Raw genomic sequence first — 40667 nt, forward strand, 5'->3', positions numbered from 1 at the left:
CGCCCGGCGCGATCGCCGGTGACTTCCGTTTCGACGGGGAGCGGGACGCCGTCGCCGCCGTGTACGACGCCGTCGCCGACCTCCTCGACGCGGTGGGCGGCGAGGCGGCCGGCCCCAAGCGCGTCGCCCTCACCGCCGCGCTCGACCACGCCCAGGACGCGCTCACCGGGCCCCGGCTGCGCCGGTACGCCAGTTCCGCCGCCGAACGCCGGCTGCACGCGCAGTACGCCGCGGCCCTGCCGCTCGCCGAGGCGGCCACCGCCCTCGCCTGGGCCGGGGAGCCGATATCCGCGCGGGCGGCTCAGGGGCCCCGGCGGCTCGCCGTCGCCGTCCGGGCGGCCGGCGGCACCGGACCGCTGCCCGCACCCTCCCGGTCCGCGCCCGCGCTGCGCGCCCTCGACGACGCCCTGCTGCGCGCCGCGGAGACCTTCGACCGGGCCGGGGACGGCGAGCAGCGGCCACCTGCCCGGCGCCGCCCCGCCCTCGACCTCGTACGGGCCGCGCTCGGCAGCGGCGGACGGGAGTACGGGCTGCGGGTCGCCCTCTGCTTCGGGGCCAGCGCCGCCATCGCCCAGGCCCTGCACCACGCCCGCTGGTACGGCGAGCACCAGCACTGGTACTGGCTGCCCGCCACCGCGGTCTTCCTCGTCAAGCCCGATCTCGGGCCGCTCGCCTCCCGGGTGCTGTGCCGGGCCGCGGGAACCGTGCTCGGCGCCCTCGTCTTCGCGGGCCTCGCCGCCGTACTGCCCCGGCCCGAAGGACTCATCGTGCTGGTGGCCGTCTGCGGGGCGGTCGTCCCGGTGTCCACCCGGCACTTCGGCGCCCAGACCGCCGTCGTCACCGTCCTCGTGCTCGCCCTGGTCATGGTCGGCGGCGAACCGCAGGCATCCGTCAGCCGCATCGGCGAGACGCTGCTGGCCTGCGCGATCGTGCTGATCGTCGGCCATCTGCCGATGGCGGGGAAGCGGGGCGGCACGGTACGGGCCCGGCTCGCGGCGGCCGGGCGGGCCGCGCACGCCTATCTCGACCACGTACTCAGCGAGTCCGGCGACCGCGGCGAACGCTGGGCCCTGCGCCGCGAGGCCTACCGCACCCTCGCCGAGGCCCGCACCGCCATCGCCCTCGCCGCCGCCGAACTCCCCGCCCTCGCCCGGCACACCGAGGGCACGGACGCGGTGGCCGCCGTACTCGAACGGCTGGTGGACACCACCACCGCGTGTGCCGTGCACCTCGACGAGACGGGACGGCTCACCGCCCGGCACACCCGGCAACTCGAGGACCTGGCCGCCGAACTGGAGCGGGACGGGCAGCGACTCGGGCTCGCGGTGCCGCGGATGCCGGTCGCCGCGTAAGCCGCATATATCCGCGCCTAACGGCGTAAAGCCAGGCAGATCAGCGCCCCAGGGTGCCCTCCAGGACCGTCACCGGGATGGGCGGGCGGTTCCAGAGGGCGAGGATCTCGTTGGCCAGGTCCACGATCGGCAGGGGCGGCCGGTCGCCGTGCACCTCGACGGCCGCCGCCGAGAGGCTGCGCGGAACCGCCGACGCGTCCAGCAGGACCCGCCAGTCCTCCGGACTCAGTTCCAGGAACTCCAGACCGGTCAGCTTCGCGATCTCCAGCGGGTCGGCGAGCGTGTCGGGGTAGGCGCTGAGGGTCCGCAGCCGGGGCAGCCCGATGACCGGGGCGAGGCCGAACCGCCGGCCCTCGTCCAGTACGCCGATGCTCAGCACCTCCAGGCCGGGGTGGGCGGCCTCCTCGACACTCCCGATGCCCCAGTGGTTGACGTGTGCCACGGCCGGCGGGTGGTGCCCGGCGTCGCCGCCGCGCCGTACGTCTTCCGGCAGGTTCACCACCAGGTCGGTCAGGGAGCCGGCGAGCAGACCGGCTCCGGTGTGGTCCTCGTGGCCGATCACGATGATCTGCCCGGTGTGGCCGGCGGGGCCCGGCGTGAGGTCCACCGCGATCCGGTCACCGCCGCCGTTGTCGCCGAAGACGACCCAGCCCGGTGAGCCGACCAGCCCCTGCACCGCCGCGTCCGGCGGGGTGACGACCGCGTCCATCGCCGCGAACTGCCAGTCGGTCGGACGGGTCGACGCGTCCGCGAGGTACACCTCGTCCAGCGGGAAGAGCTCGCAGCCGACCGCCTCGGAGCCGGCGTACGGGTCCTTCCAGTCCTCCCAGCGCGCCCGCGTCACCCGGTACAGCGCCCTGAGCTCCGCGGGCAGCGGGACGCCGAGCCGGGCCTCCGCCGCCGCGATCTCCGCCCCGGTCGCGCCGACCGCGTCGGGGAGGCGTTCGCGCAGTGTCCGCTCCAGCAGCCCCGGGTCCGCGGAGGGGTGCGGCACCGCGCCCGGCGTCGGCTCGGGCAGCCGGCGCCAGGGCTCGGGTACGGCGTCCTCGACCAGGATCAGCGAACTCGGGTGCGGATTCCCGATCCCCGGTGTCGCGGCGGGGCTGCGGCCGATGACGTGGAGCACGGTCCGCCCGTCCGGCCGGATCGCCGCGGTGAAGGCCACGTCGTCGACGTCGGCCTCGGCCAGCGCCTCCTGCACCCGCTGTACCGCGTCGAACTCGTCCTGCACGTCCTCCACCTGGGCAGCCCGCCCGGGCGGTGGGGTCGGGCGGGGCAGGTCGAGACTCCAGCCGAACAGGCCGATACGCCCCACCACTTGGCCGTCCGGTACGAGGAGACGCTCCGTGTGCGCGGCACGCAGCAGCCGCAGTACCGGCTCCCAGGTGGCGAAGTCGTGCAGTGCGGGCAAGGGGGACTCCAGTCGTTCGGGAAGGGAGGGAGGCGGCGGCGATGCGATACGCGATGTGATTATCACGGAGACCGCTGCGGCCCGGTCCGTCCGCCGTCGTCCGGTCCGTCCGCGGCTGCCCGGTCCGCCCGCTGCCGCCACCCGTCCCGGAGCTGTGGGCAGCGCCCCGTCTCAGTCCGCGAACCGCGCCCACACCGGCGCATGGTCCGACCCCGCGACCCCGCGCCGCTCGGCCGGGTCCTCGCCCACCGACGGCAGGTCCGGCGGGGCGGTGGTGCCCGGCAGACCCGTGCCCGCCTCCGACAACCGGTGCACCAGCCGGTGACTGAGGAGAATGTGGTCGATCAGTTCGTGGCGCCCGGAGTCGACACGGGAGTAGCGCTGCTCCTCCGGTATGCGCGGGGCGGTGTCCCACAGCCGTACGGCGTCGCCCTTGTCCGCGTGGTCGTAGCCGGTGGTGCCGAGTTCCGAGCCGGGCGGGCCGAGGAGGATCTGGGTGGTGGCCGCCTGCACCTCGTCGTTGAGGTCGCCGAGGACCGCGATGTCGCGGGACCTGCCCTGCCCGGCGAGGAGTTCGTCCGCCAGCGCCCGCAGTGCCGTCGCCTCGGCGGCGCGCCGGTAGAGGGCGTACGCCCCGTAGCGCGCCCGTTCGCCCTCGTCGTGCGGGTAGAAACGGTCCCCGGGGTAGGTCAGGAGCTTGGACTTGAGGTGGGCCACCGCCGCCGTGAGCGGTCCGGCCGGGGCCTGGACGGTGACCGCCAGGAAGCCGCGCCCGGCCTGGGCGGCGGTCCCGCCCGAGTCGTCCGTCTGCACCGGGCGCAGCCCGGCCGGGAACGCGGCCGTGTCGGCTGCCACCGTCAGCTCGGTACGGGCCAGGAAGCCGACCCGGATGCCCCGGCCGTCGGGTGCGAGGAGAGGGCGAACCGCCAGCCCGGGCCCAGTAGTTCGGCCAGGTCCGCCAGGGCGTCGGGGTCGCCGACCTCCTGGACGCCGAGCAGGGTCGGGTCGAGCGTGCCGATCACGGAGGCGAGGGCGGCGAGCTTCGCCTCGTAGGCGGACTTGTCCTTGGGGCCGTAGGGGCTGCCGGGCCGGTAGAGGTTTTCGAGGTTCCAGGTGCCCAGGAGCATGCCGGGCTCCTTCCAGGAGGTGGTGCGGCCAGCGTGCTCGTCCGATCCGCTCCGCGACAGAGCCGGGACCGGATGCGCGGTTCGGCTCACGCGGGCCGCGGACCCTGCCGTACGTTGGGCCGATGAGCTCTGCTCCCGCCGATCACGGCTCCGCTCCCGCCGACCTCGTGATCACCGGGTGCACCGCACTCGTCCACGACGAGCAGGAACGGGTCGGATTCCTCGAGGACGCCACGATCGTCGTACGGGACGGGATCATCGAGGCCGTGGGTCCACGCGCAGACGTCGGCGCGCGGACCGGGGCGGACGCCGTCGAGCGGATCGACGCGCGGGGGCAGGCCGCCCTGCCGGGGCTGATCAACTGTCATACGCACGCGCCCATGGTCGCGTTGCGCGGACTCGCCGAGGACCTGCCGACCGAGGCGTGGTTCAACGACGTCGTCTGGCCCGTCGAGTCCAACCTCACCGAGCGGGACGTGGAACTCGGAGCGCGGCTCGCCTGTGCCGAGCTGATCCGCGGCGGGGTCACCTGCTTCGCCGACCACTACTTCCACATGGACGCGGTCGCCGCCGTCGTCGCCGAGTGCGGGCTGCGGGCCCAGCTGGGAGAGGCCTACTTCTCCTCGCAGGGGGACGCGGGCCGGGAGCGGTCGCTGGAGTTCGCACTCCGGCACCGGGGGCGGGCCGGCGGCCGGATCACCACCGCCCTCGCCCCGCACGCGCCGTACACCGTCACCGACGCCGACCTCGCCGCGACCGCCGAACTCGCCCGCGCCCACGGCCTGCCCGTGCACCTGCACGCCGCCGAGAACCGCGACCAGACCGACACCAGCCTCGCCCGGCACGGCGCCACCCCCGTCGAGGTCCTGGACCGCGCCGGGCTCCTCGACACCGATCTGCTCATCGCCCACGGCACCGGCATCCTCGACCGCGATCTGCCCCTGCTGGAACGCACCGGCGGCCGTACGGCCGTGGCGACCGCGCCCCGCACCTACCTCAAGTTCGGGTGGCCCACCACCACACCGGTCCGTGCCCTGCGTGCCGCGGGCGTCCCGGTCGGCCTCGCCACCGACGGCGCCGCCTCCAACAACTCCCTCGACGTGTGGGAGTCGATGGCGCTCACGTCCCTGATCCAGAAGTCCAGTGAGGGGGACCCGCGCTGGCTGACCTCCCGGCAGGCCCTGCACCACGCCACGCTGCAGAGCGCGCGGGCGGTCGGGCTCGGCGCGAGCATCGGCAGCCTGGCGGCCGGCCACCGCGCCGACATCGTCCTCGTCGACCTCACCGGGCCGCACACCCAGCCCGTCCACGACCTCGCGGCCACCCTGGTGCACAGCGCCCGCTCCGCCGACGTCCGCACCACGATCGTCGACGGCCGCGTCCTGATGCGCGACCGCGAGCTGCTCACCCTCGACGTGCCCGCGGTCGTCCAGGAGTTGACGGACCGGCTGCCCGGGCTCGTCGACCGCGGACACGGACGGCGCATCCAGGAGTACGACACCTGAGGGCACCGAGAAGAATCCGAGGCGCGGAAAAAATTCTTCGGCCGCGCCGATGAGTTCTCTCCCCTCCCGCGGTCACCACCCGGAACCGACCGTTGTACAGGAGGGCCCATGTCGCTTCCGGAGATCGTCTCGCGTGAGCGGTGGCGTGCCGCGCGTGCGGAGTTACTGCTCAGGGAGGAGGCGCTCACACGGGCGCGGGAGGCGCTGAGCGCAGAGCGGCGCCGGCTGCCCATGGTCGAGGTGGACCCCGGGTACGTCTTCGAGGGCGGCGACGGCAAGGCGACCCTGCTGGACCTCTTCGACGGGCGGGCCCAACTCGTCGTCCACCACTACATGTTCGACCCGGAGTGGGAGGCCGGCTGTCCCTGCTGCGCCGCCTTCCTGGACCAGCTCGGCCACCTCGCCCATCTGCGGGCGCGCGGCACCTCGTTCGCGGCGGTCTCCCGGGCGCCGTTCACCAGGATCCTGCCGTTCAAGGCGCGGATGGGCTGGACGCTGCCCTGGTACTCCTCGTACCACAGCGACTTCGACCACGACTTCAACCGCGACTTCGAGGCGACCATCGTCGTGGACGACGAACCGGTCGAACGGCCCGGAATCAGCTGCTTCCTGCGGGAGCGCGACCGGGTCTTCCACACCTATTCGGTGTACGACCGCGGCCTCGACGGACTCGGTCCGGCCGGCTCCCTGCTCGACCTGACGGCCCTGGGCCGGACACCGGAGGGCAGCGACCGCATCCGCTATCACGACGAGTACGAAGACTGACACAGTCGGTCACGAACGTGGCCGAAAGTCAACGGACCCTCACCGTCCGCCCCTGCAGCGTGTCGGCTATGTCTCAGTAGTGTCACCGGGCGAGCCGTTCGCGTTCTCCAGAGCGTTAACTCCTACAGGTAGGACGCATTTCTGGAGGTGCAGGATGGTGAACGGGCGAACCGTGCTCGAACGCTTTCCCGCAGGCGGACCGCGAGGATCATGGCCTGCGGAGGAGTTCGCGCGGGCTCGGCGGCTGGAAGGGCTGCCCGCCGAGGTCGTCATGGATCTGGCCACGGACACGTTCCTGGTCATCGTGCGCGGCACCGGCGGTGCCGAGGGCTGACCGGGGGCTGACCGGCCGTGACGGCTAACCGGCCTTGCGGACCGGCAGTTTCGCCGTGAACTGGTCCGCCTGGAGCGCGTACAGCTCCGCGTAGACACCGCCGCTCGCCAGGAGTTCGTCGGGGGTGCCCGACTCCACCACCCGGCCCTGGTCGAGGACATGCACCAGATCCGCGTGCCGGACCGACGCCAGCCGGTGCGTGATCAGTACGACGGTCTGGCCGTTGCCCGCCAGCGCGCGGATCTTCTCGAAGACCTCCAGCTCGGCCCGGGCGTCCAGGGCGGCCGTCGGCTCGTCCACGATCAGGATGTGACCGCGCCGGTAGGCGGCCCGCGCGATGCCCAGCCGCTGCCACTGGCCGCCGGACAGCTCGTGGCCGCCGCTGAAGTTGCGGGCCAGCAGGGTGTCCAGGCCGCGCGGCAGGTCCTCGACCACCTCCTCGGCGCCCGCTTCCGAGACCGACGTCGCCAGCCGTTCGTCGGTGAGCGGTGCCGACGAGCGGCCGACGGCCACGTTGACCTTGGCGGTGAACGGCCAGCGCTTGAAGTCCTGGGCGACCATGGCGATGCGCTCGGCGAGCCGGTGCCGGTCGGCCCGCGCCGCGTCGACGCCGTCCCACAGGATGTGGCCGCGGTCCGGCTGGTACAGCCCGGCCAGCAGCTTGACCAGAGTGGTCTTGCCGGAGCCGTTCTCGCCGACCAGGGCGACGATCCGGCCGAGGGGGAGGGTGAGCGTGACGTCGTCCAGGGCGGGGCGGGTGGCGTCGTCCGGATGGTCGCTCGGGTAGGCGAAGGTGACGTTCTCGAAGCGGATCTCCCGCGGGTCCTCGGGGAGCGGGTCGCCGCCGACCGGGATCGCGCGGTCCGCCGCCTCGACGTACAGCCGCTCCAGGTCGCCCACGAACAGCGCCTCCTCGTGCAGTGTGTTGATCTCCAGCACGAGGGTGTTGAGGCTCGCCGAGCCGGACCGGATCGCGATCACCGCCGTACCGGCCACCGACAGCGCCATCGCCCCGCTCAGCAGCAGCCCGCCCAGCGTCGCGTACGTGGCGACGGTCGCCAGGCCGGTCCAGGCCGCCGCGATCAGGCCGGTACGGGCCGCGAGCCGGGCCAGCCGGGCCTGCTCCGCCTCCGCCGTCTCCGACATGGCCCGGAAGTGCCGGAGCAGGAAGGGGCCGACCCCGTGCACCCGGATCTCCGGCGCCGCCTCCGGCTCGGTGAGCAGGCTGCTGATCAGATGACCGGCGCGGGCGTGCTGCACCCAGGTGTGGAACGACTCGTAGCGGCGCCGGGCGTTGGTCAGGGCGCCCCAGGCGCTCGGGATCGTCATCGTGATCAGCAGCGGGAGCAGGGCCGGGTGCAGCACGGTCAGCACACCGGCCGCGGCGATCAGCGAGATCATCGCGTTCACCACGCGTGTGCCGTACATGATCATGCGGCGGGCGGAGGAGGCGCCGTACTGCGCGGTGTCCAGCAGTTTGTGGAAGGCGTGGTCCTCGATGGCGGCGAGCTCGACGGCCGCGGCCCGCTCCAGGTACATCTCGGTCGCCACCCGCTCGACCTTGGGTTCCAGGCGGCCGGTGGCGTACGTGGACGCGGCGCGCAGCAGGGCGGCCACGAACATGACGGCGGCCATGGTCACCAGGGCGGGGGCGGCGCCGCGCAGCCGTTCCTCGATGGTGCCGGTACCGATCAGCCGGCCCAGCACGCTGTTCACGGCGAGCAGGCTCACCGCCTGGGCCACGCCGACGCCCACCTGCGAGGCCAGCACGATCCGCGCGGCCCGGGCGTCCGCCTGCCGGGCCAGCCGCAGACTGGACGTGAGCATGCCGGGCAGCCGGGTCATCATGGCGCGGAAGTCCAGCTCCAGGAAGGCGTCCCGGTGCTGGTTCCAGCCCATGTCGTAGCGGAGCGGTCCCCCGAACAGCAACTGCTCCGACTCCGACACCTCGGGCGCCGCCGTGTCCCGCCTCTTCCTCACCGCGATCCTCCCCGGGGCCGTGGCCGTGGCCGTGGCCGTGGCCATGGACGAACGGCCACTATCGCGGGCGGAGCCGCCACCGGGCAGGGCGCGCGACGAGGCTCGCGGGGCGCGGGGGAGTGCGCGGGGGGTGCGGACCGAGGTGACCCCGGGCCGGCCGGTCCCACTCCGCTGCCGGGCCGAAGCCGCGCAGTGTCACGCGCGTCACGCGGTCAGGGGGCGGGACCACTCCGGCGTCGTCCCCGTCACCCGGCACAGGGCGAGGTACAGCGGTATCGGCGGGGTGTACGGCACCTTGCCCTCGGGGCGGTGGATCAGGCGGGCGGTGCCGGGAAGCGAGGCGCCCGCGCTGTAGTGGGCCGGGGCGGGCCAGGTGAGGGCGTCGTCGGAGTCCGACGGGACGATCCACCACCAGTGCGTGCCATCGGCGTACACGCATCCCACCCGCGGCAGCCGCGGTACGACGAGCGGCCCGAGCCGCGCGGGTACGGCAACGGCGTCGCAGCCCAGCGGCGCCGTCATGCCCTCGGGCACCGGGAACGACCCGCCGGTGCCGCCCGCCGGCCAGGACCGCCGGTCACGCTTCAGGCGGACCAGGGTGTCGAGGCCCAGCGGCCGGCCGGAACCGGGCGCGCCGTTCATGCCTGCCTCCGCCGGGGCACCGGCCCCAGCACGCCGGGCTGCCTCGGAGCCCCGGACTGTTCCGGCACGCCGGGGTGTCTCAGAGTCCCGGACTGTTCCGGCACGCCGGGGTGTCTCAGAGTCCCGGAGGGTCCCAGTGCCCCGGACTGTTCCTCCGCGCCGGAGCCCGACGACGGTGGATGCGCCGGAGTGTGCGCGGGCCCGTGGGGCGAGCCGTGCGACGGACCCGGTGCGGGGCGGGCGCCCCAGCCCAGGTCGTTGCGCGGCTCGGCGGTGTCCTGGGCGGCATCGGTCTGGCGGGGCAACTCCGCCCAGACCAGCAGCCCGGGCCCGTGCTCCTGAGCCCCCCAGGCCTGGCACAGCGCGTCGACCAGGAGCAACCCCCTCCCGTGCTCCTCGTCGGGGCGCTGCGGGGACGGGTGCGGCTCGTCGGGCGAACAGCCCTCGTCGTGCACGGCGATGCGCACCGTGTCGTCGTGGTCGTGCAGTTCGCACACGACGCGAGTGCTCGCGGTGTGCACGATCGCGTTGGTGACCAGCTCGGATATGACCAGGGCGGCGGTGTCACAGGTGTCCGCGCAGACCGACCAGCCGGTCAGCCGGGCACGCACCAGGCGTCTCGCCTGGGCGGGGGAGCCCGGATGGGCGGCCAGCTCGAACCGGAACCGGCGCTGGGCAGTGCCCTCACCTGGGGCGGCTGCCTCCCCCACGCTCGAAGGAGTTCGCACGGGAGGACCCCCATCAGCACCGAGACCGAGACGGTCTGCGGCGGCGTCTGTTCCTAAGGGCGCGGACGGAATCACGCTTGCCACTATCTCCCCGCCGTGAACACTTGGCAAGTGTCACTCTGAAAAATGCAGAGTGCTGTGTGACGCGGTGAAGGGCCGTGGCACACTGCTCGCAACAGCATGTCGAGCGGCGCCAGTTGGGATCAGTGAGGATCCGGCGGACCGATCCGGCCAATGCGACCGATATGACCGAACGGGATTGTTCCGGCTGTTCGGCCTGAATCGGCCCTTCTGGTCATTTCGGTCATATCGTCAGATCTTCGAATGAGTCTTCGAATGGCGCCGCTGGGTTGTCCGCATGCCGGGTGACACCTGTATGTGCATGGCAGCTGTTGTATGTGCATGGCGGCCATGACGCCGGCGAGCCCGACGGGCGGGCCGGGCCAGGGAACTTCGTGGAGGTGGAGCGTGAGCGAGCCGCGGTCCGCGCCGACGGTGGGTCAGGTGGTCCTCGGTCGGCGCCTCCTCGACCTGCGGGAACGCGCAGGGCTCAAGCGCGAGGAGGCCGCCCGTGTGCTCCGCGTGGCGCCCGCCACCGTCCGCCGCATGGAGATGGCCGAGGTCGCCCTCAAGATCCCGTACCTCCAACTGCTCCTGAAGGCCTACGGGGTGACCGACGACGAGGCCGACCTCTTCGTCCGGCTCGCCGAGGACGCCAACAGGCCCGGCTGGTGGCAGCGGTTCCACGACATCCTGCCGACCTGGTTCTCCATGTACGTCAGCCTGGAGGGCGCGGCGAGCCTGATCCGCTCCTACGAACCGCACTTCGTGCCCGGGCTGATGCAGACCGAGGACTATGCGCGCGGGGTGCTGAAGTCGGGCGCCGTCGGCCAGACGGAGCCGGAGGAGATCGAGCGCCATGTCGCCCTGCGCATGGAACGCCAGCAGTTGCTCACCCGTACCGACGCCCCCCGCGTCTGGGCGGTGATGGACGAGACCGCCCTGCGCCGCCCGGTCGGCGGTCCGGAGGTGATGCGCGCGCAGATCGACCGACTGTTCGAGGTCACGAAGCTGCCCAATGTGACGCTCCAGGTCGCCCCGTTCTCCAGCGGGCCGCACCCGGGGACGTACGGGCCCTTCGTGCTGTTCCGATTCGCCATGCCCGAACTGCCGGACATGGTCTACAGCGAGTACCTGACCGGCGCCGTCTACCTGGACGCGCGCACCGAGGTGGCGACCCACCTCGAGGTCATGGACCGCATGGCGGCGCAGGCCGCTACGGCACAACGCACGAAGGAGATCCTCCGGGATCTCCGCAAGGAGCTGTGAATGGATCGAATAAAGCCCCAGTCCGGGCCGCGGAACCGCACCGAGCGGATCTACAACGGCATGCCTGCCCGGGAACTGGGCAGCGAGGGCTGGCACAAGCCGTGGAGCGGCGGCAACGGGGGCAACTGCCTGGAGGCGATGAAGCTGGCCGACGGCCGGATCGCCGTCCGCCAGTCGACCGACCCGGACGGGCCGGCGCTGATCTACACCACGGACGAGATGACCGCCTTCATCGAGGGCGCCAAGGCGGGGGAGGCCGACTTCCTGCTCTCTTGACCTTCCTGATCTTCGTGACGCCCCTGACCTTCCTGTGTCGTTCTGTTGTTCAAGTAATCACATGTTCGATCTTCTTGTCCTGTTACTGAATTGATCATTGACCGCGTCAGGCGCTTACGCGCGGGCGTCACAGCCAGCACCACATCCGCCGGGGTGCGTCCACCAGCCGGCTGACGGCCATCACCGGGAACGGAGGCTGCCGCAGCCGGTCCCGGCCGAGGCTCAGTCCCTAGTAGATCTACTCGATCCGTAGTAGATCTGCTCGATCGACGGCGGTCCGACCGCGAGATCGCGCCGGACCGCCGTTCCCGGCGGCTACACCGTCATCGGCCGGTCGTACGGCGATATCGGCGACGGAAGTCGCGAACTCCCCGTCAGATAGTGGTCGACGGCCGCCGCCACCGCCCGCCCCTCCGCGATCGCCCACACGATCAGCGACTGCCCGCGCGCCGCGTCCCCGGCGGCGAACACGCCGGGCACGTTCGTGGCGAAACCGGCGTCCCGGGAGACGGTCCCGCGCGGCTCCGTCACCACCCCCAGCTGGTCGAGGAGTCCGTCCTCCCGGTCGGGCCCGGAGAAACCGAGCGCGAGCAGCACCAGGTCGACGGGGAGCGTGCGCCCGGTCCCCGGCACCGGCAGCCGCGCCTCGTCCACCTCCACCAGATGCAGCGACCGCACGTGCCCGCTCTCGTCGCCCGTGAAGCGAAGCGTCGACGCCGCGAACAGCCGCGCGTCCGCGTCCGCGAAGGGCGCCGTCTCCAGGTCCCGCGCCTCCTCGTGCGCCGCCGACAGCCGGTAGATCTTCGGATACGTCGGCCACGGCTCGAGGTCCTCGTCCCGCTCGGCGCCCGGCTGTGCGTAGATGTCCAGCTGGGTCACCGACGCGGCCCGCTCCCGCAGCGCCGTCCCCAGACAGTCCGCCCCCGTGTCACCCCCGCCCACGATCACCACATGCTTCCCGGCCGCCGACATCGGCGACTCGGCCAGATCCCCCTCGCACACCCGGTTGGCCAGCGGCAGATATTCCATCGCCTGGTGTATTCCGTCCAACTCCCGGCCCGGCACCGAAAGTTCCCGCCACGCCGTCGCCCCGGTCGCGATCACCACCGCGTCGTACCGGGACCGCAGCTCCGTTGCCCGCACGTCCCGTCCGACCGTCACCGACGTGCGGAACTTCGTCCCCTCGGCCCGCATCTGGCCCAGCCGCCGTTCCAGATGGTGTTTCTCCATCTTGAACTCGGGGATCCCGTACCGCATCAGCCCGCCCAGCCGGTCGTCCTTCTCGTACACGGCGACCGTGTGACCGGCCCGGGTCAGCTGCTGCGCCGCCGCGAGCCCGGTCGGCCCCGACCCGATCACCGCCACGGTCCGCCCGGACAGCCGCTCCGGCGGCCGCGGCGAGGCGAACCCCTGCGCCCACGCATGGTCCGCGATGGCGCACTCGACGTTCTTGATCGTGACGGCGGGCTGGTTGATCGCGAGCACACAGCCGGCCTCGCACGGCGCCGGGCACAACCGTCCCGTGAACTCGGGAAAGTTGTTCGTCGCGTGCAGCCGGTCGCTCGCCGCCCGCCAGTCCTCCCGCGACACCAGGTCGTTCCACTCGGGGATCAGGTTCCCCAGCGGACACGCGTCGTGGCAGAACGGCACACCGCAGTCCATGCAGCGGTCCGCCTGCTTGCTGATGATCGGCAGCAGCGCCCCGGGGACGTACACCTCGTCCCAGTCCCGGACCCGCTCCTCGACGGGCCGCCGCGGCCACTCCTCGCGCGGCGTGGTCATGAACCCCTTGGGATCGGCCATGGTCGTCTTCCTTGCGTGCGGTTACCCAGGCCGTGCTTCATCGGGCGGCACTCTTTCGGCCACGATACGTCCCCTCGGGCCCGCCCGCAGAGTGGCTGACAGCGCTTTCTGGCTGGGGCTTCCTCAGGCGGGAGCCAGCCGGGGGCCAGCTGGGATCCAGGCCGCTTCCAGGGTGCTTCAAGGCCCCGTCCAGGCTGTGTCCAGGTCGTGTCCAGTCGGGGGCAGTCCGCTCCCGCGTCTCCCTCAGGACAGGGCCAGTACGTAGACGACCGCCGCCGCGGCCGACGCGACGGTGCGCACGTGGTTCCAGAGCGTCCACTCCCGCACATACACCGGCCAGTAGGAGGCGGCCTCCGGCGTGCCCGGCTCCAGCCTGGCCAGCGCCTCGTTCCGCGGCACGTTCGCCATCGCGGTCAGCCCGAACGAGCCGAACAGATACAGCCCGCTGCCCAGCAGCAGCTCCGCCTTCCCGCCGTCCGGCCACACCACGAACGTCACCACCGCGATCATCGCGCACACCACCGCCGACCCCGCGAACACCAGCATGAACGCCGGGGTCAGAGCCGACCGGTTGATCGCGTTCATCGCGGCGACCCCCTGCGCCGGCGGCAACGAGGCCAGCCCGCGCATCACGAAGGTCGAGAACCCGCAGAACACTCCCGCCACCAGTCCGGCCCCCAGTACCCCCAGCAGGACCAGCACGTAATACGGCCCGTCGATCACGACCACCACACCCACTCTCGCCCCTGGACACCTCCGCCACTCAAGTCAATGCCCACGGGCCACCCCCTGCCATGACTGTGAAGCCCGTCCACATACACATCCGACCGGAATCACCCCCCACGCCCTCCTCCATCTCCGCCCTCACCTCTACACCCCTGCGCCCCTGCCCGTCGTCACCCGGTCAAGCGGATCTCCACCCCCGCCTCCCACTCCCGCAGCACCGCGGCCACCGTCCGCGCGATCCGCCGCCGCGCCTCGTACCGCGGCACCCCGCTCATCAGCAGCTGGTCGTACGGCGTGTCCACGTGTCGCACCCCCGCCACCACCGCCGAGACCACCGCGCCCTCCGACAGGGCCCGCCCGGCCGCGGTCCGCCCGACCCGCCCGCTGCCCCGCGCCGACGCGTGCGCAGCGATCGCCCGGGCCCGCCCTTCCGGGCAGCCCGGAAACAGGCGCAGGATCTCCGCCGCGAACGCCTCCGTGAACCGCACGTCCTCGGCCGCCCGCCGCTTCGCGTCCCGCGCCCGGCGCCGCCGCCGCGCCTCGGCGTCGGCCAGGCACCGCGCCTCGGCCCTGGCCAGCGCGGCCTCCTCGACCAGGACGCCCTGCCGCTCGTACCGGCTCTTGCGCCGGTTGAACCGCACCACCACCGCCGACAGCGTGCTCTCCTCCCGCGACCGCCGGGTCAGTGCCGTGTCGCCACGCGGCAGGAACACCAGATGCCCGAGGTCGGCACACTCCAGGCACCGCGGCACCCCGTCCTCCACCACCAGCAGCGACAACGGCCCCCGGCTGCACGCCGCGCACCGCTTGCGCCGCAGCGGCTGGACGACCAGAAGTCCACCGTGGTGAGGGGGAGTTGCGAGGCGGGTCACATGCGGTACTTTCCCCTTCCCGGGGACTGATCTCACGTCGTTTCACGCTGTCGCTGTCGCTGTCGCTGTCGCTGTCGCTGTCGCTGTCGCTGTCGCTGTCGCTGCCCGGCCCCGGGGCCGTCCCGGCGTGCCCGAACAGCCGACCCGGCATCATGATCCTGTGCGACTCGAAGCGATCACCTGGGACCGGCTCGCCGACCGTCTGGCCGAGCGGCTGGTCGAACTGAAGCCCGCCGACGGGAGCGTCTGGCCCCGCGTCGCCTTCGACGGTGCCCCGGCCGCGCGGCCCGGCGACCTCGCGGAGCGCGTCGGTGAGGCGCTGCGGGTACGGGGCCGGCCGTCGCTCGTCGTGGGCACCGAGGGATTCCTGCGCCCCGCCTCGCTGCGCCTGGAGCACGGGCGCCGGGACGCGGAGTCGTACTACGGCGGCTGGTTCGACACCAACGCCCTGTGGCGCGAGGTCTTCGGTCCTCTCGACCCCGGCGGGACCGGCCGTGTCCTGGCCGACCTGTGGGACCCGGCCACCGACCGCGCTACCCGCAGCCCCTATGTCCAACTCCCTCCCGGCGGCCTCCTGTTGCTGCACGGACCCCTCCTGCTGCGGCACTGGTTCCCGTTCGACCTGACCGTCCATCTCCTCCTGACTCCCGGCGCCCTGCGCCGCCGCACCCCCGAGACCGACCACTGGACCCTCCCCGCCTTCGAGCGCTACGCGGCCGAGTCCGATCCCGCAGGCACGGCCGACGTCCTGGTCCGGGCCGACGACCCACGGCATCCGGCGTGGAGCGGCTGAGGGGCCTCGCGGCGGGCGCTTTTATATGCGCGTGCATTTAAGTAGGGTGGTTCACATGCCGACCTCCTCGAATGCTCCGGTCACCTTCGACGACTCCCTTCGCGCCCTCCTCGACGCCAGGAACTTCGCCAGCGTCGCCACCCTCGGCCCCGACGGCGCCCCGCACAACTCGGTGGTCTGGATCAAACGCGAGGGCGACACCGTGCTCTTCTCGTCCACCGGCGGCCGTCAGAAGGTGCGCAACCTCCGCCGTGACCCCCGCGTCAGCCTCACGGTCTTCGACCTGACCAACCCCTACCACTCGGCCGAGATCCGCGGCACCGCCGAGATCCTCCCGGACGAGGGCAAGCGGCTCCCGTACGAGCTCTCCCACAAGTACCTCGGCATCGACCCGCCCGCGGAGAAGGACGACGAGACCCGCCTGATCATCAGGGTCGTGCCGCGCAGGATCGTCGCCTTCTCGGCCTGACGGGCCGCACGTCGCGGGCGAGCGGCTCAGAGCCAGCCGTTGCGCCTGAAGCCGCGGTACAGCACCAGACACGCCGCCGATATGACGCCGATGACGAGTGGATAGCCGAACCGCCAGTGCAACTCCGGCATGTGATCGAAGTTCATGCCGTACACACCGCACACCATCGTCGGCACGGCGATCACCGCGGCCCAGGCCGTGATCTTCCGCATGTCCTCGTTCTGCGCGACCGTCACCTGCGCCAGATGCGCCTGGAGAATGGAGTTGAGCAACTCGTCGAAGGCCGCGATCTGTTCCTTCGCCCGCATCAGATGGTCGAGCACATCCCTGAAGTAGGCCTGTATCTCGGGGGCGATCACCCGTATCGGCCGGGTGGTCAGCTCCTCCATCGGCCTGGCGAGCGGCACCACCGCCCGCTTCAGCTCCAGGAGTTCACGCTTCATCTGGTAGATCCGGCCCGGGTCGGTCCGTGCGCCGTTCTCCGCGAACACGTCCGCCTCGACCTGGTCGATATCGCCCTGCACCGAGTCCGTGACGCTCAGATAGTCGTCGACCACATGGTCAGCGATCGCGTGCAGCACCGCCGCCGGCCCCTTGGCGAGCTGCTTCGGCGTGGCCTCCAGCTCCTCGCGCAGCGGCCCCAGCGAGCCGTGCCGGCCGTGCCGTACCGTGATCACGAAGTCCTCGCCGACGAACACCATGATCTCGCCGGTGTCGACCACCTCGCTGGTCGCCGTCAGCTTCTCGTGCTCGACGTAGCAGACCGTCTTGAACACCGCGAACAGCGTCTCGCCGTACCGCTCCACCTTGGGCCGCTGATGGGCCTCCACCGCGTCCTCCACGGCCAGCGGGTGCAGGTGGAACAGCTCGGCGATGCCCGCGAACTCGCTGTCCGTCGGTTCGTGCAGCCCCAGCCAGACGAACCCCTCGCCCTTCTTGCGCACCCGTTCCACGGCGGAGAACAGGTCGCTGCACTCCGGGACCCGGACCCCGTCCTCGTACGTCACACAGTTGACCACCGAGGAGCCCAGCGGGGACCGCGCGTGGTGGTTCAGGTCGACGCGGGGCAGCCGCCGGGCCAGCCGCGCCACCCTGCGCAGGCCGCCGGCCCTGCCCAGCCCCGTGACCTTCCGCAGATTCCCTGCCACCGTCATCCGGATCTCCTTGCGTGGATCCACTCGCGCAACGCTTCCCGCCTTGCCCGGCAAGTCTGCCAGTCCGGTGTGAGACCCGGGTAAGCCTGTGGGAACAGCGAGTTCCGGTTGGTTCCCGCCTGTGGAAAACCGTGTCCCCGACTCGGATCCCCGACTCGGATCCCTGACTTGGTTGCCCGACTTGGTTGCCCGCCGGTCGGCCGCCCGGACAAGCCGGGCAACTGGGATCATCGCTTCATGACACAGGCCGACGGATACCTCCTCGACAACCGCCAGAGCGAGGCCGGACAGCGCTTCGACGCCTTCGCGAACCTCTTCGACCCCACGACCTTCCGCCACCTCGAGGCACTCGGTCTGGGACCAGGCTGGCGCTGCTGGGAGGTCGGGGCCGGCGGCACCTCCGTGGTGTCCTGGCTGGCCGGGAAGGTCGGGCCGACCGGTCGGGTCGTCGCCACCGACATCGACACCTCACTGCTCGCCGCGGCCGCCCACGCACCCGTCGAGGTCCGCACCCACGACGTCGGCGCCGAGGAGCCGCCGGGGGAGGGCTTCGACCTGGTGCACGCCCGGCTCGTCCTGGTCCATGTGCCGGACCGCGAACGGGCGTTGCGCTCCATGATCAAGGCCCTGCGCCCCGGTGGACGACTGCTGATCGAGGACGCCGACCCCGCTCTCCAGCCCCTCACCTGCCTCTACGAGTACGGCCCCGAGCAGCAGCTCGCCAACCGCCTGCGCCAGGGTTTCCGCAAGCTCCTCGCCGAACGCGGCGCCGACCTCTCGTACGGCCGCAAGCTCCCCCGGCTGCTCCGTGAGGCCGGGCTGGAGCAGGTGGAGGCCGACGCCTACTTCCCCGTCGCCTCGCCCGCCTGCACCGCCCTGGAGACCGCCACCGTCCGGCAGATCCGCGACCGGCTCGTCACGGCCGGCCTGGCCACCGACGAGGACATCGACCGGCACCTGGCCAACGTGGCGACGGGCAGCATGGACCTCGCCACGGCCCCGATGATCTCGGCGTGGGGCCGCAAGGCGTAGGCCCACCGCTCCTGGGCGCGGTGCGGTGACCGGTTGCGCCGCTTCCCGGCGGGTGCCGCGGTCAGTCCCGGGCGGGCGGTCTCGCCCCCACGCGTTCCACCGCCTGCGCGCCCGCCCGGCAGCCCCGCACCGCTGCCTCCTGAGCGTCCGCGCCGGCCACCAGCGCGGCGAGGAACGCCCCGGTGAAGGCGTCACCGGCGCCCGTGGTGTCCCGGGGCGTCGCAGGGACGGCCGGGATGCGCGCGAGGACGCCGCCCGCCCGGGCCACCAGCGCACCGTCCGCTCCCGCCTTGGCCACCACCAGCGGCACCTGACGGCTCAGCTTGGCCGCGGCGTCCGCAGGATCGGGCAGCCCCGTCAGCAGGCAGGCCTCGTCCCGGCTCGGCAGCAGGACGTCCACCCCCTCGGCGAGCGCGAGAAAACGGTCCACGCCCAGCGCCACGAGGAACCCCGCCGACGCCGGGTCCAGGCTCACCGGCACGCCACGCGCGCGTGCCGCCGCCAGCGCCACCGCCACCAGGGCCCGGCTCGCTTCGGAGAACAGCAGATAGCCGGAGAGGTGCAGCCGGGCCACCCCGTCGAGCAGCGCGTCCGACCAGTCGGCGGGCTCCAGCCGCAGGGACGCCCCGCTGTCCGTGAGGAAGGTGCGCTCGGCCGAGGCGCCGTTGTCCACCAGGCAGATCACGGTCCCGGTCGCCGCCTCCGGGTCCACCACGAGCCCGGGCCGCACCCCGGCGGCGACCAGTTCCCGCTCGTGCCACTGGGCCGCGTCCACGCCCACCCGGCCCAGCAGCCGGACGTCCGCACAGCCCGCGTGGGCGGCCCAGCAGGCCACGTTGGCGCCCGCCCCGCCGGGCAGGGTCCGGATCACGGCGGCCGTGTCGGTGCCGCCCGCGAGCGGCCCTCGGTACCGCGCGACGACATCGGTGACGACGTCCCCGACGACCAGCAGCGCCCCGCCGTCGCCGGGCGTCCGGTTCCCGCCAGGCATCGCCCCCTCGCCAAGGGCCGTTGCGGCACCCGGACCTGTCCCGCGCCCGGTCGTCACCCCCTGGCCCACGCCGAAGCGATCCGTGCCGCGAGCCGGACATTGCCGCGCACGGCCGCCAGGTTGGCCTCCAGCGAGGCGCCGTCCGTGTGCCGGACCAGATAGCCCAGCAGGAACGGCGTGATCGCCTGGCCGGTGATCCCTTCCGCGTCGCACGCGTGCAGCGCGTCGGCGAGCACGCGCGCGTGCAGCGCGGGGTCGAGCTGCTCCGCCTCCGGGACGGGGTTGGCGACGATCAGCGCCGTGTCCGCCGCGTCGAGCGCGTCCTGCGCCCGCATGACGTCCGCGACCTGCTCCGGGGTCTCGAGCGTCCAGTCGACCGGATGCCCGGAGTCGGACAGGTAGAAACCGGGGAAGCGGTCCGTGCCGTACCCGGCGACGGCCACGCCCAGGGTCTCCAGGCGCTGCAGGGTGGCCGGCACGTCCAGGATCGACTTCACGCCCGCGCACACCACCGTGATCCGGGTGCGTGCCAGCAGGCCGAGGTCGGCGGACTCGTCCTGGGTCACCGTCCACTCGCGGTGCACCCCGCCGAGACCGCCCGTCGCGAACACCCGGAGACCGGCCAGCGCCGCCAGCTGCGCCGTCGCCGACACGGTGGTCGCCCCGCTCGCCCCCACCGCCACGGCGAGCGGCAGGTCGCGGTGGCCCAGCTTGCGGATCGCGTCCTCGTTGGCGACCCGCTCCAACTGGTCCTTGTCCAGGCCGACATGGGGCCGCCCGTCCAGCACGGCGATGGTCGCGGGCACCGCGCCCGCGCGCCGTACCGTGTCCTCCAGCTCCAGTGCCACCTGGAGGTTGCGCGGGCGCGGCAGCCCGTGCGCGATGATCGTGGACTCCAGGGCGACCACCGCACGACCCGCGTCGAGCGCCTCCCTGACCTCTTCCGACACCACCAGCACCACGCCTGCCTCCTGTCCGTCGGTCTTCCCTCATCTCTGGCGGGGGGTACACCCGGCTAAACGCTTGCGGCCTGTGGGGGACGCCACCAGCCTGGGCAGCATGACCGAAAACCCGGTACGTCTGGACCACGTCGTCCTCTGGGTCGCCGACCCGGCCGCCGCGGCCGGCTTCTACCAACGGATGCTCGGCCTGGAGCCGCTGCGGGTCGCCGAGTTCACCGCGGGCGAGGTGCCCTTCCCCTCCGTACGTGTCAACGAGGAGACCATCCTCGACCTCGCCCCGCTCACCCTCGCCGAGCGCATGCCCGTACTCCCCGGCGCCGCCGACAGCGCGGGCCACCCCGTGAACCACGTCTGTGTGGCCCTGCCGTCCGACGCTTTCGACGCCCTGCGCGCCCGCCTCGCCGAGCACGCCGTCCCCATGACCGACATCGGACACGACTCCTTCGGTGCCCGCGGCGAGGCCCCGCGCAACTTCTACTTCCGGGACCCCGACGGCAACGTCGTCGAGGCACGGCACTACGGCTGACCGCGTCGGCGGGTCACCGCACGACCGGGGCTCGGGGGACCGCAGGCTCGGGGACCGTGCCTCAGAACAGCGGTTCGGGCAGCACACCCTCCAGGGCGAGCAGCTTCCGCTTGGTCTCCAGACCGCCCCCGAACCCGCCGATCCCGCCGTCGCTCTCCACCACCCGGTGACACGGCACGACGACCGGCAGCGGATTGGCGCCCATCGCGGCACCCACCGCCTGCGCGCCGCCGGGCTGCCCGACCCGCCCCGCCAGATCGCCGTACCCGACCACGGTGCCGTACGGCACGCCGGCGGCCAGCTCGCGCAGCACCTGCCGGTTGAAACCGGAGATCAGCGACCAGTCCAGCGGCAGGTCGAAGTCCTGCCGCCGGCCCGCGAAGTACGCCCGCAGCTGGGATATCGCCTCGGCCAGCACCGGCTCCGCGGGATCCTCGACGGGCTCGGTGCCCAGCCGGGCGGCCAGCCGCTCCACCGCCCGCTCCCGTACCGCGTCGGTGGCGTGGAACACCACGTTGACCAGGCCGCTGCCGGTCGCCGCGAGCAGCAGCGGACCGATGTCGGTGCCCACGACGGCCCACACCACCCGCTGCCCGTACTGCCCTTCGCTGTCCATGTGCCCCACCGTACGACCCGCCACTGACAACGCCTGCCGCCCGCCGTGCTCAGCTCGCCCGCAGCGCGGCCCGCACCACGTCGGGTCTGTTGCTGATGATGCCGTCGACGCCGTAGCCGACGGCCTTCCAGGTGGTGACCGCGTCGTTCACCGTCCAGGTGAAGACGCGCAGCGGCCTGCCGTGCGGCCCGTCGAACGAATGCACGGTCTTCACATAGCCGGCGGAGATCGAGTCCACCGAGGGGTTGATCAGGTCGGCGAAGCCCGCGTACCGGGGCAGGGACGCCGCGGACGGTGTGCCGAGGTAGCCGGTCGTCACGGCGGGCCGGAGACCGTGCACGATGCGCAGGCTGTCCGCGCTGAAGCTCTGCACGACGAGCCGGTCCAGGTGCCGGCGGTCCAGCCAGCCCTCGTTGCCCAGCAGCTTGAGGATCTGCTGCTCGATGCCGGGGTACAGCTCCGGGTTCTTGATCTCCAGGAGCAGCTTCTCGTGGTTGTGCTCGACCCGGCGCATGTACTGCGCCAGCGTGGGCACCCGCGTACCTGCGTAGGAACGGGTGAACCAGCTGCCCGCGTCCAGTCGGGCGATCTCGGCCGCGGTGAAGTCCTTCACCTTCCAGGGCGCCCGGCCGGGGAAGACCTGTTCGACGTCGGTGGTGCGCTGGAGACTGTCGTCGTGGATGACCACGAGCCGGCCGTCCTTGGTGCGCTGGACGTCGTTCTCGACCCAGGTGAAGCCCAGCGCGGCCGCCTTGTCGATGGCGGGCAGCGTGTTCTCCGGTGCGTAGCCGGAGGCACCTCGGTGGGCGAGCACCGTGGGCTCGGGGGCATCGCCGGCCCGGGCGGCCGGGACGGGGCTCAGCAGGGCGGCCGCTCCCAGCAGCGCGGTGGCCGTGGCGGCGACTGCGCGCGCGTGCATGTGTACTCCTCGTGTCGAGCGAACACGGACAGCACAAGAGTGACAGCAGTGAGTCAACAGCGGCCGGGTACGGGATGGCCACAGATCGAATGGAGTTGCCCAAGCCCGCTCACTGTTGCCGCACAACTGCGGCAAGGGCGTGTTTCTTTGCCGGAAAATCGTTCGACCATTCCGGTGCGGGTCATACTCTCTGCGTCAACCCTGACCGCTCGGGCGGTCCTGGGACGGGGCGCATTGCACATATTCCGGGTCGCAAAGGGTGAAGGGCAGCCGCGCATGCAGGGCACGGTCGACGGATTCAGCTACGGGGTCGTCACCCCGCTGGTGGCCTATCTGATGGCCTGCCTCGGTGGCGCCCTCGGGCTGCGCTGCACGACCCGGGCGATGCTCGTGGCCCACTCCTGGCGGCCCGCCTGGCTCGCCCTGGGCTCGGCCGCGATCGGCTCCGGCATATGGACCATGCACTTCGTCGCCATGATGGGGTTCAGCGTCAAGGAGACGCCGATCCACTACGACAAACCGATCACCTATGCGAGCCTCGGTCTCGCCATCGTCATGGTGAGCGTCGGGATCTTCATAGTCGGCTACCGGGGCGCCACCGGAACCGCGCTCTTCACGGGCGGCACCATCACCGGTCTGGGCATCGCCTCGATGCACTACCTGGGCATGGCCGGCCTGCGCCTCAACGGAAGCCTGGAGTACAACACGTTCACGGTGGCCGCCTCGGTCGTGATAGGCGTCGTGGCGGCCAGCTCGGCCCTGTGGGCGGCCGGGCAGGTCCGCGGCTTCCTGTGGAGCGTCGGCGCGAGCCTCGTCATGGGACTCGCCGTCAGCGGCATGCACTACACCGGCATGGCCGCCCTCACCGTTCACCTCCACAGCGCCGGCGTGACGTCCCCGGGCGACTCGCCCGCCTCCCTGCTCGCCCCCATGCTGATCGGCCCGCTGGCCTTCCTCTGCCTCGCCGCCGTCGTCGTGATCTTCGACCCGCTGATGGTCACGGGCAAGCCCGACCGGCTGCGCGCGGAGCACAAGCCGGGCGTCCCGGCCGACGAGGTCACCCACCACCCGAGCCGCCGCCCGCAGCCCCGCGTCGGCCGCCAGCAGAGCCACCACAGCTCGCGCACCCCACAGAACCGCTGATCAGAACCGGTTGTCAGTGCGGGGCCGTACGGTGGAACCCATGCGGCCCGTTTCCCACATCGAACGCACGGTGGCGCCCTTCGAGGTCGTCAGCCCGTACCAGCCCAGCGGCGACCAGCCGGCGGCCATCGCCGAGCTGGCCAAGCGCATCGAGGCCGGCGAGAAGGACGTCGTCCTCCTCGGCGCGACCGGCACCGGCAAGTCCGCCACCACCGCGTGGATGATCGAGAAGCTCCAGCGCCCCACCCTGGTGATGGCGCCGAACAAGACGCTGGCCGCCCAGCTGGCCAACGAGTTCCGCGAGCTCCTCCCGAACAACGCGGTCGAGTACTTCGTCTCGTACTACGACTACTACCAGCCCGAGGCGTACGTCCCGCAGTCGGACACCTACATCGAGAAGGACTCCTCGATCAACGAGGAGGTCGAGCGGCTGCGCCACTCCGCCACCAACTCGCTGCTCACCCGCCGCGACGTGATCGTGGTCGCCTCGGTCTCCTGCATCTACGGCCTCGGCACCCCGCAGGAGTACGTCGACCGGATGGTCCCGCTGCGGGTCGGCGACGAGATCGACCGGGACGACCTGCTGCGCCGCTTCGTGGACATCCAGTACACGCGCAACGACGTGGCGTTCACCCGCGGCACCTTCCGCGTCCGCGGCGACACCATCGAGATCTTCCCGGTCTACGAGGAGCTCGCCGTCCGCATCGAGATGTTCGGCGACGAGATCGAGGCGCTGTCCACGCTGCACCCGCTCACCGGCGAGATCATCAGCGACGACCAGCAGCTGTACGTCTTCCCGGCCTCCCACTACATCGCGGGCCCCGAGCGCCTGGAGCGGGCCGTCAACGACATCGAGAAGGAACTGGGGGAGCGCCTGGCGGAACTGGAGAAGCAGGGCAAGCTCCTGGAGGCGCAGCGGCTGCGCATGCGCACCACGTACGACATCGAGATGCTCCGCCAGATCGGCTCCTGCTCCGGCGTGGAGAACTACTCGATGCACTTCGACGGCCGCTCGCCCGGCTCCCCGCCGAACACCCTGCTCGACTACTTCCCGGACGACTTCCTGCTCGTCATCGACGAGTCGCATGTCACCGTGCCGCAGATCGGCGCGATGTACGAGGGCGATGCCTCCCGCAAGCGCACCCTCGTGGACCACGGCTTCCGGCTGCCCTCCGCCCTGGACAACCGCCCCCTGAAGTGGGAGGAGTTCCAGGAGCGGATCGGGCAGGCCGTGTACCTGTCGGCGACCCCCGGCGCATACGAGCTCTCCCGTGGAGACGGCGTCGTCGAGCAGATCATCCGTCCCACCGGCCTCGTCGACCCGCAGGTCGTCGTCAAGCCCACCGAGGGCCAGATCGACGACCTGGTGCACGAGATCCGCAAGCGCACCGAGAAGGACGAGCGTGTCCTGGTCACCACGCTCACCAAGAAGATGGCCGAGGACCTCACGGACTACTTCCTGGAGCTCGGCATCCAGGTGCGCTATCTGCACAGCGACGTGGACACCCTGCGCCGCGTCGAGCTGCTGCGCGAGCTGCGCTCCGGCGAGTTCGACGTCCTGGTCGGCATCAACCTCCTGCGTGAGGGACTCGACCTGCCCGAGGTGTCCCTGGTGGCGATCCTCGACGCCGACAAGGAGGGCTTCCTGCGCTCCGGCACCTCGCTGATCCAGACCATCGGCCGCGCGGCGCGCAATGTCTCCGGCGAGGTCCACATGTACGCCGACAAGATCACCCCGGCGATGGAGAGGGCCATCGACGAGACCAACCGGCGCCGGGAGAAGCAGGTCGCCTACAACACGTCCAACGGCATCGACCCGCAGCCGCTGCGCAAGAAGATCAACGACATCGTCGCCCAGATCGCCCGCGAAGAGGTCGACACCGAACAGCTGCTCGGCTCGGGCTACCGCAAGCTGAAGGACGGCAAGGGCGCCAAGGCTCCCGTTCCGTCCCTGGGCGACAAGGCGGCCAAGGGCGCCAAGGGCAAGGCCAAGGAAACGGTGCCCACCGACCGTCCGGCGGCCGAACTCGCCGAGCAGATCGAGGAGATGACGGAGCGTATGCGTGCCGCCGCCGCCGATCTGCAGTTCGAGATCGCGGCCCGGCTGCGCGACGAGGTCTCCGAGATGAAGAAGGAACTGCGCCAGATGAGGGAGGCGGGCCTGGCCTGACCGCTGATCCAATGCCCGACGCCGGCAAGTACGCGAAGTGTTGCAAGACCGACACAAAGCGCGGGCCGGGGTTCGGCACTGTCGGCGGCGCTGCATAGGGTTTTGGTCAACCGCGCACTCCGCGGCAGCAGGGGACATCCGACGAGGGGAAGCAGCCGTGACCGTCAACATGACCAAGGGTCAGGCCATCAGCCTGGAGAAGAAGGACGGCGGCTCCCTGAGCGCCGTCCGCATGGGTCTTGGTTGGAAGGCGGCACCCCGGCGCGGGCTGTTCGGCTCGCGCACCCGTGAGATCGACCTGGACGCCTCGGCGGTGCTGTTCGCCGACAAGCAGCCCGTCGACGTCGTGTTCTTCCGGCACCTGGTGAGCGACGACGGCTCGGTCCGCCACACGGGCGACAACCTCGTCGGCGGCGCGGGCCAGGGCGGCGACGACGAGGCCATCCTCGTCGACCTCGCGCGCGTCCCGGTCCATGTCGACCAGATCATCTTCACCGTCAACTCCTTCACCGGCCAGACCTTCCAGGAAGTGCAGAACGCGTTCTGCCGGCTGGTCGACGAGACCACAGGCCAGGAACTCGCCCGCTACACGCTCGACGGCGGCGGCGAGTACACGGCCCAGATCATGGCGAAGGTGCACCGGTCGGGATCCGGCTGGACGATGACGGCGCTGGGCGTCCCGGCCAAGGGCCGCACCTTCCAGGACCTGGTGCCGACGATCCTGCCGGTCCTCTAGCCCTTCGGTCCTCCGGGCAGGGCCCGGCGGCGCACGACGACACGACACACAGGGGGACGTGGGCAATGGCGGCCGAGCTGGTGCGCGGGCAGAACCATCCGCTCTCGCGGAACCGGATCGAGATCCGGATCTCGGCCGCCGTGCCGGTCGTGGCCGGGGCCACCCTCGCCGACGAGAGCGGCCGGGTGCGGGACACCGACGGGGTGGCCCATCCGGGCGCGCCCACGCTGGCCGGGATCGATGTCTCCCGGCAGGCGGCCGCCGAGCACCGGCTCGCCGTCGACCTCGACGCCATGCCCGAGACCGTGCACCGGGTCAGCGTCCTGATCGCCCTGCCCGCCGCGCCCGGCGGTCCGCTCCGCTTCGGCGCCCTCGCCGCACCACGAGCCGCGGTCACCGGCCTCGACGGCACCGAGGTCGCCGGCTACACCCTCACCGGCCTGGACGCCGAGTCGGCGGTCGTCGCTCTGGAGCTCTACCGCCGCCAGGCCGTCTGGAAGATCCGCGCGGTGGGCCAGGGCTACGCCGGGGGCCTCACGGCGCTCCTCACCGACCAGGGCCTGCCCCAGGCCGCCGAACTCGCCCGCGGGATCGAGGAAGCGGTGGCGCACGGCCTGGCCCGCGCCGTCCCGGCGCGCACCACGGACACCGACCGTTCCCGTCGCACGGCCGCCTCCGGCCCCGACCTGGCGGGCACCGCCTCCGACCTGGCGGGCACCGCCTCCGAGCTGGCGGGCACAACCTCCGCAGTCGAGTCTCCGTACGACGCCCAGGCCTCCGCCGGACCGGACGCACCAGCCGATGCCGCGCCCACCGTCGGCTCCATCGACTACACGCACCCGAGGCGCCGCCAGGAGTCCCCGGCCCCCTCTCCGGCCCCCGAGGCCCCCGCCGCGGCGGACGGCCCCGTGCCGCCCGTCGCGGGTGACGCGGTCGGCTGGTCCATGGACGAGCGGCTCTACAACCAGGTCTGGGGCATGTTCGAGGATCTGGCCCGCTCCACCGCCGCCTGTCGCAGTGCCGTCGACTTCGCCGAGTCGCGCATGGAGAAGGAGCTCGACCAGGCCCTCTCCGACCCGCGCAGCCGACTGGGCTCGGTGGGCGACGCCGCACGCCAGGCGGCCCAGGCCCGGCAGGCCCAGCTGGTCGACCAGGCCCGAGCCGCTCTCGACCGCGACCTCGCCCAGCTCACCGCCGAGGCCGAGGTCGTCGAGCCCGCGCTGCCGCCGGCGTACGCCCGCTGGGACAACCCGGTGTGGCAGGGCTACCGGGTCCCGGCGGAGCCGCCGATGGCCGTCCGGCTGGGCGACCTCCACCTCCCGGAGAGCGCCCCGTTGCGCATCCCGATGCTGGTCCGGCTGCCCCTGGAGCGGGGTCTGTGGATCGACAGCGGTGTGCCCGACGAGTCCCGGTACGAGGAGGCGGGTGAGCTGCGGCACCTCGCCCTGCGGACGGCGGTGGCGCTCGCGGCCCGGCTGCTCGCCGTCCACCCGGCGGGGGAGTTCGGCGTGCAGGTCATCGATCCGGCAGGTGCCGGCGCGTCCGCGCTCGCCCCGCTGACGGAGGCCGGCGCGCTGGACGCGCCGCCCGCGGCGGGCGCCGCCGGTGTGGCGGGCGTGCTGGGGCGGCTCACCGAGCGCGTCGACCTGGTGCAGATGGCGGTGCGCGGCGGTGCCTCCGACGCGCTGCCGGCCGGTCTGGACACCTCGCGGCAGCTGCTGATCGTGAACGACTTCCCGCACGGCTTCGACGACCGGGCCGTCACCCAGCTGCGCTATCTCGCGGACGAAGGCCCGGACGTGGGTGTCCATCTCCTGCTGGTAGCCGATCGGGAGGACGCCGCCGCCTACGGCCCGTTGCTCGATCCGCTCTGGCGTTCACTGATGCGACTCACGCCGGTGCCGGACGATCACCTGGCCGACCCGTGGGTGGGGCATGCCTGGACGTACGAGCCCTGCCTCGTACCGCCTGGCAGTCGTGTGCTCCAGCAGGTGCTCGCACAGGTCACGGCAGCCCGCACCAAGCGGATGTAAAGGCCTCTGATCAGGGAATTTGGCTTTTCTTTTACCAATCACTTTACCTTTCCTTGGTGATTGGGGTACTGTTCTCCGTACGGAGGGGAGTACTCCCTGTCTGCTGCGGCGTACCCGTCAATACGGATCCGGTCGGATCCCGGGGCGTCGGCCCATCCTGGGTGGAAGAGACCTCCGGTAGCGCAACGCCGAATCTTTGCCGTTCACTAACCGGAGGCAACAGTGGATGTATCCGTGACCCTGTGGGTCCTCACCATCCTGGGGCTGGCCGCCCTGATCGCGGTCGACTTCTTCATCGGCCGCAAGCCGCATGACGTATCCATCAAGGAAGCCGGAATCTGGACGGTCGTCTGGATCGCCCTGGCCGGACTCTTCGGCCTCGGCCTGCTCCTCTTCGGCGGCGGCCAGCCCGCCGGCGAGTTCTTCGCGGGCTTCATCACCGAGAAGTCGCTGAGCGTCGACAATCTCTTCGTCTTCGTCCTGATCATGGCGAAGTTCGCCGTGCCCTCGCAGTACCAGCAGCGGGTGCTGCTCGTCGGTGTCCTCATAGCCCTGGTGCTGCGGGCCCTCTTCATCGCCGCGGGCGCCGCGATCCTCGCCAGCTTCTCGTGGGTCTTCTACCTCTTCGGTGCCTTCCTGATCTGGACCGCCTGGAAGCTGATCCAGGAGGCCCGGGCCGACGAGGAGGAAGAGGAGTTCGAGGAGAACAAGCTGCTCAAGGCCGTGGAGCGCAGGTTCGGCGTGGCCGACCGGTACCACGGCACCAAGCTGTGGATCCAGCAGAACGGCAAGCGGGTCATGACCCCGATGCTGGTCGTGATGCTCGCGATCGGTACGACCGATGTCCTGTTCGCGCTGGACTCCATCCCCGCGATCTTCGGCCTGACGCAGGACCCGTACATCGTCTTCACGGCCAATGCCTTCGCGCTGATGGGTCTGCGGCAGTTGTACTTCCTCATCGGCGGACTGCTGAGGAAGCTGGTCCACCTGTCCTACGGCCTGTCGATCATCCTCGGCTTCATCGGCGTCAAGCTGGTGCTGCACGCGCTGCACGAGTCCGGCGTCCATGTGCCGGAGATCAGCATCCCGGTCTCGCTCGGCGTGATCTGCGGGGTCCTGATCGTCACCACGATCACCAGCCTGCGAGCCTCCGGCAAGCAGGCGGCGGCCGAGGCGGCGCGGGCCCGGAGCGAAGGCGCTCCGAAGGACAGCATCGACGTCTGACCACGTCGGACGTAGGAACAACCACCCCCGCAGCGGTGCGAAGCGCATTGCCGACCCACCGCTCCGGATGCTTCGTTTGGGTGGCGGAACGTCCCCGGTCCGGGGACGCCGCCACCCGGTGGAGGCAACCGTGACATTCGTCCAGATCATCGACTTCGAGACCGACCGCATCGACGAGATGAAGGCCCTCGCCGACGAGATGGGCAGCCGGCTCGCCGGCCGCGAGAACAGCCCCACGCGCCGTCTGATCCTCAGGGACCGGAGCCGGCCCGGCCACTACCTCGGCGTGATCGAGTTCAACTCCTACGAGGAGGCCATGCGGAACAGCGACGACCCCGAGACGAGCAAGTTCGCCGAGCAGATGGCCGCGCTGTGTACCCGGCCGCCGTCCTTCACCGACGGTGACGTCGTGGACCTGACCGACTTCACGTAAGCACCCGCCGCACCCGCCCGACCGCACCCGCCCGACCGGGGGCCGTGCCGCGCCGGCGGCGGGCCCCCGAGCCGGAAAGGACCGGAATGCGGAGCCTGTACGCCTCTGCCACCATCGCTGCATGATCACTCGGCTCAGGTCGCTCACCACCCAGTGGACGCTCCTCGTGCCGATGCTCGCGGTCGTCCTGCTCCTGTTCACCTGGGGCCGTGGTCTGCCCGGTGCGGTCGTCGCGCTGGTGACCGTGGTCCTCGCCGGATCGGTCCTCGCCGCGGTCCACCACGCCGAGGTCGTGGCCCACCGGGTCGGCGAACCCTTCGGCTCCCTGGTCCTCGCCATCGCCGTCACGGTCATCGAGGTCGCCCTGATCGTCACCCTCATGGCAGACGGCGGCGCCAAGAGCGCCACCCTGGCCCGGGACACCGTCTTCGCCGCCGTGATGATCACCTGTAACGGCATCGTCGGCCTCTGCCTCCTCGTCGCCTCGCTGCGCCACGGCACCGCGGTCTTCAACCCCGAGGGCACCGGCGCCGCCCTGGCGACCGTGGCCACCCTGGCCACGCTCAGCCTGGTGCTGCCGACCTTCACCACCAGCAAACCGGGCCCGGAGTTCTCCGGCGTACAACTGACCTTCGCGGCACTGTCGTCGCTGATCCTGTACGGACTGTTCGTGGCGACCCAGACCGTGCGGCACCGCGACTACTTCCTGCCGATCACCCGGCAGGGCGACGTGATCACCGCCGACGACCACGCCGCGGCCCCGTCCGCGCGCGCCGCCGGGATCAGCCTCGGCCTGCTCGGCCTCGCACTCGTCGGGGTCGTCGGACTGGCCAAGGGCGTGTCACCGACGATCGAGTCCGGCGTCGCGGCGGCCGGCCTGCACCAGGCCGTCGTCGGTGTCGTCATCGCCCTGCTCGTGCTGCTCCCCGAGACCATCGCCGCCCTGCGCTCGGCCCGTCGTGACCGGGTGCAGACCAGCCTCAACCTGGCGCTCGGTTCGGCCATGGCCAGCATCGGCCTGACCATCCCCGCCGTGGCCCTCGCCTCCATCTGGCTCTCCGGCCCTCTCGTCCTCGGCCTGAGCGCCACCCATATGCTGCTGCTCGCGCTGACCGTGGTGGTCAGCTCCCTGACCGTGGTGCCGGGCCGAGCCACACCGCTGCAGGGCGGCGTCCACCTGGTGCTGTTCGCCGCCTATCTGGAACTGGCGATCAACCCGTAGCCGGCCCGGAAGCCCTCACCCGGCGACCGGCTCGACCACCGCCACCGGTACCGGACGCGTCTCCGGCAGCAGCGCGAAGCACCCCAGGCTCAGCAGCGCGATCGCCGTCAGATACGCCCCCACGGCCCACGGCACACGCCCGCTGTGCTCCGCCAGCGCCGTCGCCACCATCGGCGTCAGCGCACCCCCGAGCACCCCGCCGAGGTTGTAGCCGACGGCGGCACCGGTGCAGCGCACCCGGGGCTCGTAGAGCTCCGGCAGATAGGCGGCGATCACCGAGAACATGGTGATGAAGGCGATCAGGGCACCGGTGAACCCGAGGAACATCAGCAGCGGCTGACCGGTGGCCAGCAGCGCGACCATCGGGAACATCCACAGTGCCGCAGCCGTGCACCCCGCCAGGCACAGTGGCCGCCGCCCGTAGCGGTCGCCCAGCAGGGCCATCACCGGGGTGAGTGACCCCTTCACCACGACGGCGGCCATGACGCAGGTCAGCATGACGGTACGGCTGACCCCGAGCCGCTCCGTCCCGTACGCCAGCGACCAGGTCGTCACCGCGTAGAACACCGCGTACCCGACCGCGAGCGCCCCCGCCGTCAGCAGCACCAGCCGCCAGTGATGCCGTACGACCTCGGCGAAGGGCACGCGCGCGGGCTCGTCGATCTCCAGGAACTGCGGGCTCTCGGGGAGTGACGAACGCAGCCACAGCCCGCCCAGCGCCAGCGCCCCGGCCGCCCAGAACGGCACCCGCCAGCCCCACTGCGCGAACTGGGCGTCCGTCAGGGACGCCGACAGGGCCAGCATCACGCCGTTGGCGAGCAGGAAGCCGATGGCCGGACCGATCTGCGGAAAGCTCGACCACAGGGCGCGCCGTCCGGGGGGTGCGTGCTCCGCGGTCAGCAGCACCGCCCCGCCCCACTCCCCGCCGACCCCCAGCCCCTGCAGGAAGCGCAGCACCAGAAGCAGCACGGGAGCGGCCACACCCAGCGTGCCGTACGTCGGCACGCATCCGACCGCGACCGTCGAGGCGCCGGTCAGCAGCAGGGACGCGACCAGGACCGGACGCCGGCCGCGCCGGTCCCCGATGTGCCCGAACAGCACCGAGCCCAGCGGCCGGGCCACGAACCCCACACCGAACGTCCCGAACGCCGCCAAGGTCCCCGCGAGCGGCGAGAACGTCGGGAAGAACAGCGGCCCCAGGACGAGCGCCGCGGCCGTCCCGTAGGCGAAGAAGTCGTAGAACTCGATCGCGGTCCCGGCGAGCGAGGCGGCCGCCAGCCGCAGCATCGAGGGGGCCCTTACGGTGCGTGCATCATGCATGCTCCGTCAACTACCCAGGGTGATCATGGGTTACGGGGGCGCACGGAGGTGAGACGCCCCGCACAGGAGCCGCCGCACACCGTGATACACCGGACCGAGCGGCGGTCCCTCCCGGGCCGTACGTCTTTCCCATGGATTTTCCACGGACCGGAGGAATCGTGCCCCGCACCCTGGCCAACGCCCCGATCATGATCCTCAACGGGCCCAACCTGAACCTGCTCGGCCAGCGCCAGCCCGAGATCTACGGCTCCGACACACTCGCCGACATCGAGGCCCTGTGCGCCAAGGCGGCGGCCGCGCACGGCGGCACCGTGGACTTCCGGCAGTCCAACCACGAGGGCGAACTGGTCGACTGGATCCACGAGGCACGCCTCAACCACTGCGGGATCGTCATCAACCCGGGCGCGTACTCCCACACATCGGTCGCGATCCTGGACGCACTCAACACCTGTGACGGCATGCCGGTGCTGGAGGTCCACATCTCCAACATCCACAAGCGCGAGTCGTTCCGGCACCACTCCTACGTCTCCCTGCGCGCCGACGGAGTGATCGCCGGATGCGGCGTGCAGGGCTACGTGTTCGGCGTGGAGCGGGTGGCGGCGCTGGTCGGCGCCGCGACCGCGGACGCGTAGCGCCTCAGAGCCGGCCGGCCTCCACGATCCGCCGCAGGAAGCGCCGGGTGCGTTCCTGCTGCGGGTCGCCGAACACCTGCTCGGCTGCGCCGCGTTCGAGTACGACGCCGCCGTCGAGGAAGCAGACCTGGTCGGCGACGTCCCGGGCGAAGCCCATCTCGTGCGTCGCCAGCACCATGGTCATCCCCTCGCCCTTCAGATCCCGGACCACGGTCAGCACCTCGCCCACCAGTTCCGGGTCGAGGGCGGCGGTGATCTCGTCGAGCAGCAGCAGCCGGGGCCGCACCGCCAGGGCACGCACGATCGCCACCCGCTGCTGCTGGCCGCCGCTCAGCCGGTCGGGGTAGGCACCGGCCTTGTCGCCCAGCCCGAGGCGCTCCAGCAGCTCCCTGGCCCGCTCCTCGGCCTCCGCGCGGGAGACGCCGTGCACCCGCCGCGGCGCCAGGATGATGTTGTCCAGCACGGTCATGTGCGGGAAGAGGTTGTACGCCTGGAAGACCACGCCGATACGGCGGCGCACCGCGTCCTGGTCGGCACGCGGGTCGGTGATCTCCTCGCCGTCCAGCCAGATCGCGCCGTCGTCGATCTCCTCCAGGAGGTTGGCGCAGCGCAGCAGCGTCGACTTGCCGGACCCGGAGGCGCCGATCAGCGCGGTCACCGTGTGCGGGGCGACCTGCAGGTCCACATCCCGCAGCACGACCGCATCCCCGAACGTCTTGCGGACGGACTCCATCCGCAGGACGGGCGCGTCGCTCATATGGATCCTCCCTGGGCCCGCTGCCGGTCCATCCGGGCCGTCACCCAGTCCGTGAAGCGGGTCATCGGGATGGTCAGTGCCACGAAGACCAGCCCGGCGACGATGTACGGCGTGTAGTTGAGACTGCGCTGGGCGATGATGTCGGACGCCCGTACGGCGTCGATGGCGCCGCCGATCGACACGAGCCCGGTGTCCTTCTGCAGCGACACCAGGTCGTTGAGCAGCGGCGGCACCTGACGGCGCACGGCCTGCGGGAGCACCACGTACCGCAGCGCCTGCCGGTTGGTCAGCCCCAGCGAGCGGGCCGCGGCGCGCTGCGAGGGGTGCACCGACTCGATGCCCGCGCGGAACACCTCGGCGACGTAGGCGGAGTACGTCAGCGTCAGCGCCGTACCGCCCAGCAGCACAGGGTCGACGGTGACGCCCTGGAGGCGCAGCGCCGGTACCCCGAAGACCACGATCATCAGGTTGATGATCAGCGGCAGACCGCGGAAGAAGTCCGTGTACGCCGCCGCCAGCGCCCGCAGGGGGAAGAAGACGGGCCCCGGCAGCGTGCGGGCGATGGCGATCAGCATGCCCAGGGCGAGCACCAGCACGCCGCAGATCAGCAGCAGCCGGACGTTGAGCCACAGGCCTTCGAGGACCTTGGGGAACGCCTCGCGCGCGTACTGCCCGTCGAAGAAGGTCTCCTTGGTGCGCTCCCAGCCCGGCGCGCTGACCACGACCAGGTACAGGACGACGGCCGTGACCAGGGTCGACAGCGCGGCGATCGCGGTCGCGCGGCGGGCACGGCCACGCTTGTAGCGCTCCCGCTCCAGCCGCCGTCCGGAGGGGGTGTACCCGTCGGTGCCCTCGGGGGCACCGACGGGCATGTCGCCCTTGTCGTCCGCACCTTCCTGGCCGGACTCGTCCTTGGTGACCGTCACTTGAGCACCGGAGCGTCGACGGCGTCGGACAGCCACTGCTTGTCCAGCTTCGCCAGGGTGCCGTCCTTGCGCAGGGTGTCGACGGCCGACGACACGCAGGACGTGAGGTCGCTGCCCTTGTCCAGAACGAGCCCGAACTGCTCGGGCGTACCGCCCTGGTTCTCGAACTGGCCGACGATCTTGGCGTTGGTCACCTGGGCAGCGGTGACGTAGAAGGCGGTCGGCAGGTCGGTGACGATCGCGTCCACCTGGCCGTTCCTGAGCGCCGAGATGGCCTGGTCGTTCTTGGAGTACGCGGCCGCCTCCTGGGACGGCTTCACCACGTCGCTGATGTAGTTGAGGCTGGTCGTGCCGACCTGGGCGCCCAGCTTGAGGCCCTTCAGGTCCGCGATGCTCGTCGCCTTCGCGGCCTTGCTGCCCTTGAGCGCGATGACCGCCTGGCGGACGTCGTAGTAGCCGGACGAGAAGTCCACGGCCTTCTTGCGCTCGGTACTGATGGACACCTGGTTGATGTCGAAGTCGAAGGTCTTCACACCGGGCGCGAACGCCTTGTTGAACGGCACCCGCTGCCAGACGACCGCGCTCTTGTCGTACCCCAGCTGCTTCGCCACGGCGTACGCGACCGCCGACTCGAAGCCCTCGCCGTTGGCCGGCTTGTCGTCCTTGAACCACGGCTCGTACGCCGGTTCGTCCGTCGCGATCGTCAGCTTGCCGGAGGTCTGGGTGGCCAACTTGCCCTTGGCGCAGGTGGTTCCGGCCGAGGAGGAGGGCCCGCCGGACGCCTTGTCGTCCGGCTGCGGAGCGCAGCCGACAGCGGTGGCGAGCAGGGCTATGGTGGCGGCGGCGACAGCGCGACGCAGTGCGCTCGGGGCAGGGTGCATGGCGGGAGAGTGACAGCGAACGCCGTGTTTGTCCACGTCAAGTGGGTATCTGTCCGCATATTGGGAACGGGTGTTGCGGTCTTGTGAACGTTGCCCGTGGGGGAGCGGACACGCCGGGGCCGCCGGCCGAGGGCGGGGAATGATGACCGGCGGCCCGTACCGCGCAGGAGCCGTCATCCTGTGCGGGGCTGCCACCAGTTGACTGCGTGACGACGTGCGCGGGGAGCGTGCGCTGGAGGCCGGCGCGTGCGAACTGTTCACACGGGGCGCGCGTGAAGGCACGCGCGCCCGTGCTCACCACCCGCGCCCGTGCTCACCACCCGCGCCTGTGCTCACCACCCGCGCGCGTGCCACTCCGGCAGGTGCGGGCGCTCCGTGCCCAGCGTGGTGTCGTTGCCGTGTCCCGGGTACACCCAGGTCTCGTCCGGCAGGACGTCGAAGATCTTCGTCTCGACGTCGTGGATCAGGCTGGCGAAGGCCTTCGGGTCCTTGCGGGTGTTTCCGACACCGCCGGGGAAGAGGCAGTCCCCGGTGAAGACGTGCGGATGGCCGTGCGGGTCGTCGTAGACCAGGGCGATGGAGCCCGGCGTGTGCCCGACCAGATGGCGGGCGGTCAGCTCGACGCGGCCGACCCGGATCACGTCGCCGTCGCCGACCGGGACGTCGGTGGTGACCGGGATGCCGGCGGCGTCCTCGCGGCCCGCGTACGTCCGCGCACCGGTCGCGGCGACGACTTCGGCGAGCGCCTGCCAGTGGTCGCCGTGCTGGTGCGTGGTGACGACGGACGCGATGCCGTCGTCACCGATCATGCCCAGCAGCGTCTCCGCGTCGTTGGCCGCGTCGATCAGCAGTTGCTCGTCGGTGGCGCGGCAGCGCAGCAGATAGGCGTTGTTGTCCATCGGCCCGACCGCGATCTTGGTGATCATCAGGTCCTTGAGCTCGTGCACGTCCGCCGGTCCGCCGACCGTCACCTCTCCGCTGTACGTCATGGCGATCAGCCTATAGCGGGGAGCGCGTGCCGATGCGCCGCGCGCTGCACGCGCGCTACAGCGGCGGAAGCGCGGGCAGGGCGCCGCCCTTCACTACCAGGGCCGAGCCGTCGCGGCGGCCGGCGAGCCAGCCCAGCAGGTCGGCGCCGGATCCCTCGACGGCGATCGGCCCCCCTGACGCGCCACCGCCCGTCGTCCAGACCCGGCCGCTGTCGCTGCGCAGTCCGGTCGACGGGACCTCCGGGTGCCCGCCGAAACGCTCCACGAGAAAGTCGGTCTCCCGCTCGGTGAACTCCGCCGGCAGGTCCTCCAGCTCGTACCCGATCCCGAGGTCGACATGGTGCAGCTCGACCTCGGCCCAGCGGCGGAACGGCACCCGGGCGGCACTGTCGGTGACCCCGTTGCGCAGCTCCACCGTGCGCGTCCAGTCCGCGGGCTCGGCCGCCCGGGCCCGGAATCCCGCGTGGCTCTCGCGCAGGTCGTCGAGCTGCACGTCGAGCGCGCGCGGCGCGTCCCGCTCGATGTCGGCGTCCCGCGCCTCGGCGGAGACGTACATGGGACGTCCGCCCAGGACGTTGCCGAGCGCGTCCGCGTTGCGGGCGAGGTGGGCCAGGACATGGCCGACCGTCCAGCCCGGCAGCCGTGACGGTCGAGCCCCGGCCGCGTTGTCCAGTGCGGCGACTGCGGTGAGGAGCCGTTCGGTCGCTTCGTGTACAGACGCCAGGTCATGAGCGTGATCAATCATGGGGCTGACAGTAGCCCCGCCACACCTTCGGGTGAAGGTTTTGCACCAGCTCCGTAAATCGAATGCGCGTGCTATATCGTCGGTGGCGGCGTCGGGCATGCTGGATGGTCCGGGATTGTTCACCCATCCAGGAATCCGACCGGCGTTGTCAGTGGCTCCCCCTAGTCTGAAGAAGCACGGGGCCCTGCCCCTGTCACTTCTCTCAAGAAAGGTGCGGACCGGCTGTGGCCGACCGTCTCATCGTCCGTGGCGCGCGCGAGCACAACCTCAAGAATGTCTCGCTCGACCTGCCTCGTGACTCGCTCATCGTCTTCACGGGCCTGTCCGGGTCGGGCAAGTCCTCCCTGGCCTTCGACACGATCTTCGCCGAGGGCCAGCGTCGCTACGTGGAATCGCTCTCCTCGTACGCCCGCCAGTTCCTCGGGCAGATGGACAAGCCGGACGTGGACTTCATCGAGGGCCTGTCCCCGGCGGTGTCCATCGACCAGAAGTCCACCTCGCGCAACCCGCGCTCGACGGTCGGCACCATCACCGAGGTCTACGACTACCTCCGGCTGCTCTTCGCGCGCATCGGCAAGCCGCACTGTCCCGAGTGCGGCCGCCCGATCTCCCGCCAGTCGCCGCAGGCCATCGTGGACAAGGTCCTGGAGCTGCCGGAGGGGAGCCGCTTCCAGGTGCTGTCGCCGCTGGTGCGCGAGCGCAAGGGCGAGTTCGTCGACCTCTTCGCCGACCTCCAGACCAAGGGCTACTCACGCGCACGCGTGGACGGCGAGACCATCCAGCTCTCCGAGCCGCCGACGCTGAAGAAGCAGGAGAAGCACACCATCGAGGTGGTCATCGACCGTCTCACGGTGAAGGACACCGCCAAGCGCCGCCTCACCGACTCCGTGGAGACCGCGCTCGGCCTCTCCGGCGGCATGGTCGTGCTCGACTTCGTCGACCTCCCCGAGGACGACCCGGAGCGCGAGCGCATGTACTCGGAGCACCTGTACTGCCCGTACGACGACCTGTCCTTCGAGGAGCTGGAACCCCGCTCCTTCTCCTTCAACTCGCCCTTCGGCGCCTGCCCCGAGTGCACCGGCATCGGTACGCGCATGGAGGTCGACCCGGAGCTGATCGTCCCGGACGAGGACAAGTCGCTCGACGAGGGCGCCATCCACCCCTGGTCGCACGGCCACACCAAGGACTACTTCGGCCGCCTGATCGGCGCCCTCGCGGACGCGCTGGGCTTCCGCACCGACATCCCCTTCGCCGGGCTGCCGCAGCGCGCGAAGAAGGCCCTGCTCTACGGCCACAAGACCCAGATCGAGGTCCGCTACCGCAACCGGTACGGACGTGAGCGCGTGTACACCACGCCCTTCGAGGGTGCCGTGCCGTTCGTCAAGCGCCGGCACAGCGAGTCCGAGAGCGACGCCAGCCGCGAGCGCTTCGAGGGCTACATGCGCGAGGTGCCCTGCCCCACCTGTCAGGGCACCCGGCTCAAGCCGATCGTCCTCGCGGTCACGATCATGGAGAAGTCGATCGCCGAGGTCTCCGGGATGTCCATCAGCGACTGCGCGGACTTCCTGGGCGAGCTCAAGCTCAACGCCCGCGACAAGAAGATCGCCGAGCGCGTGCTCAAGGAGGTCAACGAGCGGCTGCGGTTCCTGGTCGACGTGGGCCTGGACTACCTCTCGCTGAACCGCGCGGCCGGCACCCTCTCCGGCGGCGAGGCCCAGCGCATCCGCCTGGCCACCCAGATCGGCTCCGGTCTCGTCGGCGTCCTGTACGTCCTGGACGAGCCGTCGATCGGCCTGCACCAGCGCGACAACCACCGGCTGATCGAGACCCTCGTCCGGCTGCGTGACATGGGCAACACGCTCATCGTCGTCGAGCACGACGAGGACACCATCAAGGTCGCCGACTGGGTCGTCGACATCGGCCCCGGCGCCGGCGAGCACGGCGGCAAGGTCGTGCACAGCGGTTCCCTCAAGGAGCTGCTGGTCAACGAGGAGTCGCAGACCGGCCAGTACCTGTCCGGCAGGAAGGCGATCCCGCTGCCCGACATCCGCCGCCCGCAGGACCCGTCCCGCCGGCTCACCGTGCACGGCGCCCGGGAGAACAACCTCCAGGACATCGACGTGTCCTTCCCGCTGGGCGTGTTCACGGCCGTCACGGGCGTGTCCGGCTCCGGCAAGTCGACGCTGGTCAACGACATCCTGTACACGCACCTGGCCCGCGAGCTGAACGGCGCGCGGAACGTCCCCGGCCGGCACACGCGCGTGGACGGCGACGACCTCGTCGACAAGGTCGTGCACGTCGACCAGTCGCCCATCGGCCGCACCCCGCGGTCCAACCCGGCGACGTACACCGGCGTCTTCGACCACATCCGCAAGCTGTTCGCCGAGACCACCGAGGCGAAGGTCCGCGGCTACCTGCCGGGCCGCTTCTCCTTCAACGTCAAGGGCGGCCGCTGCGAGAACTGCGCGGGCGACGGCACCATCAAGATCGAGATGAACTTCCTCCCGGACGTCTACGTCCCGTGCGAGGTCTGTCACGGCGCCCGGTACAACCGGGAGACCCTGGAGGTCCACTACAAGGGCAAGTCCATCTCCGAGGTCCTGAACATGCCGATCGAGGAGGCCACGGGCTTCTTCGAGGCCGTCCCGTCGATCGCCCGGCACCTCAACACGCTGAAGGACGTCGGCCTCGGCTACGTCCGCCTCGGCCAGTCCGCCACCACCCTGTCCGGCGGTGAGGCGCAGCGAGTGAAGCTCGCCAGCGAGCTGCAGAAGCGCTCCACCGGGCGCACGGTCTACGTCCTCGACGAGCCGACCACCGGTCTGCACTTCGAGGACATCAGCAAGCTGCTGAAGGTCCTCGGCGGCCTCGTCGACAAGGGCAACACGGTCATCGTCATCGAGCACAACCTCGATGTGATCAAGACCGCGGACTGGGTCGTCGACATGGGTCCGGAGGGCGGCGCCGGCGGCGGACTCGTCGTCGCGGAGGGCACGCCCGAGGAGGTGGCCGGCGTCCCGGCCAGCCACACCGGCAAGTTCCTGCGCGAGATCCTCGGCGCCGACCGCGTCAGCGACGCCAGCTCGGTGAAGGCCCCGCGCAGGACGGCGGCGAAGAAGACGGCCGCGGCAAAGAAGACGGTCG

Annotated in this window: 37 protein-coding genes and 1 pseudogene; 19 read left to right on the forward strand and 19 right to left on the reverse strand. The window is 71.4% G+C overall.

Annotated features, from left to right (window positions below):
* Positions 1-1352, forward strand: a 1352-nt coding sequence (locus ACWGKQ_RS43460; protein WP_453297585.1) for an FUSC family protein, incomplete at its 5' end; no start/stop codon positions are given.
* Positions 1353-1392: 40 nt separating this feature from the next.
* On the opposite strand, the gene ACWGKQ_RS43465 is transcribed toward ACWGKQ_RS43460, so the two are convergent.
* Positions 1393-2763: an SMI1/KNR4 family protein gene (locus ACWGKQ_RS43465; protein WP_453297586.1), complete on the reverse strand. Its 1371-nt coding sequence runs from the start codon at positions 2761-2763 to the stop codon at positions 1393-1395.
* A 171-nt stretch (positions 2764-2934) separates the two neighbouring features.
* A pseudogene (locus ACWGKQ_RS43470) lies at positions 2935-3890 on the reverse strand (endonuclease/exonuclease/phosphatase family protein).
* 122 nt (positions 3891-4012) lie between these two features.
* On the opposite strand from ACWGKQ_RS43470, the gene ACWGKQ_RS43475 reads away from it, so the two are divergent.
* The 3 genes from ACWGKQ_RS43475 to ACWGKQ_RS43485 all read left to right on the forward strand — a co-directional run bounded on the left by ACWGKQ_RS43475 (position 4013) and on the right by ACWGKQ_RS43485 (position 6494).
* The gene (locus tag ACWGKQ_RS43475; RefSeq protein WP_453297587.1) at positions 4013-5395 is read left to right on the forward strand and encodes an amidohydrolase; all 1383 of its coding nucleotides are present in this window, start codon (positions 4013-4015) and stop codon (positions 5393-5395) included.
* A 108-nt stretch (positions 5396-5503) separates the two neighbouring features.
* Positions 5504-6160: a DUF899 domain-containing protein gene (locus ACWGKQ_RS43480; RefSeq protein WP_453297588.1), complete on the forward strand. Its 657-nt coding sequence runs from the start codon at positions 5504-5506 to the stop codon at positions 6158-6160.
* Positions 6161-6314: 154 nt separating this feature from the next.
* The gene (locus ACWGKQ_RS43485) at positions 6315-6494 is read left to right on the forward strand and encodes a hypothetical protein (RefSeq protein ID WP_453297589.1); all 180 of its coding nucleotides are present in this window, start codon (positions 6315-6317) and stop codon (positions 6492-6494) included.
* A gap of 24 nt (positions 6495-6518) precedes the next feature.
* Here the strand turns inward: ACWGKQ_RS43485 and ACWGKQ_RS43490 are convergent, their stop codons facing one another.
* From ACWGKQ_RS43490 to ACWGKQ_RS43500, 3 genes are all read right to left on the reverse strand, one after another.
* On the reverse strand, positions 6519-8393 hold the full coding sequence (locus tag ACWGKQ_RS43490) for an ABC transporter ATP-binding protein (protein ID WP_453297619.1): 1875 nt from the start codon (positions 8391-8393) through the stop codon (positions 6519-6521).
* A 285-nt stretch (positions 8394-8678) separates the two neighbouring features.
* Positions 8679-9116 (reverse strand): hypothetical protein, encoded by a 438-nt coding sequence (locus tag ACWGKQ_RS43495; RefSeq protein ID WP_453297590.1) that lies wholly within the window; start codon positions 9114-9116, stop codon positions 8679-8681.
* Complete coding sequence (locus ACWGKQ_RS43500; RefSeq protein ID WP_453297591.1) at positions 9113-9826, reverse strand: ATP-binding protein; 714 nt, start codon at positions 9824-9826, stop codon at positions 9113-9115. The genes ACWGKQ_RS43495 and ACWGKQ_RS43500 overlap by 4 nt, the downstream gene beginning before the upstream one ends.
* Positions 9827-10312: 486 nt before the next feature.
* Here ACWGKQ_RS43500 and ACWGKQ_RS43505 point away from each other — a divergent pair, with 486 nt between their 5' ends.
* Together ACWGKQ_RS43505 and ACWGKQ_RS43510 are read left to right on the forward strand one after the other, a co-directional pair.
* Positions 10313-11173 carry a helix-turn-helix domain-containing protein gene (locus tag ACWGKQ_RS43505; RefSeq protein ID WP_453297592.1) on the forward strand — a complete coding sequence of 287 codons (861 nt, stop codon included), beginning with the start codon at positions 10313-10315 and terminating at the stop codon, positions 11171-11173.
* Complete coding sequence (locus ACWGKQ_RS43510; protein ID WP_089100964.1) at positions 11174-11449, forward strand: DUF397 domain-containing protein; 276 nt, start codon at positions 11174-11176, stop codon at positions 11447-11449. It begins immediately after the preceding gene.
* Between the two features lie 315 nt (positions 11450-11764).
* Here ACWGKQ_RS43510 and ACWGKQ_RS43515 read toward each other — a convergent pair whose 3' ends face one another.
* From ACWGKQ_RS43515 to ACWGKQ_RS43525, 3 genes are all read right to left on the reverse strand, one after another.
* A complete protein-coding gene (locus ACWGKQ_RS43515) occupies positions 11765-13252 on the reverse strand; it encodes a glutamate synthase subunit beta (RefSeq protein WP_453297593.1) in 1488 nt (495 codons plus the stop codon).
* Between the two features lie 243 nt (positions 13253-13495).
* On the reverse strand, positions 13496-13975 hold the full coding sequence (locus ACWGKQ_RS43520) for an anthrone oxygenase family protein (protein WP_453297620.1): 480 nt from the start codon (positions 13973-13975) through the stop codon (positions 13496-13498).
* A 173-nt stretch (positions 13976-14148) separates the two neighbouring features.
* The gene (locus ACWGKQ_RS43525; RefSeq protein ID WP_453297594.1) at positions 14149-14850 is read right to left on the reverse strand and encodes a DUF2293 domain-containing protein; all 702 of its coding nucleotides are present in this window, start codon (positions 14848-14850) and stop codon (positions 14149-14151) included.
* Between the two features lie 160 nt (positions 14851-15010).
* Here ACWGKQ_RS43525 and ACWGKQ_RS43530 point away from each other — a divergent pair, with 160 nt between their 5' ends.
* Both ACWGKQ_RS43530 and ACWGKQ_RS43535 read left to right on the forward strand, forming a co-directional pair.
* Positions 15011-15643 (forward strand): uridine kinase, encoded by a 633-nt coding sequence (locus tag ACWGKQ_RS43530; RefSeq protein ID WP_453297595.1) that lies wholly within the window; start codon positions 15011-15013, stop codon positions 15641-15643.
* Positions 15644-15698: 55 nt separating this feature from the next.
* The gene (locus tag ACWGKQ_RS43535) at positions 15699-16112 is read left to right on the forward strand and encodes a PPOX class F420-dependent oxidoreductase (RefSeq protein ID WP_453297596.1); all 414 of its coding nucleotides are present in this window, start codon (positions 15699-15701) and stop codon (positions 16110-16112) included.
* A 26-nt stretch (positions 16113-16138) separates the two neighbouring features.
* Here the strand turns inward: ACWGKQ_RS43535 and corA are convergent, their stop codons facing one another.
* Positions 16139-17266 carry a magnesium/cobalt transporter CorA gene (gene corA, locus ACWGKQ_RS43540; RefSeq protein WP_453297597.1) on the reverse strand — a complete coding sequence of 376 codons (1128 nt, stop codon included), beginning with the start codon at positions 17264-17266 and terminating at the stop codon, positions 16139-16141.
* 237 nt (positions 17267-17503) lie between these two features.
* On the opposite strand from corA, the gene ACWGKQ_RS43545 reads away from it, so the two are divergent.
* Complete coding sequence (locus ACWGKQ_RS43545; protein WP_453297598.1) at positions 17504-18298, forward strand: methyltransferase domain-containing protein; 795 nt, start codon at positions 17504-17506, stop codon at positions 18296-18298.
* A 61-nt stretch (positions 18299-18359) separates the two neighbouring features.
* On the opposite strand, the gene ACWGKQ_RS43550 is transcribed toward ACWGKQ_RS43545, so the two are convergent.
* Both ACWGKQ_RS43550 and ACWGKQ_RS43555 read right to left on the reverse strand, forming a co-directional pair.
* Positions 18360-19289, reverse strand: a complete 930-nt coding sequence (locus ACWGKQ_RS43550; RefSeq protein ID WP_453297599.1) for a carbohydrate kinase family protein — start codon at positions 19287-19289, stop codon at positions 18360-18362.
* Between the two features lie 53 nt (positions 19290-19342).
* Positions 19343-20251 carry a pseudouridine-5'-phosphate glycosidase gene (locus tag ACWGKQ_RS43555; RefSeq protein WP_453297600.1) on the reverse strand — a complete coding sequence of 303 codons (909 nt, stop codon included), beginning with the start codon at positions 20249-20251 and terminating at the stop codon, positions 19343-19345.
* Between the two features lie 97 nt (positions 20252-20348).
* On the opposite strand from ACWGKQ_RS43555, the gene ACWGKQ_RS43560 reads away from it, so the two are divergent.
* Positions 20349-20777 (forward strand): VOC family protein, encoded by a 429-nt coding sequence (locus ACWGKQ_RS43560; protein WP_453297601.1) that lies wholly within the window; start codon positions 20349-20351, stop codon positions 20775-20777.
* A gap of 61 nt (positions 20778-20838) precedes the next feature.
* On the opposite strand, the gene ACWGKQ_RS43565 is transcribed toward ACWGKQ_RS43560, so the two are convergent.
* A complete protein-coding gene (locus ACWGKQ_RS43565; protein ID WP_453297602.1) occupies positions 20839-21393 on the reverse strand; it encodes a methylated-DNA--[protein]-cysteine S-methyltransferase in 555 nt (184 codons plus the stop codon).
* Between the two features lie 49 nt (positions 21394-21442).
* Positions 21443-22312 (reverse strand): glycerophosphodiester phosphodiesterase, encoded by an 870-nt coding sequence (locus ACWGKQ_RS43570; protein WP_453297603.1) that lies wholly within the window; start codon positions 22310-22312, stop codon positions 21443-21445.
* A 276-nt stretch (positions 22313-22588) separates the two neighbouring features.
* Between ACWGKQ_RS43570 and ACWGKQ_RS43575 the strand changes: the two genes are divergently transcribed.
* From ACWGKQ_RS43575 to ACWGKQ_RS43605, 7 genes are all read left to right on the forward strand, one after another.
* Positions 22589-23455, forward strand: a complete 867-nt coding sequence (locus ACWGKQ_RS43575) for an MHYT domain-containing protein (protein WP_453297604.1) — start codon at positions 22589-22591, stop codon at positions 23453-23455.
* Between the two features lie 40 nt (positions 23456-23495).
* A complete protein-coding gene (gene uvrB, locus ACWGKQ_RS43580; protein WP_453297605.1) occupies positions 23496-25625 on the forward strand; it encodes an excinuclease ABC subunit UvrB in 2130 nt (709 codons plus the stop codon).
* Between the two features lie 157 nt (positions 25626-25782).
* Positions 25783-26361, forward strand: a complete 579-nt coding sequence (locus ACWGKQ_RS43585; RefSeq protein ID WP_453297606.1) for a TerD family protein — start codon at positions 25783-25785, stop codon at positions 26359-26361.
* Positions 26362-26426: 65 nt separating this feature from the next.
* On the forward strand, positions 26427-28394 hold the full coding sequence (locus ACWGKQ_RS43590) for a TerD family protein (RefSeq protein WP_453297607.1): 1968 nt from the start codon (positions 26427-26429) through the stop codon (positions 28392-28394).
* A 222-nt stretch (positions 28395-28616) separates the two neighbouring features.
* Positions 28617-29618 (forward strand): TerC family protein, encoded by a 1002-nt coding sequence (locus ACWGKQ_RS43595; protein WP_453297608.1) that lies wholly within the window; start codon positions 28617-28619, stop codon positions 29616-29618.
* Between the two features lie 130 nt (positions 29619-29748).
* Complete coding sequence (locus ACWGKQ_RS43600; protein WP_453297609.1) at positions 29749-30051, forward strand: hypothetical protein; 303 nt, start codon at positions 29749-29751, stop codon at positions 30049-30051.
* A gap of 121 nt (positions 30052-30172) precedes the next feature.
* Complete coding sequence (locus ACWGKQ_RS43605) at positions 30173-31273, forward strand: calcium:proton antiporter (RefSeq protein ID WP_453297610.1); 1101 nt, start codon at positions 30173-30175, stop codon at positions 31271-31273.
* Between the two features lie 15 nt (positions 31274-31288).
* On the opposite strand, the gene ACWGKQ_RS43610 is transcribed toward ACWGKQ_RS43605, so the two are convergent.
* On the reverse strand, positions 31289-32593 hold the full coding sequence (locus ACWGKQ_RS43610) for an MFS transporter (RefSeq protein WP_453297611.1): 1305 nt from the start codon (positions 32591-32593) through the stop codon (positions 31289-31291).
* 158 nt (positions 32594-32751) lie between these two features.
* Here ACWGKQ_RS43610 and aroQ point away from each other — a divergent pair, with 158 nt between their 5' ends.
* Positions 32752-33225, forward strand: a complete 474-nt coding sequence (gene aroQ / locus ACWGKQ_RS43615; RefSeq protein WP_453297612.1) for a type II 3-dehydroquinate dehydratase — start codon at positions 32752-32754, stop codon at positions 33223-33225.
* Between the two features lie 4 nt (positions 33226-33229).
* Here aroQ and ACWGKQ_RS43620 read toward each other — a convergent pair whose 3' ends face one another.
* The 5 genes from ACWGKQ_RS43620 to ACWGKQ_RS43640 all read right to left on the reverse strand — a co-directional run bounded on the left by ACWGKQ_RS43620 (position 33230) and on the right by ACWGKQ_RS43640 (position 37523).
* Positions 33230-33982 (reverse strand): amino acid ABC transporter ATP-binding protein, encoded by a 753-nt coding sequence (locus tag ACWGKQ_RS43620; RefSeq protein WP_453297613.1) that lies wholly within the window; start codon positions 33980-33982, stop codon positions 33230-33232.
* Positions 33979-34908, reverse strand: a complete 930-nt coding sequence (locus tag ACWGKQ_RS43625; RefSeq protein WP_453297614.1) for an amino acid ABC transporter permease — start codon at positions 34906-34908, stop codon at positions 33979-33981. Before ACWGKQ_RS43625 ends, ACWGKQ_RS43620 begins: the two co-directional genes overlap by 4 nt.
* Positions 34905-35789 (reverse strand): ABC transporter substrate-binding protein, encoded by an 885-nt coding sequence (locus tag ACWGKQ_RS43630; protein ID WP_453297615.1) that lies wholly within the window; start codon positions 35787-35789, stop codon positions 34905-34907. Before ACWGKQ_RS43630 ends, ACWGKQ_RS43625 begins: the two co-directional genes overlap by 4 nt.
* 332 nt (positions 35790-36121) lie before the next feature.
* Complete coding sequence (locus tag ACWGKQ_RS43635) at positions 36122-36778, reverse strand: MBL fold metallo-hydrolase (RefSeq protein WP_453297616.1); 657 nt, start codon at positions 36776-36778, stop codon at positions 36122-36124.
* 55 nt (positions 36779-36833) lie between these two features.
* On the reverse strand, positions 36834-37523 hold the full coding sequence (locus tag ACWGKQ_RS43640) for a maleylpyruvate isomerase family mycothiol-dependent enzyme (protein ID WP_453297617.1): 690 nt from the start codon (positions 37521-37523) through the stop codon (positions 36834-36836).
* Positions 37524-37747: 224 nt separating this feature from the next.
* On the opposite strand from ACWGKQ_RS43640, the gene uvrA reads away from it, so the two are divergent.
* Positions 37748-40667, forward strand: a 2920-nt coding sequence (gene uvrA, locus ACWGKQ_RS43645; protein WP_453297618.1) for an excinuclease ABC subunit UvrA, incomplete at its 3' end; no start/stop codon positions are given.

This window comes from Streptomyces sp. NPDC054770, from assembly GCF_053611985.1.

Excerpts from the sequence above, each read along its gene's own strand:
- ACWGKQ_RS43475 (WP_453297587.1), top strand. The coding sequence starts at position 4,013 with ATGAGCTCTGCTCCCGCCGATCACGGCTCCGCTCCCGCCGACCTCGTG.
- ACWGKQ_RS43480 (WP_453297588.1), top strand. The coding sequence starts at position 5,504 with ATGTCGCTTCCGGAGATCGTCTCGCGTGAGCGGTGGCGTGCCGCGCGT.
- ACWGKQ_RS43485 (WP_453297589.1), top strand. The coding sequence starts at position 6,315 with ATGGTGAACGGGCGAACCGTGCTCGAACGCTTTCCCGCAGGCGGACCG.
- ACWGKQ_RS43490 (WP_453297619.1), bottom strand. The coding sequence starts at position 8,393 with ATGGGCTGGAACCAGCACCGGGACGCCTTCCTGGAGCTGGACTTCCGC.
- ACWGKQ_RS43495 (WP_453297590.1), bottom strand. The coding sequence starts at position 9,116 with ATGAACGGCGCGCCCGGTTCCGGCCGGCCGCTGGGCCTCGACACCCTG.
- ACWGKQ_RS43510 (WP_089100964.1), top strand. The coding sequence starts at position 11,174 with ATGGATCGAATAAAGCCCCAGTCCGGGCCGCGGAACCGCACCGAGCGG.
- ACWGKQ_RS43515 (WP_453297593.1), bottom strand. The coding sequence starts at position 13,252 with ATGGCCGATCCCAAGGGGTTCATGACCACGCCGCGCGAGGAGTGGCCG.
- ACWGKQ_RS43535 (WP_453297596.1), top strand. The coding sequence starts at position 15,699 with ATGCCGACCTCCTCGAATGCTCCGGTCACCTTCGACGACTCCCTTCGC.
- corA (WP_453297597.1), bottom strand. The coding sequence starts at position 17,266 with ATGACGGTGGCAGGGAATCTGCGGAAGGTCACGGGGCTGGGCAGGGCC.
- ACWGKQ_RS43545 (WP_453297598.1), top strand. The coding sequence starts at position 17,504 with ATGACACAGGCCGACGGATACCTCCTCGACAACCGCCAGAGCGAGGCC.
- ACWGKQ_RS43550 (WP_453297599.1), bottom strand. The coding sequence starts at position 19,289 with ATGCCTGGCGGGAACCGGACGCCCGGCGACGGCGGGGCGCTGCTGGTC.
- ACWGKQ_RS43560 (WP_453297601.1), top strand. The coding sequence starts at position 20,349 with ATGACCGAAAACCCGGTACGTCTGGACCACGTCGTCCTCTGGGTCGCC.
- ACWGKQ_RS43565 (WP_453297602.1), bottom strand. The coding sequence starts at position 21,393 with ATGGACAGCGAAGGGCAGTACGGGCAGCGGGTGGTGTGGGCCGTCGTG.
- ACWGKQ_RS43570 (WP_453297603.1), bottom strand. The coding sequence starts at position 22,312 with ATGCACGCGCGCGCAGTCGCCGCCACGGCCACCGCGCTGCTGGGAGCG.
- ACWGKQ_RS43575 (WP_453297604.1), top strand. The coding sequence starts at position 22,589 with ATGCAGGGCACGGTCGACGGATTCAGCTACGGGGTCGTCACCCCGCTG.
- uvrB (WP_453297605.1), top strand. The coding sequence starts at position 23,496 with ATGCGGCCCGTTTCCCACATCGAACGCACGGTGGCGCCCTTCGAGGTC.
- ACWGKQ_RS43590 (WP_453297607.1), top strand. The coding sequence starts at position 26,427 with ATGGCGGCCGAGCTGGTGCGCGGGCAGAACCATCCGCTCTCGCGGAAC.
- ACWGKQ_RS43605 (WP_453297610.1), top strand. The coding sequence starts at position 30,173 with ATGATCACTCGGCTCAGGTCGCTCACCACCCAGTGGACGCTCCTCGTG.
- ACWGKQ_RS43610 (WP_453297611.1), bottom strand. The coding sequence starts at position 32,593 with ATGCATGATGCACGCACCGTAAGGGCCCCCTCGATGCTGCGGCTGGCG.
- ACWGKQ_RS43620 (WP_453297613.1), bottom strand. The coding sequence starts at position 33,982 with ATGAGCGACGCGCCCGTCCTGCGGATGGAGTCCGTCCGCAAGACGTTC.
- ACWGKQ_RS43630 (WP_453297615.1), bottom strand. The coding sequence starts at position 35,789 with ATGCACCCTGCCCCGAGCGCACTGCGTCGCGCTGTCGCCGCCGCCACC.
- ACWGKQ_RS43635 (WP_453297616.1), bottom strand. The coding sequence starts at position 36,778 with ATGACGTACAGCGGAGAGGTGACGGTCGGCGGACCGGCGGACGTGCAC.
- ACWGKQ_RS43640 (WP_453297617.1), bottom strand. The coding sequence starts at position 37,523 with ATGATTGATCACGCTCATGACCTGGCGTCTGTACACGAAGCGACCGAA.